The sequence below is a fragment of the Micromonospora sp. CNZ297 genome (assembly GCF_007827625.1).
Window position 1 is genome coordinate 1 of record NZ_VISU01000031.1, and the last position, 56,714, is coordinate 56,714.

At 66.5% G+C, this 56,714-nt stretch carries 44 protein-coding genes and 3 pseudogenes; 18 read left to right on the forward strand and 29 right to left on the reverse strand.

The features are described from left to right. Positions 1-83, forward strand: a pseudogene (locus FB454_RS35570) (IS5/IS1182 family transposase); the annotation flags it as partial. 90 nt (positions 84-173) lie between these two features. Here the strand turns inward: FB454_RS35570 and FB454_RS35575 are convergent. Beyond that, positions 174-392: pseudogene (locus FB454_RS35575) on the reverse strand (hypothetical protein); the annotation flags it as partial. Positions 393-523: 131 nt separating this feature from the next. Between FB454_RS35575 and FB454_RS31370 the strand changes: the two are divergent. Together FB454_RS31370 and FB454_RS31375 are read left to right on the forward strand one after the other, a co-directional pair. After that, positions 524-991 carry a winged helix-turn-helix domain-containing protein gene (locus FB454_RS31370; RefSeq protein ID WP_387034080.1) on the forward strand — a complete coding sequence of 156 codons (468 nt, stop codon included), beginning with the start codon at positions 524-526 and terminating at the stop codon, positions 989-991. Then, a complete protein-coding gene (locus tag FB454_RS31375; RefSeq protein WP_396786805.1) occupies positions 970-1,575 on the forward strand; it encodes a transposase in 606 nt (201 codons plus the stop codon). Before FB454_RS31370 ends, FB454_RS31375 begins: the two co-directional genes overlap by 22 nt. A 2,328-nt stretch (positions 1,576-3,903) precedes the next feature. Here FB454_RS31375 and FB454_RS31380 read toward each other — a convergent pair. The 3 genes from FB454_RS31380 to FB454_RS31390 all read right to left on the reverse strand — a co-directional run bounded on the left by FB454_RS31380 (position 3,904) and on the right by FB454_RS31390 (position 7,233). Continuing rightward, positions 3,904-4,518 carry a hypothetical protein gene (locus FB454_RS31380; RefSeq protein WP_145824041.1) on the reverse strand — a complete coding sequence of 205 codons (615 nt, stop codon included), beginning with the start codon at positions 4,516-4,518 and terminating at the stop codon, positions 3,904-3,906. Between the two features lie 41 nt (positions 4,519-4,559). After that, the gene (locus FB454_RS31385) at positions 4,560-5,774 is read right to left on the reverse strand and encodes an SNIPE associated domain-containing protein (RefSeq protein ID WP_486485482.1); all 1,215 of its coding nucleotides are present in this window, start codon (positions 5,772-5,774) and stop codon (positions 4,560-4,562) included. A 790-nt stretch (positions 5,775-6,564) separates the two neighbouring features. After that, positions 6,565-7,233, reverse strand: coding sequence for a hypothetical protein (locus tag FB454_RS31390; RefSeq protein WP_222433949.1), 669 nt, complete (start codon positions 7,231-7,233; stop codon positions 6,565-6,567). A 267-nt stretch (positions 7,234-7,500) separates the two neighbouring features. Here FB454_RS31390 and FB454_RS31395 point away from each other — a divergent pair, with 267 nt between their 5' ends. Further along, entirely contained in the window at positions 7,501-8,751 is a 1,251-nt protein-coding gene (locus FB454_RS31395; protein WP_145824042.1) for a hypothetical protein, read from the forward strand. 156 nt (positions 8,752-8,907) lie between these two features. Here FB454_RS31395 and FB454_RS31400 read toward each other — a convergent pair whose 3' ends face one another. Then, positions 8,908-9,309: a hypothetical protein gene (locus tag FB454_RS31400; RefSeq protein WP_145824043.1), complete on the reverse strand. Its 402-nt coding sequence runs from the start codon at positions 9,307-9,309 to the stop codon at positions 8,908-8,910. Between the two features lie 364 nt (positions 9,310-9,673). Between FB454_RS31400 and FB454_RS31410 the strand changes: the two genes are divergently transcribed. After that, the gene (locus FB454_RS31410) at positions 9,674-10,042 is read left to right on the forward strand and encodes a cyclic-phosphate processing receiver domain-containing protein (RefSeq protein ID WP_145824045.1); all 369 of its coding nucleotides are present in this window, start codon (positions 9,674-9,676) and stop codon (positions 10,040-10,042) included. Positions 10,043-10,121: 79 nt separating this feature from the next. Here the strand turns inward: FB454_RS31410 and FB454_RS31415 are convergent, their stop codons facing one another. From FB454_RS31415 to FB454_RS31445, 7 genes are all read right to left on the reverse strand, one after another. After that, a complete protein-coding gene (locus tag FB454_RS31415) occupies positions 10,122-10,325 on the reverse strand; it encodes a hypothetical protein (protein ID WP_145824046.1) in 204 nt (67 codons plus the stop codon). Then, complete coding sequence (locus FB454_RS31420; RefSeq protein WP_145824047.1) at positions 10,318-10,869, reverse strand: SUKH-4 family immunity protein; 552 nt, start codon at positions 10,867-10,869, stop codon at positions 10,318-10,320. Before FB454_RS31420 ends, FB454_RS31415 begins: the two co-directional genes overlap by 8 nt. 18 nt (positions 10,870-10,887) lie before the next feature. Beyond that, positions 10,888-17,247: a polymorphic toxin-type HINT domain-containing protein gene (locus tag FB454_RS31425; RefSeq protein WP_145824048.1), complete on the reverse strand. Its 6,360-nt coding sequence runs from the start codon at positions 17,245-17,247 to the stop codon at positions 10,888-10,890. A gap of 1,368 nt (positions 17,248-18,615) precedes the next feature. Beyond that, on the reverse strand, positions 18,616-19,248 hold the full coding sequence (locus FB454_RS31430; RefSeq protein ID WP_145824049.1) for a DUF7002 family protein: 633 nt from the start codon (positions 19,246-19,248) through the stop codon (positions 18,616-18,618). Between the two features lie 118 nt (positions 19,249-19,366). Beyond that, complete coding sequence (locus FB454_RS31435) at positions 19,367-22,015, reverse strand: phospholipase D-like domain-containing protein (protein WP_145824050.1); 2,649 nt, start codon at positions 22,013-22,015, stop codon at positions 19,367-19,369. After that, the gene (locus FB454_RS31440) at positions 22,012-23,427 is read right to left on the reverse strand and encodes a hypothetical protein (RefSeq protein ID WP_145824051.1); all 1,416 of its coding nucleotides are present in this window, start codon (positions 23,425-23,427) and stop codon (positions 22,012-22,014) included. The genes FB454_RS31435 and FB454_RS31440 overlap by 4 nt, the downstream gene beginning before the upstream one ends. A 924-nt stretch (positions 23,428-24,351) precedes the next feature. Further along, positions 24,352-24,819: a nuclear transport factor 2 family protein gene (locus FB454_RS31445; RefSeq protein ID WP_145824052.1), complete on the reverse strand. Its 468-nt coding sequence runs from the start codon at positions 24,817-24,819 to the stop codon at positions 24,352-24,354. A 334-nt stretch (positions 24,820-25,153) separates the two neighbouring features. Here FB454_RS31445 and FB454_RS31450 point away from each other — a divergent pair, with 334 nt between their 5' ends. Then, positions 25,154-25,528 (forward strand): hypothetical protein, encoded by a 375-nt coding sequence (locus FB454_RS31450; protein ID WP_486485483.1) that lies wholly within the window; start codon positions 25,154-25,156, stop codon positions 25,526-25,528. A 197-nt stretch (positions 25,529-25,725) separates the two neighbouring features. Next, positions 25,726-26,328, forward strand: coding sequence for a hypothetical protein (locus FB454_RS31455; RefSeq protein ID WP_145824054.1), 603 nt, complete (start codon positions 25,726-25,728; stop codon positions 26,326-26,328). Between the two features lie 285 nt (positions 26,329-26,613). Here the strand turns inward: FB454_RS31455 and FB454_RS31460 are convergent, their stop codons facing one another. After that, a complete protein-coding gene (locus tag FB454_RS31460; protein ID WP_145824055.1) occupies positions 26,614-27,741 on the reverse strand; it encodes a hypothetical protein in 1,128 nt (375 codons plus the stop codon). Between the two features lie 704 nt (positions 27,742-28,445). Next, the gene (locus tag FB454_RS31465; RefSeq protein ID WP_145824056.1) at positions 28,446-29,003 is read right to left on the reverse strand and encodes a hypothetical protein; all 558 of its coding nucleotides are present in this window, start codon (positions 29,001-29,003) and stop codon (positions 28,446-28,448) included. Positions 29,004-29,123: 120 nt separating this feature from the next. On the opposite strand from FB454_RS31465, the gene FB454_RS31470 reads away from it, so the two are divergent. Both FB454_RS31470 and FB454_RS31475 read left to right on the forward strand, forming a co-directional pair. Next, on the forward strand, positions 29,124-30,419 hold the full coding sequence (locus FB454_RS31470) for an IS701 family transposase (protein WP_145824057.1): 1,296 nt from the start codon (positions 29,124-29,126) through the stop codon (positions 30,417-30,419). Positions 30,420-30,655: 236 nt separating this feature from the next. Continuing rightward, positions 30,656-31,438: a transposase family protein gene (locus FB454_RS31475; protein ID WP_145824058.1), complete on the forward strand. Its 783-nt coding sequence runs from the start codon at positions 30,656-30,658 to the stop codon at positions 31,436-31,438. A 169-nt stretch (positions 31,439-31,607) separates the two neighbouring features. Here the strand turns inward: FB454_RS31475 and FB454_RS31480 are convergent, their stop codons facing one another. Further along, positions 31,608-35,690 carry a hypothetical protein gene (locus FB454_RS31480; protein WP_145824059.1) on the reverse strand — a complete coding sequence of 1,361 codons (4,083 nt, stop codon included), beginning with the start codon at positions 35,688-35,690 and terminating at the stop codon, positions 31,608-31,610. A gap of 1,613 nt (positions 35,691-37,303) precedes the next feature. Between FB454_RS31480 and FB454_RS31485 the strand changes: the two genes are divergently transcribed. Beyond that, on the forward strand, positions 37,304-37,936 hold the full coding sequence (locus tag FB454_RS31485) for an adenylate kinase family protein (protein WP_145824060.1): 633 nt from the start codon (positions 37,304-37,306) through the stop codon (positions 37,934-37,936). Positions 37,937-38,191: 255 nt separating this feature from the next. Further along, the gene (locus FB454_RS31490; RefSeq protein WP_145824061.1) at positions 38,192-38,770 is read left to right on the forward strand and encodes a hypothetical protein; all 579 of its coding nucleotides are present in this window, start codon (positions 38,192-38,194) and stop codon (positions 38,768-38,770) included. Between the two features lie 190 nt (positions 38,771-38,960). On the opposite strand, the gene FB454_RS31495 is transcribed toward FB454_RS31490, so the two are convergent. After that, positions 38,961-39,413: a hypothetical protein gene (locus FB454_RS31495; protein WP_145824062.1), complete on the reverse strand. Its 453-nt coding sequence runs from the start codon at positions 39,411-39,413 to the stop codon at positions 38,961-38,963. An 818-nt stretch (positions 39,414-40,231) separates the two neighbouring features. Here FB454_RS31495 and FB454_RS31500 point away from each other — a divergent pair. The 6 genes from FB454_RS31500 (at position 40,232) to FB454_RS31525 (ending at position 43,808) form a co-directional block, all read left to right on the forward strand. After that, entirely contained in the window at positions 40,232-40,969 is a 738-nt protein-coding gene (locus FB454_RS31500; protein WP_486485484.1) for a peptide-N4-asparagine amidase, read from the forward strand. Then, positions 40,959-41,294, forward strand: a complete 336-nt coding sequence (locus tag FB454_RS31505; RefSeq protein WP_114919813.1) for a nucleoside triphosphate pyrophosphohydrolase family protein — start codon at positions 40,959-40,961, stop codon at positions 41,292-41,294. Before FB454_RS31500 ends, FB454_RS31505 begins: the two co-directional genes overlap by 11 nt. A gap of 336 nt (positions 41,295-41,630) precedes the next feature. Beyond that, positions 41,631-42,605, forward strand: a complete 975-nt coding sequence (gene galE / locus FB454_RS31510; protein WP_041799221.1) for a UDP-glucose 4-epimerase GalE — start codon at positions 41,631-41,633, stop codon at positions 42,603-42,605. Then, a complete protein-coding gene (locus tag FB454_RS31515; protein ID WP_013285034.1) occupies positions 42,602-42,949 on the forward strand; it encodes a major facilitator superfamily protein in 348 nt (115 codons plus the stop codon). Before galE ends, FB454_RS31515 begins: the two co-directional genes overlap by 4 nt. Continuing rightward, entirely contained in the window at positions 42,925-43,170 is a 246-nt protein-coding gene (locus FB454_RS31520) for a hypothetical protein (RefSeq protein WP_013285033.1), read from the forward strand. The genes FB454_RS31515 and FB454_RS31520 overlap by 25 nt, the downstream gene beginning before the upstream one ends. A gap of 143 nt (positions 43,171-43,313) precedes the next feature. Further along, positions 43,314-43,808: a hypothetical protein gene (locus FB454_RS31525; protein ID WP_114919812.1), complete on the forward strand. Its 495-nt coding sequence runs from the start codon at positions 43,314-43,316 to the stop codon at positions 43,806-43,808. Positions 43,809-44,075: 267 nt separating this feature from the next. Here FB454_RS31525 and FB454_RS31530 read toward each other — a convergent pair whose 3' ends face one another. From FB454_RS31530 to istA, 13 genes are all read right to left on the reverse strand, one after another. Beyond that, positions 44,076-44,234 (reverse strand): hypothetical protein, encoded by a 159-nt coding sequence (locus FB454_RS31530; RefSeq protein WP_420915211.1) that lies wholly within the window; start codon positions 44,232-44,234, stop codon positions 44,076-44,078. Then, positions 44,225-44,347, reverse strand: coding sequence for a hypothetical protein (locus FB454_RS35580; RefSeq protein WP_275896030.1), 123 nt, complete (start codon positions 44,345-44,347; stop codon positions 44,225-44,227). Before FB454_RS35580 ends, FB454_RS31530 begins: the two co-directional genes overlap by 10 nt. Positions 44,348-44,377: 30 nt before the next feature. Continuing rightward, the gene (gene asnB / locus FB454_RS31535; protein ID WP_275896029.1) at positions 44,378-46,282 is read right to left on the reverse strand and encodes an asparagine synthase (glutamine-hydrolyzing); all 1,905 of its coding nucleotides are present in this window, start codon (positions 46,280-46,282) and stop codon (positions 44,378-44,380) included. A gap of 33 nt (positions 46,283-46,315) precedes the next feature. Continuing rightward, on the reverse strand, positions 46,316-47,389 hold the full coding sequence (locus tag FB454_RS31540) for a phosphotransferase enzyme family protein (protein ID WP_013285030.1): 1,074 nt from the start codon (positions 47,387-47,389) through the stop codon (positions 46,316-46,318). After that, positions 47,389-48,045 (reverse strand): HAD family hydrolase, encoded by a 657-nt coding sequence (locus FB454_RS31545; RefSeq protein ID WP_041798899.1) that lies wholly within the window; start codon positions 48,043-48,045, stop codon positions 47,389-47,391. The genes FB454_RS31540 and FB454_RS31545 overlap by 1 nt, the downstream gene beginning before the upstream one ends. Continuing rightward, positions 48,032-49,648 (reverse strand): condensation domain-containing protein, encoded by a 1,617-nt coding sequence (locus tag FB454_RS31550; RefSeq protein ID WP_013285028.1) that lies wholly within the window; start codon positions 49,646-49,648, stop codon positions 48,032-48,034. Before FB454_RS31550 ends, FB454_RS31545 begins: the two co-directional genes overlap by 14 nt. A gap of 345 nt (positions 49,649-49,993) precedes the next feature. Beyond that, positions 49,994-50,905 (reverse strand): radical SAM protein, encoded by a 912-nt coding sequence (locus FB454_RS31555; RefSeq protein ID WP_013285027.1) that lies wholly within the window; start codon positions 50,903-50,905, stop codon positions 49,994-49,996. Beyond that, complete coding sequence (locus FB454_RS31560) at positions 50,886-51,758, reverse strand: nucleotidyltransferase family protein (RefSeq protein ID WP_013285026.1); 873 nt, start codon at positions 51,756-51,758, stop codon at positions 50,886-50,888. The genes FB454_RS31555 and FB454_RS31560 overlap by 20 nt, the downstream gene beginning before the upstream one ends. Then, entirely contained in the window at positions 51,755-52,873 is a 1,119-nt protein-coding gene (locus FB454_RS31565) for a DUF2332 domain-containing protein (RefSeq protein ID WP_013285025.1), read from the reverse strand. Before FB454_RS31565 ends, FB454_RS31560 begins: the two co-directional genes overlap by 4 nt. Beyond that, positions 52,870-53,574 (reverse strand): RraA family protein, encoded by a 705-nt coding sequence (locus FB454_RS31570; RefSeq protein WP_145824064.1) that lies wholly within the window; start codon positions 53,572-53,574, stop codon positions 52,870-52,872. The genes FB454_RS31565 and FB454_RS31570 overlap by 4 nt, the downstream gene beginning before the upstream one ends. 464 nt (positions 53,575-54,038) lie before the next feature. Further along, positions 54,039-54,299, reverse strand: a complete 261-nt coding sequence (locus FB454_RS31575) for a hypothetical protein (RefSeq protein WP_114919811.1) — start codon at positions 54,297-54,299, stop codon at positions 54,039-54,041. After that, entirely contained in the window at positions 54,299-55,060 is a 762-nt protein-coding gene (istB, locus tag FB454_RS31580; RefSeq protein ID WP_145824065.1) for an IS21-like element helper ATPase IstB, read from the reverse strand. Before istB ends, FB454_RS31575 begins: the two co-directional genes overlap by 1 nt. Then, a complete protein-coding gene (gene istA, locus FB454_RS31585; RefSeq protein ID WP_240638536.1) occupies positions 55,057-56,484 on the reverse strand; it encodes an IS21 family transposase in 1,428 nt (475 codons plus the stop codon). The genes istB and istA overlap by 4 nt, the downstream gene beginning before the upstream one ends. Positions 56,485-56,620: 136 nt before the next feature. Here istA and FB454_RS31590 point away from each other — a divergent pair. Further along, positions 56,621-56,714, forward strand: a pseudogene (locus FB454_RS31590) (IS5/IS1182 family transposase); the annotation flags it as partial.

Genomic DNA, 56,714 nt, shown 5'->3' on the forward strand with positions numbered 1-56,714 from the left:
GCTGCTGCCCACGCCGAGCGACCGCGATCGTGCAGGCCATCCTCGTCCTGCACCGCGTCGAAGCCGACCGCCACGCAGGATGAAAATGGCTCATTCATGTCGACCGTGCCGGTGTCGGCCAGCTGCAGGTAGGCGCGAGCCGCGCCGGCGGCGTGCAGGCCGGCTCCCCGGTCCCGGCGGCACCAGAGCAGATCGTGGAACCGGGCAATGGCCGCAGGCTCGGTGACCGAATCGACGACCGCCCGCCACAGTTGGATCACCGGCTCAGGAAGATCCTTGACGGCGGGCAACAGGCCATTGCCGTCGGCGTTCAGGTCGCAGCCGGGCTCCTCGTCCCCGAGGCCGAGGTGCAGGGAGTAGGTCAGCGCCCGGCACAGTTCACGCCGCAGCATCGTGACGTCGCCGAGTTCGTCGGGTGCTGGGGCGTTACAGATCTTGAATGGTCAGGTTCGTCCGATGTGGTCTGTGTGATGACGTTGGGTTGGGGTAGATCGATGGGATGAGGTATCCCGATGGAGGTGGGTTGTCCGCGCGGGGGCGGGCGAAGCGTGAGGCGGTACGGCGGCAGGCGGCCGGATGGTTCGCCCAGGACGTGTCGGTGCCGGAGGTCGCGCGCCGGCTGCGGGTGTCGCAGACCGCGGTGTACGGATGGCGCAAGCGGTGGCAGGCCGGTGGTGAGCAGGCTCTGGCCTCGAAGGGGCCTGGTGGGTCTCGGTGCCGGCTGGATGAGGCCCGGCTGCGGCGGCTGGCCGACGCCTTGGAGCAGGGCCCGGCGGCGCACGGGTTCGGCGCCGATCAGCGGTGGACCCTGGCGCGGGTGTCGGACCTGATCGCCCGGATGTTCCGCACCCGCTACACCCTGCGCGGCACGGCGAACATCATGTACCGGCTCGGCTGGTCGGTGCAGGTCCCCGCGCATCGTGCGGTCGAGCGGGACGAGGCCGCGATCACCACCTGGCGGCGGGAGACGTGGCCGGCGGGAAAACGGTAGCGGCGCAGCATCAGGCGTGGCTGGTCTTCGAAGACGAGGCCGGCCAGACGCTGCGCCCACCAAAGGCACGCACCTGGGGACGACGCGGACACACCCCTGTGGTTCCGGTCACCGGCAAAGGATCCGGGCGCGTCTCGATCGCCGGGCTGACCTGTTACCGGCCCGGACAGCGGTCCCGGTTCATCTACCGCACGATCGTGCACCGCGGCCGTAAGAACGAACGCCGCAGCTTCAGCGAACGCGACTACATCGCCCTGCTGGATGCCGCCCACCAGCAGCTCGACGGGCCGATCGTGTGCGTCTGGGACAACCTGAACACCCACGTATCCGCCGCCATGCGGCAGATGATCGACGCCCGGGACTGGCTGACCGTCATCCGGCTACCCGCCTACGCCCCGGACCTGAACCCCACCGAAGCCGTCTGGTCGCACCTCAAACGCAGCATCGGCAACCTCGCCGTCACCGGCGTCGACCACCTCCAGGCGATCATCAAGAACCGACTCAAGAGCATCCAGTACCGCACCGACCTACTCGACGGCTTCCTCGCTCACACCGGACTGACACTCGAACCCGACACAACCTGACAATTCAAGATCTGTAGCGACCGCCGCTGCAGCCGCCCAGCTGTCGGCGCCGCCACTCACCGCTTGGTCTATGGCTTCGACCGCGAACGACGTCTGGGAGGGTTCGAAAGCGTACGGCTGCGGCTCGTCGACCGGTTCGGCGTCAGCCTGCTCGGGTGGCAACGCAGTCTGCTGCTGGTCTTCCACCAAGATGTCTCGTCTCCCCTGGTCCAGGAGCTGGTCAGCTACAAGATTCGCAGATGGTGATGGCTTTTGTCACCTTCGTTACTTAACGGATTGGGATGTCGATGAGTAGTGGCACCACAGGTTCAGGGCAGCAGCATGAGGAGTCCGCAACCGCGGGACGACCTATATCTGAGATGGGGCCTTGAGACAAGTCACTGTTGCTAGCCGCCGGATTGATAACGCCTACCTGCATGGAGCGCTCGCCGCCGACTGCCTTACCACACCCGCGAGCGCCTGGTTCGGCGTATAGCGCGACCGGCGGAGGACACCTCGGCGACCCACCTCACCGCCGGGGCCTCGGGCATCGCGGATCACCTGCTCATCGAGTGGCCCACCGGAATGCCGCCGGTCGGCTCGACGGCGCTTGCCGTCATTGCTGCGGACAAACCCGGTAGATGAAGGCCACAGAGGACGTCGCCGCGCTTGGCGAGCGGCGTCCGGAGGACGTCGTCCGCCCTGGCGAGGCGTATTGGCCTCTGAGCGGTGACGGCCGGCGCGCCAGAGAGCAGGTGCAGGTGGGAAGACAAGAAGCGCGAGATCAAGAACCGATCGCTGCGTGGGCTGATGATCGGTCTCGCTCTCGTCCCCTTCATGCGCTTGATCAACTTCACCTCAAGGGCGCGGCAATTCGGTGAGGTGGCCCGTCCACTGCTTGGCGGCCGCGCCATGGAGCGTGCGGCCCGGAGTGTCCAACCCAGCGCCAATGCAACGCGCCGGATCTACACGGGTACTGCGTGCCGAGGCAACGGAGTTGCCCGAGGCGATGACCGGTCTCATGCGCCACAAGATCCCGAGCGAGCATCCCGTGTAATCGCTGTAGACCGACCGACCAGGGTCTGCTTACATAGCAATCAGGGAGGTGCGCCGTGCGGTTGAGGTGGTCGTACCAGAGCCCGCTATTGCTGGGGTTCCTCAGTGCCTTCGATCCAACCGGGCGACTGCTTCGATCTTCGCTGCCGTCGCCCGGACAGATACGGCTCGTGGTTGTCGATCATGAAGGTTGGGCGAAGCGAGTTAGTCGCAGGTCGCTCGAGGTTGCCGCAGTGGGCTTTCAGCGTCTGGCCGGCCTCGGCGTAACAGGCGCGGCTGACTTTGCCCGGGGCCCACAGATTCCTCAGCCACGTGGAGCTATGCCGCCGCAGTTGGGGGCGCAGCGCCGTGAAGCCTAGGCCGGACTCAGAACCCACTCCCTTCGATATTGCAACCGCGATGCGGGTAGCAGAGGCTCACACTCGTCTCGAACTAGTAAGGCGGGGGCAAGTATTCGGCTTTGCGGCGCTTGTGGCCACACTCATAGCAATAGTTGCGCTTGCCGCCCTAGGACAACCATGGGTCGCCGGAGTCCTTGCTGGGGTGGGTCTCGCGGGCATAGCGGCCGTGTTTGTCACCGGTCAGTACGAACCTGCGCCAGCGTACGTCCCCGAGGTCAGCCCTCCCCCGCCTCCTCTACCAGTCCCCCGCCAGGCTCCGCCTGGCGAGCCCCCCGAGCCACGAGCCGCAATCGAGTAAGTGACCGCTTCGGTCTTCTCTGGGAGGTCACGCCGGACCGCTCGCCCACATCACCGCAGGTCACTCCATCGGCTCTCTTCAGGGCCGCTAAGCACTTCGGGCGCGGTGACCAATCTGCTCCCACTTGCAAGGCAGGGCCATCTAGCAGCTCCTTACGGCCGTGACCTGCGCATACTTCCCTACCAGGGGACATAGAGTGCTGTCGACTGCTGCGCAAAACCGCGGAGCACTCTGTGTGAAGCAGGACGCCGCACCGACCTTGACCTGGGAAAACCCGAATTTGCAGGTCGCGCTGGGTGCAGTTGGATGCCGTTCAGTGCCGTTCGACGCTGTTCAACGCCGTTCCGTGCATGCGTCTCCCCCCACCCTGCTCCCCTAATCTCGGCACGAAACCGCCGGCAGCTGGTCGGCGGGCATGGCCCCCGTCGAACCGGCTGGCCCCTGTGAGCGATCAGCCTGACGAGCCAACCAAACCGACTCCACCGAACCCGCGGAACATCACTCCGGCATGCCGGGGGAAGCTCAGTTGAACCCGCAACGTGAAAGGCGGCCACCCTCGTTCCGGGGTGGTCGGCCTTTCGTTGCGCGGTGGTCCTACTCCACGGCCCAACGCGCTCCCGGCTGGTTCTCCGGCTCATACGCCACGAAGGCCGGCCGCTTGTCCTTCAGCGCCCGGAAGGTGATCCAGCCGCGCACGCACTTCCCGTCCGGCAGGTCCTTCTCCCCTGTGGGGTACTCCGGCTGTGGGAACTGGTTGTAGGTGATGTTCGACGCGCCCATCTCGGTGTCGTCGGCGTAGACGAGCTTCCACCGGTCGTTGGTGACGGTGATGCCGTCGTACTCGTCGTCGAGGTTCTTCACCGCGCAAACCTTCACGTCGGCGGCGGCCCAGGTCAGCCCCGGCTGCCCATTTGGGCGGGGGGCGCTGGCGGCGACTGGCTGCCGGAAGCCGTAGGCGGTGGCCGTCGCGATATCCGCGATGGGAGCGGACTTCCCGAACGCCAGCGCCGCGTCAGCGGGGCCGTCCTCGGCGGCCGCCGTGTCCGGCGTCGGGCTGGTCGTCGGCGCGGCCGGGGTGGTCGCGGGCGGCGTGGGGCTCGGCGGTGTGCTGGCCGGAGGCGGGGTGGGGGCCGGGTCGTCGCCGCAGCCGGCGAGGGCGAGCATCGCGGCCGCCGCGATGGCGAGGCGGCGGGTGCGGGTGGTCGTCAAGGTAGCTCCCCAGCTCCGGTGTGGATCCTCGATCGTCGCCATCATCGGCTCTTGGCCTGGGTCAGGCTCTGCCGGTATTCGAGCGCCTCGGGAATCTCTTCGTACTGCAGCAGGCTGCCTGTCAGCTCGAGCAGGTGTTCCTTGGCCTCTTGTGGCGTGGCGTAGAAGAACTCGCGTCGCTGGTTGATGAGGTTGACTCGGCGATCGGCCAGGCGGGCGTGCATCTTGGCTTCGATGCCGACGGCGTCGTCGGAGAAGAACAGGGCGTGCACGTCGAAGTTGAAAGGCACGGAGGCGTCGCTGAGTTCCTTCACCCGGTCGAGCGGGTCGAGGCGCCGGGTCATGCCGATCTTCACCATCTTCTCGCCGAACGCTCCCAGGTTCGAGATGACGTACACGTAGCCGGCGCGCACGTTGGCTGCCCGGTAGTCCACGTCCTCGATCGCGGTGTCGATCTGCGCCAGCCGCTCCTGCATCTGCGCGACACCGTCGACGTCGCCCTTGGCCTGCAGCGCGGCCAGGGCGTTGGCGTAGTGCTGACGCTCCTTGTCCAGACGAGCGCGCTCGCGTTCGATCTCCTGCTGAACCCGTCGCTCCTCCCGCAGCCGCGCCTTCTCCTCCCGCTCTCGCTCCTTCTCCTCGGCAACTTTCGCCAGGTAGTCAGCCGTGAGCTCCAACTCGCGAACCCGCAGCCGGTGGTAGGCCTCCGAGATGCGGATGTGCATCGTCTTGCCCAGCTTGGCGATGACCGCCGCTACCTTGCCCAGACGCTCCACGGCCGAGTCGAGCTTGTAGGGCTTCAGGCCCCGGACCAGGTTGTCCGCCTCCGCGTTGTAGGCCCGCAGCATCAGCTTGGAGAAGTCCCGCACCATCACCCGCCCCTCAGCCTCGGAACCGTTCACCGTCCAGCCAGTCGCGGCCAGAACCGCCCCACCATCCCGCTTGGTCATGCTCTTGATCTGCCCCTGCAGCCCAGCCAAAGCAGCCTGATAGGCGACCGCATCCGACAGAGGATGCCGATACTCGTAGACGCCGGCCTCCTGCAGCAGCGCCGTCTCCTCAGTCACCACGACCTGCTGACGGAGTTCACGCAACCGGCGATCCAGATCAGCCTTCTGCTTCTGAGCTGCCGCAGCCTGCTCCGCGATCTCGCGCCTCAACCGTTCTCGATACTGCTCCAGCTCGACCGCCGGGAGCACACCAAGACGGTTCATCTCCGTACGGAGCCGCTCCAGCTCCGCCCGCAGCTGCGTCACCTCCGCAGCCAACTCCCGCGCTTTGCCACGCGCCCCGAACAGCGGAATATCAGAGTCGTCTGCACGTGGAGTCGCGACGGACGCAGGCACGGGTGCGGCCACTTCAGGCGCGGCGGGCGGCTGCTGTGGAGCGACCGGAACCGCAGGTAGCGCTTCGGCAACCCACAGCTGCCACCCCGGCGGCGGAGGCCCCCACGCCGGATCCGGCTTCCATCCAGGACCAGGCACCCAACCCGCCGGCGGCGTCGGCCAATTCGGCGGAGCATTAAAACGGTACGCCACGGATCAATCCCCCACGTGTCACCCATGAATCGCTGACGCTAGCCCCGCAACCGCATCTCAACATCGATCACTCAGGCAACAAGTCCCGCCAACAGGACCCGCCCAGGTGCCCATCCGCTCACCCACAGTCAGGTACCCGACTCAGAAACGACGCAACGAACAGGCCCCAACCGGCGGCCCCGGGCTTCCTGCTCTCCGCGCCAGCAGCCGGGCATATTGCGTGGCGGGAGTCGGAGCGCCAGCGGAGCGACGGACGCGTGCCCAGGCTGCGGCGCGTGCGGCCTGTTCAGGGCCGCCTTGATAGACGTACAGAAAGTCCTCCCACACCGGGCGGTAGCCGGGCGGTAGCCGGGCGGTAGCCGGGTGTCCGGTCTCGGGACCTGCGCGACACCTCGTGCAGGAACTGCTCCCCGTCGCTCATCACCGCGGTGATGCCAGGACCACCCTGCCCACCAGCCAACGAGCCGAACGCCTACTCATCGACATCTGAATCCTTTGCCAGTACGACTCAAAGTCGGTCCTGCGCCTTGTCAGGGCGACGGGTCGACGTCGCCAATGCGAGTGACGAGCTGCTGTTCTGCCGCGTCCAGCCCGGTCCAGAGGTCGAACCACGCCCGGCTGCGTGCCTGCTCACCACGGTCGAGTCCGACGACCGCGACGCTGTAGACCCCCCATAGGATCTCGTGGGGTCGCGCGGGTGCATCGACCCCGAGGCGAAAGCTGCGGCCAGAGCGGCACGCGTGACGATCAGGCTGTCCGGGTCATCCGCGTCGCGTCGACCGGCGGTGAGAAAACGCGGCTCGTCCGTGATCTTCATCCACCGGACAGCCGCGCCTGGCACCTGTTCGTCGACAACCTCGGCGACCGACTCCCGGATCGTGGCAGCAGGGTCGTGCCCGAGCCACTGCAGAAAATGATCAGTGCTGAAGAGCTTGGTGAAGTCGTCCTGCGGAGGCCCGTACCTGGCGTTCGGTTGGAACTCGCCCGTGAGTTGGCCGGCGTCGTCGACCTTCCACGCACCACGGATCGCCTCTGCCGGAATATAGCCGTCCGGGTCACCGATCAGCGCCCGGTCCAGCTCTGCGACCCACCCTCCCGGCCGACGCGCCGCCTCAGCCACCAGCGCAGCCGGCGGCGTTCGCACCGGCTCCTGACCAGGCGCCGCGAATCTAACCATGATCACCAGCCTTGCACGTCAGTGGCCAGGGTAGCCACACGCAACCTAGATCATCTGTCAAGAAGGTACTGGGACCGGCGGTCGGTCCCTATCACGCAGGCCGGTGCCCGGGTTGACGCTGGACGCGCGGTGCCAAGTCCTCGGCTCTGACGCGGTTGCCGCCTCGCTTTGCACCTGGTCCCGCAGCTCCCAGACCGCTCCCAGGGGTTGCCGGACCCAGTCGGGCATGGTCCACTGTCCCGCGCGTGACACGGGGGGTGCGGTGGGATGCCTGGTACGACGCTTCTGCGCTGGCAGGCGGGTCTCTGGGTGGCGGGTTGCCTTGAGCGTCTCGCACCGTACGTGCACGCGTGCGGCACGCCACGAGCGGCGGCGTTCTATCGGGACAGCGTCGACGCGTTCTGGACGGGGCAGGGCGAGCTCGCCGCGCCCGACGCGGACCGGATCGCGGCGGTAGGCGCGAAGCTCGGAGCCCTGTGCGAGGAGTGCAGCGCCGAGGCGCAGATCTTCGGGGTTATGGTCAGGGCGGCCGAGGCTGCTCGGCAGCCCATGGCCGAACCCATGGAACAGCTTGTCACGCGGACGGTGGACCTCTGGTCGGAGCTGGGGTCCGACGACGACTCGGGAGACCGGGAGGCGCAGGCGCAGCGGGACACCCTGGCGATGACGCAGCAGCCTCCCGCGCAGGCAGCGGCCCAGATCCGGATCGTTTCCGCCCGGCTCGGCGCCGAATGGGCAGCCCGACTTGCCAACCACGGCCTGCTGAACGCCGACCCTGAGCGACCGGAGATCGTGATACCCCCACACGATCTGACCTACCAGGTCGGTGACGTGGTGACGGTGTCATGCCCGTGGACCCCAACGGTGACCACACGCGCCGGCAAGTACCACGCGGCGGTGCGCTGGCCGTGGGCCGTGCTCGATCCCGACTCGGCGTACCAGCCGAACGGCAGCTTCGCCTTCCCCGTCGACGAATCGACCGAGCCCTGGTGGCCGTACCAGCTGCGCCCGCCGGCGGCCGAACTCGACGAGAGCGACCGGTGCGCGGTAGGCATACCGCCGCCCCGGTGCTACGTGGTGCGGTCCAACCGATACGACCCGCCAATGGACGACGGCTTCCTGCCGCGACTGACAGCGAGCATCGCGCTGCTACCGGCCGGCAGCGGATACGCCGACGCGGCAGACGTGTGGCTGGAGCGTGCCGAGCCATTCGAGATGAAGCTGCTGCACCGCCCATACGGTGCGCTTCGCTCCGGTGACACCGTCGAGGACGCGGACGATCGCCTCCTGCAGTTCGTACCGCCGTTCCTGTTCTACGCCGACAATGGTCGAGTGCGGCCGGCATGGCCACTAGCTTTGGTCACCCGGGACGGGGTCACGCCACCCCCGGACGCGGTCGACGCCCTCGCCACCGCGACGGCCCTCGGCGGTCATGCCGACGAAATCGAGCGGTGGCTTACCTACAGTGAGGCGCCGTACACAGCCACGGTCGCCGAAGAACTCTTCGACGAAACCTGAGCCGTCCACGACAGCGAGCAACCGACGCCGTGCTGGTCGACGCGCACCCGACGCCCGCCTCCGGTCATCGGTTCAACGGTTCAACGGTCGGACGCCCGGGCGTTGACCGAGATCAGGTGCACTCATCTGCCGTGGGTAGCTCGGTGCCGCCCGAGGTCATTTGGCACCGGATTCAATTGGTGGGCCCGGCGGGTCGGCCTTTGCAGTTCTCCCCTTTGGGGTGGGCCGTTCGGTAGCGGCCTCAGTCAGCCAGCGGTGATCGTAGTTCAGGTGGTCCCAGCGGGACCGCAGCCACTGACGCTTGGTCGCGGTAGCAGTTCGCCAAAGGTATCGCAGCCCGTCGGCGAGTTGATCTCGTCGCTGCGGCGCGAGAAGCCCTGGAAGCTGGTGACAGAGATCGGCGATCATATTGGCGCGCTCACGACGTCGGTCGAGTGCGTCCGCCGAATGAGCATCCAGCAGTGGCGCAGTGAGGAACCGGATCTCCAGGAAGCCCAGATGGAGTAGGTCCGCCGTCGCCGCCTCCATCGCAGCCTGGGGCGGCTGATCCAACTCCATGACAACCTCCTCTGACGAGGCGAACAGGATGCCTCACGCCGTCCGCTTCTGCCGCGATTCGCGCGGTCATGCCGGTTGCAGTTGACGACCCCGCCCCCCTGGGGAGCGGGGCGCTGTCCGGCCCGCCACGTCACCGGACCTCGAACGTCGCCAGCCTCGCCCGCGGGTCCGCCGCGCCGGTCCGCCACCAGGGCACCGAGCAGCACCTCGACACCTGGATCAACCGCGCCCCACGCCGGATGCCCCGAATCCGCGGCTTCGCCGCCAGCCTGGATCACCGCAACACCCCCCGACAGCTCTCGGCGCCTGCTTCGCCGGCGAAACCGGATGGCGACGCGTGGCGGTGCCCGCGCATCATGACCGGGTGGACGCCCGACCAGCGATCGCTCTGATCGATGACCTTCGGTCATTCGTCGATGGCCGCCGCGCGGAGGTGGCCCGTACGAGCGCTGCCGGAGTCGAGCTTCTTACCCGCTACCGGGATGGTCGGCTGGACGAGCTGTGGCTGGACCACGACCTGGGCGGCGACGACACGATCTGGCCGGTGATAGAGGTCCTGGAACAGGCCGCCTTCGACGACCGCCCCTTCAACATTGGTGTGGTCGTCGTCCATTCCGCCAACCCGGGCGGTGCCGCAAGAATCGCGCTTGTCCTGAGGCGCTGGGGTTACCGGGTCCGCGTCGCGTCGGGTTGCTCAGACGTCGGCTACGACAAAGGTCCTCCGGCGAGCTGATCGATCCGGCTACGCCGTCACGTACAGTCGTTCTTCGTCCGTGGCGGATCCGGAACACTTATCGAGCCCTGGATCTCAACTACCGACACATCCAACCTGCGTGCCGGGTTACGCGAGCATGCCGGGTTACGCGGGCAGCACCGCGGTCGACGCACAGTTCGCTGGTCTCGTGATCGATCCAGTAGCTCTGCCCGGTGCCGATGAAAGTGGGCTGCCGCAGGTAGAACCAGCGATCCACCACGTTGACGAGGATCAGCCGGCCGGCAGTCACGCGCTCAACCATCCCGCGCCAACCTTTCCCGGCCATCACCCAATGATGCGTGCTCGAATTCTTCTTCGGCATAGTTGCCCATTGCCACATCATCAAGGAATGTCTCCCATAGTCCATCATGTGCACCAACCGCCCGATCGATCGTCAAGAGTTCGTTACGCAAGTTAGCAGCCACCTCCTCCCCGCTTTCCTCCGCCGTCTCGTAGGTGTAGTAAGGGAAGCTCGCAATCACAGCCTTGACGCAGGCGGAAAATGCGATCAGGTTCGAGTTAACGGGATTGACCCTTGCATCTCCAGGTACTGGAACATGGACCACCTTAAGAGAGTTGACGTCCACACAGATTCGACCAGTGAGGCCACTTTCCCCGAAGGCGAGAAAGTTTTTCGCGCTATCCAGGAATGTCGCCTCAGGCAAGGCGATGTATTCGCCACCAACACCTCGGACAGGTATCCCATACATGCCCACCACCTGCCGGACTGACTCCGGCGTGCCCTCGGGACACGCCATCGACCTCAATGCGAAGCGCGGCCATGGCAGGAGTTCTGCAGCATGCATGAGTTCCTCATTTCGCGGCTAGCCAAATAGGGATCTTATATAGTCCTTGATTCCCCGATTCGAGGTCGCCCTAATCGCAGCGGTCTCCGCTGCGGTTGCGCCGTTCCACGGGAAGGCCCATGTTACATTAACACCCGGGAGTTTGCCTTGGCACTTCGCGGCACAGGGAGCACGTTCCGTGTAGAGGTCAACAATCCTCCTGCCACCGGCCTGGTTGATCAGATCTTCCTCGGCGTGCAGCCTCGCACCCGATCGTCCGGTGATGATGGAACCGTCATCCAGACGGGCTGCACCGTAATTTCCGCCCCGCCCCCGCGCGCCGTCGGCAAGTCGCTGATTGTGCACAGCGTTAGTGAGGTCGCCGCCGTCAAACGGGTCGACCTGGTTCCCAATCTCGTTCCCACAGTTGTGGACAAGAACCGGATTGTCGCCGGCTACCACATAGTACGTATGAAGGGTAGCTACGGTGAGGTCGTGCATTGTGGCTCGGCCGGTGAAGTTCTGCACCCTCGCCACGGAGGCGGCTTCACCGGAGGGAGTGAGGAGGAGTTCAGTAGGTTGCAGGTCCTGCGCTTCAACCCACTTGCTGCGGGTCTTGCTCCAGAATGGATGGTTCTGGGTGGTCTGAATGGTGGAAAACTTGCCATCCTCGGCACGTACACTGAGCTCGGTTAGTGCCGTATCGGAGTTGACATGAGTTTTCTCAACCGACTCGGAACTGCTCTCTCCCCTCTGCGGCTCATGGGCACGGACACGATCGCCTTTCTCGATTTCGGCGATCGGCTTCGAGGTGCCGTCGGCCATCAGGACGAGGGTTGCGGGGCCGAAGCTGTGGCCGCAGTCGTCGCTTTTGGGCGGACGCTTTCCGGCAGGTTTGACCGGTTTCTGAGCGGAGGGAGGACGACTGTTTCCCTGTGGCTTTCCGCCGTTGTTCCCTCCTCGTCCACCGCCAGAGGGTTTGGTGTTGCGCGGCGTTGTCGTCGGCGGCCTGGGCGGCTTTGTTTTGGACGTCAGGCGTTTGACCACATTCCCAATGCTCTTGAGGTGGCTAGCGAACGTCTTTCCGATAGCACTCCCGCGGACGGTCGTTTTTACTGCCGCCTTTCCACCTTTTCCGATCTTTCGGCTAGCGCCCTTTATAAGACGCACGATGCCGCTGCCGAAGCTTTTGGCGAAGCTGCTGCCGTAGGTGGCGCCTCCAGCGGCAGCACCTCCCCCTCCGCCCACGCAGTGCGAGCAAGGCACCAGCCCGTCGGGGTCAGCTTGAGTGATGGGACTGTTGTTGGCGTAGCTGTACGCGTTGAGGTGTTGGGGGTCGCTGGGGTCGATGAGGGGGTCGGTGGAGAGGAATCGTCCGGTGGAAGGGTCGTATTCGCGGGCGCCGAGGTGGGTGTAGCCGGTGGGGTCGGTGGTTCCTCCGACGAAGCCCTTGTTGTCGGGCCAAGTGTTGGGGGGTGCTCCGCGGTCTTCGCCGAAGGGCGTGAGGCGCCGGCGCGTCGGCGTGAGGGTGGTGCTGTCGATGGCGAGTTGGTTGGTGCCGTGGTGGTTGGTGGCGGTCCAGGTGAGGCCGGTATTCGTGCGGACGGCGTTGGGGTAGTAGCGGGTGCCGGTGACCTGTGCGGTGGTGTGGTCGAGACGGTATTCGCTGTCGGCTAGGTAGAGGGTTTTGTCGGTGCCGGGGTTGTCGGCGATGAGGCGGTCGCCGGCGGTGTTGTAGATGTAGGCGTGGGTGGTGGTGCCGTTGACGAGGCTGGCGAGGTGGCCCTCGGCATCGAAGGTGAACGCCTGGTCGGGTTTGCCGGTACTGACGCGGGTCTTAAGGTAGCCGCCGTTGTCGTAGGCGTAACTAGTGGAAGGTCCCCCGCCGTTGGTCGTGATGGTGCTTACGGCGTGAGGGCGGCTACTTAGAGGGGCGGGGTAGGCGTAGGTGCGGGTGGTGTCGCCGCTGGCGGCGTGGCGGGTGTCGGTGGTGCGGTTGCTGGTCTTGTCGTAGGTGTAGCTGTGCCAGTAGGAGTCAGCGCCGCCGATGATGGCTTGGCTTGGGGTGCTCTGGCAGGTGGTGGCGGTGGTGGTCCACGCTTCGGTGAGGCGTTGGAGGTAGTCGTAGCCGAAGCATTGATTGGCCACGACGGTGCCGGCGTTGGTTTCGGCGATGCTGGTGATGTTGCCGGCCGGATCGTGGGTGTATTGCTCGGTGAGTTTCTCGTCCCAGTTGCCGGGCGTGGTCTGGTTTTCGGTTTCGGCTAGCAGGGTGGTGAGTCGGCCGGTGGCGTCGTCGATGGTGGTGGTGAAGCGTGCGCGTTTGGCGCCGGAGCCGAGGACTTGTTGTTTGACGGCGCCGTGCCAGTAGTACTGGGTGCTGGCGAGGTAGGTGGCGAGTCCGGTGACGCTGGTGAGGTAGCCCTGGTCGGTGTAGGTGTTGGTGACGGTCTCGGCTGGCAGGCCGCCCTTGGCGGGCAGGTCGATGGTGGCCAGTGAGCCGTCGGCGTAATAGGTGTAGTCGGTGGTGTAGGTGCCGGCGAGGGCTCCTTGGCTGGGGGGAATGACGGTGCTTTGACCGCTGGGCTGGTACAGGTCGGTGTAGCCGGTGGCCTGTTGGGTGTAGTCGCCTGAGGTGTCGTGGCGGGTGGTCGAGGTGAGGTAGCCCTTGGCGAGGGTGTCGTAGGTCCAACTGGCGCGCAGGTTGCCGGTGGCGTTGTCGTCGCGGAGCTCAGTGGGGCGGCCGAGGGGGTCGTAGGCGCGGTAAAGGGCTTCGCCGCGGCCGTCGGTGGTGGTGGTGAGCCGGTCGGCGTCGTCGTACTTGTAGGACGAGTCGCCGGCGTCGGGGTCGCTGCTGGCGACGAGGCGGTCGAGCCGGTCGTAGGTGTGTGTCCAGGTGTTGCCGGCGGCGTCGGTGATGGAGGTGAGTCGGTCGAGGCGGTCGTAGCCGTAGCTGGTTTCGTCGAAGGCGCCGGTGGGGGTGGTGCCCTGGTATTGGCGTTTGGCAGTGGTGTTGCCTTGGGCGTCCTTGATCAGGGTGGCCGGGGTGCCGCCGGCTGGTGGGGTGATGTCGACGCGGTTGCCGTCGTAGGCGGCGAGCGTCTCCCATTTCTTGACGTTCTGCGTCCAGAGGGCGTCGATGGTGGGGCGTTCGAGGCCGTCGTAGGTGTAGCGGCGTTGGGTGCTGACGTCGGCGTCGGCGAAGGTGTACAGCGTGCCGGTGGGTCCGGAGGCGTTGTTGTAGAACGCCGATTCGGCCGCTTCGAGACCTCGGGTGTCGTAGCGGGTGTCGCTGATGACGCGTTTGCCGTCAGGGGCGGTGGTCTGGGTCTGCCGCAGGCGCAGGTGACCGTCGTAGATCTCGTAGGAGCTGATCTGGTTGCCGTTGGGGCCGAGCGTCTTGGTCTGCACGGTGGTGGGTGCGGTCTTGGTGACGCTGTAGGCGTATTCGGTGTTCGGCGTCTGCGATGTGGTGCGGCCGGGCTGCCAGATCTTGATGAGGCGTCCGAGAGGGTCGTACTGGGCTGTGGTGGTCTTGGTGTTCGCGTCGACCGATGAGGTGGGCTGACCACGCAGGTCGAGGGTGTCGGTGGTGGTGTGCCCGGCCGGGTTGGTTTCGGTTACGGCGGTCACCGGGCTGCCGGTGGCGGGTACGTAGTCGAAGCTGGTGGTGTAGTTGAGGCCGTCTTTGCTGGTCTTCACCCGGCCATGCAGGTCGTAGGTGATGGTTTCGGTGGTGGTCCAGTTCGGGGTGGTGCCGGTGTAGGAGGCCAACTCGTCGACGCGGGTTTCCAGGCCCTTGGTGGGGGCGGCGCCGAGCGTGGTGGATCCGTCGTAGTAGGTGCGTGTGCCGGCGAGGATGTTCGCGGGCGCGGGATCGGCGGTGCAGTCGGTCGTGAGCTCCTCAGCGGGCAGCTCGGTCAGCCAGAAGCCGGGCGTGACGTTACGGGCGTAGGTGTAGGTGGTGCAGGTTTCGTCGCCCGTTGCCGAGGTGTCACCGTTGTCGGTGGTGCTCAAAGGGGTGCCGTAGGTGGTGTCGAACTGGTGGAACACCTCGGATCGGCGCCAGGTGCCGGTGGCGGCGATCCACTCGTAGGTGTGGAAGACCCGCGGCTGGGCGTAGAACGCCTCGAAGGTGGTCGGCTGCGCATACGCCGGCGGCTCGACGCGTTTGGCGGTCAGGCCACGCCATGGCCCGTAGATCTGCCGCAGCAGGGGTTGCCCGCCGGGGGTGGCGTAGTCGATGCGCTCGCGCAGCATGCCGGCGTAGGCGTTGAAGTCCGTGACCGGGTAGTTGTCCGAGGCCACGACGGTGGCCGCACGCGTGTTCTCCCCGGCGTCGGTGCGGTCGCCGTACATGCCGCGGAAGTACACGTACATGGACTGGGAACGGGTCTCGGGGCTGGCGCCCTTGGTCACGGTGACGATGGGCCACCCGCGGAACTCCGACCAGCTACGTTTTTCCAGCGGTGAAGCCCAGGCGTTGTCGTTGTGGTGCCAGAGCACGTTGGTCGCCGACCCCACGATCACCGAGCCGACGGTCGCGGTGGTGGCGTACGCATATGAGGTGGTGACGTTCGGGGATCCACCGACGTTGTCCCGCTCGGTCACGTCCTTGACGCGGTACTTGTTCCACCACGACCAGCCGCCGACATTGTCCGGCGGGCTGTAGTACTGCGGAAAGCAACGCTTGGTGTTCTGGGCCGGGTCAGCGGGCAGACTCGTGACGGTGCAGTCGGAACCCTCGTAGGTCACCAAGACCTCACCGCCGGTCTCATCGCCGACAGCGGTCACCCGGTACTTGTTCGTAACAGGCACACCAGCCGCGACGTTGTAGTCCGTGCGGTTGGCATAGCGGGTGCCCCCGAACGTGACATCCGGCAGCGTGGAGGTGGCCGTGCCGTCTCCGCCGGTGCGACGGATCCGCGCCAGCCACAAGGCCGGCGAGGTCAGTGCGGGGTCTTCTCCCGTAGCGGGGAACTGGTGCAGCAACTCCCACTTGTCGACATCGACATAGCTGGAGCCGCGTCGAACCTGCGCGGTGATGAACTGCAGCCGCCGCGCGGTCCAGAACGTCGGACCGGACACGGTGCACGGAGCGGTCGAGCACCTGAGGTCCCAGGGCGTCTCCGGCCAGTTCGCGGTCGTGGGGCTCGTCTCGGTGCCGCAGGTCCCCAGGCAGCGAGGCGCGGTGGAGAACACGATCTGCATGGGTGCCGTCGTGGGCTGGGGGAAGCCCCGCGAGCCGTACTCGATCCGTGACAGCGTGGCGGCCCGGTCATAGGTAGACAGGGCGCTGGCGTTACCCGCCCGCGTGGTCCGGTTGTACTCCTTGGAGTAGAAGTACGACATGACGTTGCCGCTGGTGTCCTCGACAAGGTCGAGGTTCCACCGGTAGCCCATCCCGCACCATGAGCCGGCGAATCCGCCCGTCTTGTAGCAGGGGTCGCTGGTGTGGTTGGAGAAAACCGGCACACCCTGAACGGAGAACGTCTCCCGCCCATCGACCCAGTTCGCGCCGAACGTGTAGCGGGTGCCGTCCGGGGTGGTCAGCCGCCACCGCTCATTGCTCCAGTTGCGGGTGTCGCTGGTCCCACCCGTCAGGTATTCGATCTTGGAGCCGTCGTCGTCGGCCAGCCGCCACAGGCCGGTCGCATCGTCCCATACGAGGTCGGTGGACTTGCCGTCCAACATCAGAGTGGCGTTGTAGTCGCGCCAACACAGGTCACCGGTGGCGTTGGTGTAGGCCGGGGAGTTCGCCAGGTCGTCCTTGCACGTTCGGTAGGACCGCTCGATGTAGCCGGGGTGGTAGTCCCAGCCCTCGCCGATCCACGACGTCTGTGTGTTCTCCCCGTTGGTCTGCCCGTCGACTCGACCCGAGGAGTAGCTGAGACCGATCTCGGGGTCCAATCCACCCGCCGACTCTGGTACCGCCATGTCGTATGACCAGGAGAAGTCTCCCGCCTGGCTGCCGGCGGACCAGCTCGCCGAGGCGTTCAACGGCGTCTTCAGGAATGTGCCGGTCTGCCCTGCCGGCCCCGCTACCAAGGCCACCATGGCACCGTCGAGCGGCTGCGTCTGCGGCGAATCCGACCCCAACGCGCTCCGCGCCGGCACCTCGACTGCCGCCGACACGACCTGCGCCGCCCTGTCGTGGCGCGTCGGCAACGGTGCCACCATCCGGCACGACAGCTCCCCCGCCGCATCCGTCAGGCAGCCCTGCAACGACACCAGACGCAAACCCCGTGAAGCCCACGCCGCGCCGTAGAGCCCCGTCAGCCCCGAATAGTCGATCTCTACCCGAGTCCGGCCCGCGGCGTCGGTCGTGTCGCGGGCCGCGACACGCACTACCGCCGCCGCCCCCGCCTTACGCGCCTGACCTTGACCGAAGACCTGCACGTGCACACCACGCGGAGCGGGCCCAGATCCATCCGCCGTCACAGAGACAGGCAGGCCCCCGACGTCAGACCGCCGGCGCCCCGCGGTCGACGCCGCAGACGCAACATCCAGGTCAGCTGATCCACCGGATGCAGCACGTCCCGGCGAAGACTTCCACTGCTGCTTACTGGACTGCGACACCACCGGCTTGCGCGGAGTCACTCGCGAGACCGGAACCGAGCGATCCTTCGCCGCCGCACCGCTGCGAGAAGGCGCAGCGTACGCCGGCACGAACGGCAACAGCGTCACCGCCAACAACACCGACACAGCCAGCGCGCCCCGACACAGCAACCACCGGGTCGCCGCAATAACCCGCGACGAACGAACCTCTTGGTCCACGACCGCCCCCGTCCCCACACGATCAAGAGTGAGCGAAACGTAGCCACCCACCAACCATCAGTCAATAGACGATCACAGATGGTCGGCACGAACGATCATCTATCTCCACCAACCGGCCTCCACGGCCACGCAGCGTGCCGGCAAGGGACGAAATGCGGGCCGCACCTGACCCTTCGGGCGCGCCGAAGAGGTCACCAAGCAAGAAGCCCTGGCCAGGAGGTTGCCGGTGGGATTCGAGTCTCAGCCTCCGGGATCTATACAGCCAGCAACACGGCCAGCCCCAGAGCCGTACGCCGATGCGGCAGACTCTCTTGAGTGGCGTCAGCGGGCTCCACGACGACAGCCGGCACCGGCCAGGCGGGGAGCGGCGAAAGCTGACCTCTTCGGTCTTCTCTGGGAGGTCACACCGAACCACTCACCCGCATCACCGCTGGTCAGAGGCCTCGGCGTGGCACGGCACCGGTGAGCACTTCGGCTGCGGCGACCACTTCGCCGGACTGCGCCCAATCTGCTCCCACCTGCAAGGCCAGGCCATCCAGCGGTTCCTTACCGCCGCGACCTGCGCACACTCTCCCGCCAGGCAACATAGAGCCATGTCGAACATTAGCCAGAAACGCCGAGCACTCCGCGGGAAGCAGGACGCTGCACCGACTCTGACCTGCGGGAACGCGAACTTGCAGGTCGTGGTGGGTGTAGTTGGATGCCGTTCAGGGCCGGTGGACGCCGTTCAACGCCGTTCAGTGCGCCCGTCTGCTCCCATCCGGCTCCCCTAATCTCGGCTAGGACAACCACCGGCGGCTGACCGACGGACAGGGCCTACTGCCGCCCACGCCGGCACTGGTGCGCTGGCCGGATGTGCCGGTTCAGGCCAGCTGCTGCGAATGGGGCACTGCCTACCGCGTCACCGCATTTAGCAGCTCCCAAGCCGCTCCCGGAGGGCGTCCGTCAGCGAACTCACCGACCTGAAGACAGACCCTGACGGGTGGGGTATCAGTTGATGGCGCCTTCGATTTTGTCGGTGAGGTCGAGGATGTCAGGGACGGCGTCCAACACGGTGACCTCGACCAGGGCGCCATGGCGGCCATAGCGGCGGCGGTACTCGGCATACGGGTAGTCGGCGATCGGCAGCCAGGACCGATGCCCCCGCACGGGGTGGTTCTTCTGCGTCACGGCCCCGGAGTTGAGCCGGCAGAGTTCGATTCGGGGGCCGTGACGCTCGACGAGGGCACGGGTGTCGACGTGCAGAACCACCTGGTCCTCGGCGCGGTACTCCTTCGCTTGACGCAACCGGTCCAGCCGCTCCGCGCTGGCCCAGAAAAAGACCCGGGAGTTGATGGCCGCGAGGTACTCGGCCAGCGAGGAGTCCGGATCGATCTTCTCCGTAACGAACTTCATCGGCTTCTGATCGCGGATCACAGCAGGCGGCAGGCCCGGCGCGCGCAGAACCGTGGACTGCCTGCGCGGGGAGCTCAGGAGTCGGTCACGCTCGACCGGGTCGAGGTCGAACAGATCGATCAGTCGCTGCGTGGACAGGAGGCCGTGTCGTTGCACCGATGGCCACGCGGTCGCCGACATCGTGTGGAAGACCCGCGGATGCTGCGCGATCAGTTCCTCGACGTCCATGACGGTCATCATGCCGAACGCCGCGCCTACAGGCCATCAGCGAGCCGCGCGACGACCTCCCGTCACCTCGCGGCCGGCCTACTGTCAACGCCCTCACTAATCGTCAGCCCGCCGGGCCTCACATACAGGCAATGAGGCTTCTCATCTCAGCTACGAGGCTGGGCAGATCAAGACTCAGCCGATCTTGAACCTCCTCAACCTCGGCTAGCTGCGACCGCAGCGGGAAGACCCGGGCGTTAGGCGGCGGGCCAGGACAGTCGATCGTCATCGAGAGCGGCGTACGAGTGCCAGACAACGAGTAGAGCCGCCAGACGGCCATTCGCGAATCGACTAGGACCATGGTCTTGTCGGCCACGGCGATGAGGACGGCACACCGTGAGTTTCGGGCGATCACTGCTGCAGCATCGTCGACCCGCAGCAGCTCGGTGACAGCCCGCGCCGCCGCTCGGTAGGGGTTCGTAAACCCGCCTTCTACCCGCCAAATACCGTCCTGCAGCTCGACTGCAAGGCCGGCATCGGCAAGCGTCACTCGTACCTCCGCATATGGGTCCTGACGGGCCTCCCCCGCGAGTCTGACCGTCTCATGAAGCTCCTCCGCGGTCGCTACGCGCGCGAAGGGCTGAGTGGCAGGCAGGAGAAGTTCGTCAGCAAGCGAGACATCTGCTTCCGCTACCCACTCGGCTGCGTCTGCCCAGGCATCGGTGGAAGGAAGGTCTTCCTCGCGTCCTCCGTATAGGTGAGTGCCCTGCCGCAGGGTGGTCATGGTGACGGCGAGTAGGGCGTAGAGATGGTCGAAGGCTTCAGCAGGAAGGTCGTCGAGCATGTCGTCGTCAGGGACCAGCGACCAGATCAGCCACCTGAGGTCGTGGCGCCACGCGTCGTCTTCATGCCAGACACCGGCTGCTAGCAGCGTCAGATAGAGCTGGGTGACGACCATGCGCAGGTGAACGGGCGGCAGGGTAGACCAATCGTTCTCGATGGCCGGTTCTGTTACCGCGGTCACCCAGCGCTCGGCGAACCGTCGGTACTTGGCGCGCTGGTCCGGAGGGATGTGTGGGACCTGCGTCGCACGTTTCTCCTCTTGCTCGCGCGCCACGCCGTCGAGTACGTCGTCATCTTCGTCCTCCGTGACCTCCGCTTCGTCGACGTCATCGATCGACCAGTGAGTCGCCGAGCCCTGGTCACCAGCATGCTTCTTCGGAAAGATGAGCCCGGAGAGACTTGGGCCGAGTGCGTGTTCGCACCGCTCAAGGTAATCGGCCCACCGGTCACCCGACTCGACGGGGGAACTAGCGGAAGTGGTGGATGTTGAGGGCAGGGTGCGGCCGCGCAGGCCCACCTGCTCGACGAGTCGTCCTAGCTCGTTGGTGAAGCGCTGTGCCAGCATCGGGTCGCTGAAAAGCTCTCCCACCTCGCCTGACCAGGACAGTCGCGGTTCGTCGCTGGTGTCTTGGCGGGGCCGGCAGCGGGAGCTATCGGTGATGAAGACGGCCGCAGATGCCAGCCGTGCGCCGGCAACCTCCATCACCGCGCGCACCGCGCCTCCGGTCAGCTCCGGCACCAGGAGGCGTGCGAACTGTTGGTTGGCGGGAACGGCCCCTGCGACGGTCCATGACCCTGGCGCGCCGGTCGGCGAGGTCTCGATGACGACCCTGTTTCCGGCCGCCACGGCAAGTTCCACTATGAGTGTGCCGTCCACCAGGGCACAGCCGAGAAGGACGGGTCCTGAGGCGCTTGCGGAGCTGCCAGCGGGCAGCGTCGACCTCAGGTTCTGGATGGCGTTCGGCGGCTGAGAATCCCCTTCTGATGGGAAGAGCCCGCCGCCGTGCGGTGCGATGACAGCCAGCTCGCAGTTGCCGCCCTGTCCGGTGCTCATCAGCAGCGCCGAAGCGGTGATGTTCGCGCTGCCGGTCATGCCGGCGGTCTTTCCGTCAGGGGTACGCCACTCAATCAGCTTTCCGTGCCAGGCCCGCCCGGCACTGAGCAGAGTGAAGGTCTGATCAACGGCAGGCGCTGCCGCACGGGCCAGGGCGGCACCGTCGAACATGGCGATGGAGGGCTGAACAGCGACACGTATGGCTTGAGGCTTCATCCGAGTGACGATGGCTGTCGCTGCGCGGGCTGGCGGATCGTAGAACGGGGCGGCGAGGCGCAACTCGTCCACCGCGTGCGCGGGTAGGTGGTTCAACAGCGGTTCGTGGAGGTTGCCGACAGCCCGCACGTGCGACCACTGTTCATCGACCTTCTTTGGGCGCATCCGCTCGGCGAGGTGCCGGATTGTCTTGGCGATCCAGCTAGCCAGACCGACCGTGTCTGGCAGGTCTTGCAGCCAGTCCGCGATGTCGTGGATGAGTTGCGGCCCATGATCGATGCTTCCGTAAGCGGTGACCCACAGCTCGTGGTTGTATCCCCACCCGGACAGCGTCGGGTTGCCCGATCCGACGGCGAGCCACACGTCCCGGTCGCCGAGTAGGACCACCAGCTTCGGGTGAAATGCTCTGGAGCAGACGGCGTGGCCGTGTTGGTAGGCCACGCCGGCGCGACGTACGTCCACCGGGTCGTGTACGGCCTGCCCAGGGTCGCTGAGGACCGTGATCCGCGCGCCGAGAGCCCGAGCGGTGGGAATAGCGAACTTCTCGAGGAACCCCAGGTCGACCGTGTAGCCGGTGATGAGGACCTCGCGAAGCCGGGCGGCGTCAACTCGATCCCGCCACTGCTGCAGGAGAGTTAGTGGCGACCGGAGGGCATGGGTGACGGCCTCGCTCATGAGGGCAGATCCAGCAGTCGCTGGCCCTCAGGCGTGACTGGCTCTTCGGGGTGCGGTGTCAGCAGCCCGACCTGTACCGCGATCTCAGCCAGCTGGGTAAGACGCAGACCAACGTTGCCGCTGCCCTCGCCCGAATCAGCGAAGTACGCGCCATTGCGCTCGTGGAGTCTGCTGAACAGTGAGATCGTGCCGTCCTGATTGAACTTCACCTTCCGCAGCGCCACCCGCCGCGACTGAGCGAGCATGTCGTCAACGAGGCGTCGCCCCAGCTCGGCGACCGAGCGCTGCCCGTACTCGTGCCGGAGCTGCGCTATCCAGGTGGGATCGAGGTAAGTGGGCCGTTTCCCCTTGAAAGTGCGCAAAGTGATGCCGGTCAGCGAGTCGAGACGCCGAGCGCCGAGCAGTAGCAGCGCGACATCGGTAAGCACACCGCTGTCGTCGCGCAGCAGCGCGTCCTCGGCCGGGAGGGGATCACGACGTTCATCAACGACGGCAGGCAGACCGGCTTCGAACTCCGCGACGGTGCTGCTGGGTAGCTGCGCGCTGATCCACTCGTGCAAGTGGCTACGAGAGGCGATCTCCGTGCCTCGGACCTCGTTGACCAACGCCGCCCAGAGATGTCGCCACGCCCCGACAGATTGGTGACGAAGAACCACCCCTCGCCACGCGGCCGTTCGTTCTTCGCCGGCCAGCAACGGGTCCTCGCGTGCGGCCGAACCGTAAGCGACGGCAGCGGCGAACGCCTCCTGCCAAGTGGCCGCGTCCGGATTGAGCTGCCACGACCGGGCGAGTATGCGGAGTGTGGCGCGCCGCGTCCGATCCTCCCCACTCCAGGACTGCGGGTCGTGGCGGCCATCCTCAGTGGCGCTAAAAAGCGAGCCCAGTGGTTCCAGGTCAGGAGTGTCCGCGTCCGGCTGAAGGCGCAGACGCCCCAGCGCCACCGACGGGAGTGACAGACCACCTCGATGCTCGGCGACCTCAATGAGGGACTTGTACATCTTTGCGACTTCTGGTGGACACGGATGGCGGCCGACCCGCAGCGCACCGCTGTCCACCGCCACGGTCCCGAGCGTCACGCTTGGTCCGTTGTACTGCGACCAGAAGCCCCAGGTACGCGGGGAGTAAGAACCGGAACCGCTGGAGTCGGCAACTGAGAACTCCTCGCCTTGACGAGGGGCGAGCCTGGCTATCGCGTCCACGCCATGAGCGAGCCCGGGCGCGCCTTCCGGATCGTCGTACTCCTGCGAGATCCGCGCCAAACCCACCTCTGCCCGACGGACGAGGCGCTGGCACGCCTCCCTGTCCAAGCCCTTCCGGTCGGCGTACGCGGCGAGAGCCCAATACAGGCTGTAGTAGCGGGCATAACGCGTCACGGTCGACACGCCTGGAACGAGCATGTCGACGCAGGCCATGACCGGCGCCTCAACGGCCAACGGGTATCGGCCTGCCCGGGCCAGCAGACCGGGCTCGCACCACCTAGGCCCCTCGACCCCAGATCTCAAAGACGCTGCTGAGCCGGCCGTCACACCGGTCATTCCGCTGGTCGTGGTGGCCATCTCAGCTGACTCAGTGACGCCGACGATTACTGTCCGGTTGCCCGATCGGCCTTGCAGACACGCTTTCGGTGGTCTCCGTCGGATATTCGCGTTGCAGATCTCGGACCGGTTCCTGGCGCCAGCGAACCGACTCGCTCCGAACCTCCCGCACAGTGGGTACCTGGCCATCCAGCCTCTTGCGGCGCTCCGCTTGAACACGGTCACGCAATATCCGGACAGCATCACGGTTGTTGTCGGCGTCCGCAACCGCCCTCATTGTGGTCGCTACAGAGCTGTGCAGCTGCAGCAGCCTCTCAATGTCCTCAGGCATGGGGACAGAGATCGCCCTCGCGGAAGGCAATGGCTCGAATGACACGATTGATCGCCCGTGCTCATCCATGCTGACCCATACCTGTACGGGACTACCGCGCCGACGCGGTGCGGGAGCCACATAGGGCACGTCCTCCATGGACTGAGCCTAGGTCAGCAACGCCTCGTCCGATAGGTGGAGAAGCTCGCACCCTTCAAGCCGTAGGCGGCGTGGATCAGCAGGCGCTCGCAACCGAGGCCCGTTGTTCGATACGACGCCCGCGGGTCCAGCAGACCACACTTGACCCTCCGGGAGGTCAGGCCGAACCGCTCGCCTGTATGGTTGCGCCCACGGGAGTGGTGTACGACTTGCCCGTGATGGTTGCCAGGACTCGTGCGCGCCCGCGCCGCGCAGCCGGTCTTCCTTACCGGCGTACAGGTCCGGTGTCCATCTGCTCCCCCGCCATCGCCGCGCCGAACGTGATACAAGGCTCAGCAGTCGTCCTGCTTCCACTTGCCGTCTTCCCGCACCCACGGCTCCTTGTTCTGGTTCAGGGCAGGCACGTCATAGGTGTAGGTCACTCGGGCCAGATCGCCTGAGATCTGCGCCTCGAAGGTCTTAATCGGCATCGCCTTGCCGTACATCTGCTTGGCGGCCGTCAGCATGCCGGTGAACTCGCTGAGGGTCACGCGTTCCTTGCATCTGGCCGAGAACAGCTCGTAGCCGACCGTAGGCTTCGCGTCGAGGAAGGCGTCCGAGTACGCCACCACCGCCTGGCGAAGCTTCGCCTCCTCGCTGGCGGCCTGAGCGGTCGGGCTGGCCGCCGCATCCGACGCCGTGCTGGCGGCAGGAGCTGGCGATGTCGAGGTCCGTGCGGCTTCCGGCCTATCGGTGTTGCTGCTACAAGCAGTGAGGGGAAGCAGGCAAAGGGGCATTACGATCATGGCTTTCCGGATCATGGCGCGCACAGTACTGCCGCGATAGCCCTCGATACTCGACGGGAGCAGGACGGTCGGCTCGGCTAACAGCCCTGCAGGTGGTCGGCGGGCGTCGACCCCTCCTGCGTGAGGGCGGAGGACACAACGACCGCAACGCCCCCAATGCCGCGGAGATCGCGCCGCCCGCGGTATGCACAGCCCTTCACCTCCCCGCGAGGACCGGCTCCTCGCGGATGTACGGATGGCTGTACAGCTCGTACCGCCGTCACCTACAGTCCGATTCCGCCAACACCATGGCGCACGGGAGGGGGCTGATCGCGTGTCGGCGTACGGTCGTCACGATGACGAGTGGGACGTGCTGGTGGCCGCGGGCAAGCAGTTCCTGCGCGAGCGGGCGTTGATGGAGCGGGACACGTCCTACACCGAGATGAGCGTGACGCTGGCGCGGCGTACGGGCTACCGGGCGTTCGACTTCTCGGAGCAGGCCGAGCGTGCTGCGATGGGCTATCTGCTGGGCCGGATTGTCCAGGAGACGTATCCGGTGGTAGGGGCGATGCTGTCCGCTCTGGTGATCTACCTTGATGCGAACCACGCCGGCCCAGGCTTCTATCAGCTCGCGCAGGACATGGGTTTACTCCAGAAGGGTGCCTCGAAGCAGGCCCGAGAGGCGTTCTGGATCCAGCAGGTGCGAGGGACCTTTGAACATGTCCGTGCGGGTGGCCGACTTTGAGTTCGAGCCGGACCACGCCGGCTCTCGCGTGGAGCGGTTGGCTTCCGCTCGGCGATCGGGCCGTTCGCCTGCAGGTGCCACGAGGCCCGGGGCTGTACCAGGTGAGGCGCATCGGTGACAGCGCCCTCGCCTACGTGGGGCAGACCGCTGAGCTGCGACGCCGGCTCGGTCAGCTATGCGTTCTCTATCGCGATGAGATGCCGTACAACGACCCGCATACGGCCGCTCCCTGCCTGTGGGTTATGCGCACCGCCGACGGCGCCAAGTTCGAGTTCTCCATCGCCGAGTTCGCCGGGGACGTCAGGGAACGCAAGATGGCGGAGTGTGTGGTGCTTTCGCAGCACCGAGCGCGATTCGGTCGCTCGCCGACGGCCAACTTCGGACGCATGCCCGAAGGGTGGGTCAAGTCCACAGGTAACAACGCGGCGCTCGTGAGGGCAGGCCGCCGGGCACGCGGTTACCAGGACTCCCGCGCCTCGCGGCCCGCCGACCAGGACGCGGTCCTTGACCTTGGTCGGGATCCGACGGCGCCTGACTGGGCCCAGCTCCCCTGGAGCTCCTGGAGTTCCCGACCGGTGACGGAGCCGATGGTGGGCGTCTACCGGATCCGCCGCCCCGGCCAGACGCCTCTCGTGTACATCGGCCAAGGGCTGATCCGGGCCCGACTGGCCGCTCATGCCGCCAAGAGCCAACTTGAAGGCCACCGGCAGCGCACCGCGTTCAGCCAACCCCTCAGAAGCTCCTGGGCACGCCTGCCGGGCTGCTCCCGACCCAACTGCTCGAGATCGAGTGCGACCTGATCGCCAGTCACGCCCTCACAACAGGATTCGCGCCCGAGGCTCAATTCCTGGGTTGACGGAGGGTCGCCTCCAGCTCAACCGGTCGATGCGCCGCGACCACTTCAGGGCCGCCGAAGAGGTCCCCGAGCAGGAAACCCTAACCAAGCGTGGCCCGCAGTCGAGGGCATCCGCCGACTGACCTGCGCGAGCCACAGACGCTGACACTTTCGAGCCCGCCGAAGAGCTCATCATGCCAAAGGCGCTGTCGGGGCGTCGGGTGCATCGGCGGTCAGCGCGAGAGCGTCACTACACCAGTTCACGGGCAACCTGCGTACCCAGCCACAGTGCCGCGGCGGCGTGAGGAACGGTATTGAGCGGAGTCAACCGCCGCCTACCGGTGAGTTCGAACCGATCGTCGAGTTCAACGCGAATCGAGTCCAGTCTCTTGCCGTCGATGTCGTCTCGGTCGTCCTCGAACTCCCAGTTCAGGTTGAATCCATGCTGGCGGCACCTGAACTCCGATCCGCTCACCAGCTCATCAAACCAGCCTGACTGGCGGACCAGCACGAGCACGTACACCTCGGGGCGGAGGGTGAGCAGCGGCACCGAGATGCCGGTATACCTAATCTCGACCGTCGGTCGCTGCCCCATGGGCCCGGGTTGAGTGGCGTCGAGCAGGTGCTGGATCGGCCAGATGCCCCCGAGCGCATCGCGGAGGTCCCTGCTGTCGTAGGCCAAATCGTTATACCCGAACAACTCCTCGGCGAACTCGCGAAGGAAGGCCCGTTTCACCGAGTACTCCGCGCGCTCACTGCCGTACCGGGAACTGGTCGGCGCGAGGATTCCGGAGGGAAAGACGTGCTGGAAGCCCGGATGGGTCTTGACGTCCCCGGATCTCCGGCTCAATAGCGCGCTGTACCCCTGCTTCTCCTTCACGATCATTACTGCCGCCACCGACAAGGCGGCCGCCCGGTGGGCGCCGTTGAAGAGCTCGTTTCCGCCAGCCCGTTCTCGCAGCCAGGCACGGCGCGGAAAGTCGCTCAACGACCACACGGCATTCGGCCGGCGGCTCACGACGTTGATGAACTCCCGCTCGAGCATTTCGGAGGTCGCCACCGACTGGAAGTAGGTGCCGTAGCGAGCATGAATGCTGAACCTCCCGGGGCCATGACGCTCGATCTTGTCGAGCGCAAACGTCTCCGCGTTGAACCGCCGAACTTCGTCGCGCCGCCAGTAGGTGCGTCGGAACTCCGCCCTGCCACGGTTGTCGAAGCCACGGCCTTCCGCGTCGTACCGACGTCTGTCGGGCCGTACGTGATCGATGATGTTTCCAATCGCCGAGTCGAGATCGCCCCGCAGCTCGGGTGCCGCGACCTCGGCCCAGATCGGAAAGGTGAAGCCGCCCAGCGACACCAGCGGGGCTTCGGGGTACATCCTCCGCAGCGTTCCTTCCCAGCCCGCTGCGCCGAAAACTTTCCTCACGCGACTGTCTGTGATCGAGTACCGCCTGCTTTCCAACTCGGCCACGCTCCGTAGCGGCCACGGGCCAGCCCGGTGAGGAGCTGTACTTACCTGGACCGCTTTATGCGGCACAGCACAAGTACATCCATCGGACCGACCGCCAACCGGCCCCTCGGCTATCACCCCTGGACCGACGGCCGGCCCGTCGCGGCGGGAACCAACCTCGATCCTCGCCACCACCACAAGCAGCAACAGGAAAACTCCGACCGCAACAAGCAGCCATCGCCGACTGGGCAGGTCGACGCCATTGGTGACCAGATTGCCGGCCAGAGCGAGCAACGCGTATGCAACTACGGCAACCCTCGCCCGGGCCACGGCCACTCCGCGCTTGCGCCTGTCTCCCCGGTCCATACCAACCCCTGCCGTCGGGCCGCCGAGACGATAGCAGTTGTCACAGCCATCCGCCCCCGCGTCTGAAAGCACGGCCGACTATCTGTACAGCAGCGCCTGCCCAGCGACATTAGGGACTCGAGGCCTAGCTGAACTCCACCGGCCGGACAGCGTCGGGTCGATCAGGAAACCGGATTGCCTGGCTCTTCGGGCACGCCGAAGAGGTCACCGCCCAGGAAGCGCTGGTCAGCGCGTTGCTGGTGGGATTCGAGTCTCAGCCCTCGGATTCACATCGACGCGAGCACAGCGGGAGCCAGAGCCATGCGTCGATACGGCAGGGCCCTCTCGACCGGCGTCAGCCGGTCCCCGACGGCAGCCGGCACCAGCAGGACGGCGATGTACCAGGCCCGGCGGGTCGGGTCCTCCCAGTGGGAGTCGGCGAAGACAGAGTCGGACGTCGAGGCCATGCACGCGAGCGTGGAGGCGGCTTCGCTACGCGGGGCGCCAGCTGGCGCGGTAGCCAGGGCCCTCGGTGTGTACCGCGGTCGCGTCGAAGGGGCGTCCCAACGCCACTCGACCTTCATCCGACGGGCGCACCTTGGCATCATGCGGTGTGGCTGAAGCAACCTGGTCAGCTCGTCGTAGCCGATGTTCACACCACCGTGGCAGGGGTGGCTGCCCGGCGTGGCGGTGCCAGCCTCGTAGCGCGCGTTCCACTCAACGAAGATGGCCCACTGTTCACACTCCCAGGCCAGCGCGGTTTGGCCAGCCGGCCAGACAAAGTGCTCGTCGTCGCGATCGCCGGGGCGGGCGTAGTCGTTAAGCGCCCAGAAGTAGTGCGGCACTCCGCCGATGTCAGCTAGTACTCCAACGTCACTTGGCTTCGGCGTTGGGCGTGGCGCAGGCATGAAGACGGCCACCGCGTTGATCATCGATGGTTTGTGAGGACAACCGAAGATCGCGCGATGGCCGCGGGCCACAGCTTAAACCCCGCCGGATGGCGGGTCATCCTCGACGAGGCGCAGACGCGTGTCGCTGGCCGGTTCGTGCGGGCGGAGCCGCGTCGGACCGCGGGGCAGTTCGTGGAAGGGCTGCTGTCGGGCGTGGAACGCAAGACCTGCTGGTCGCTTGCGGAACGGGCGGGTCACGCCGATCCGCAGGCGATGCAGCGGCTGCTGCGCACAGCGGTGTGGGACGCCGACGCCGTCCGCGATGACGTGCGTTCCTGGCTGGTGGAGCAGCTCGGCCACCCCGACGCTGTCCTGGTCACCGACGAGACTGGCTTCCTGAAGAAGGGTCTGTGCTCGGTCGGGGTCCAGCGGCAGTACACCGGCACCGCTGGCCGGATCGAGAACAGCCAGGTCGGGGTGTTCCTGGCCTACGTCACCCCGCATGGACGGGCGCTGATCGACCGCAGGCTCTACCTACCCGAGACGACGTGGTGCGATCGCCCCGACCGCCTCGCCGCCGCCGGCGTCCCCGGCCAGGTCGGGTTCGCCACGAAGCCTGCCCTCGCCCGGCAGATGATCGCCGCCGCGCTGGACGCCGGCGTTCTGGCGGGGTGGGTGACCGGTGACGAGGTCTACGGCGCCGACCCCGGCCTACGCGCCGACCTCGAGCAGCGTCAGATCGGCTACGTCCTGGCCGTCGGCTGCGACCGACGCGTGCACGTCAACGATGGCCGCACCCTCATCCGCGTCGACGAGGTCGCCGACCGGATCCCCACCCGCGAGTGGCAGCCGCACAGCTGCGGCCCAGGAGCGAAAGGACCACGCGAATACCTGCGGGCCTGGATCACCACCGCCACCCACCCTGGTGAGCACCGGTGGCTGCTCATCCGCCGCAACCGCACCACCGGTGAGCTGGCCTTCTACCTGTGCTGGTCACCCCGCCCCGTCCCGCTGCACACCCTCGTCACCGTCGCCGGCTCCCGCTGGAGTATCGAAGAGCTGTTCCAGACCGGCAAAGGCCAGGTCGGCCTGGACCACTACCAAGTCCGCGGCTGGACCGGCTGGCACCGCTTCATCACCCTGGCCATGCTCGCCCTCGCCGTCCTGACCATCCTCGCCGCCACCACACAGCAACCCCACGCCGACCCGGAGATCATCGCGTTGACCACCGCCGAGATCCGCCGACTCCTCAACGCCCTCGTCCTCACCGTGGCGCACCCACCAGCGCACACCCTGCACTGGTCAATCTGGCGACGAACATCCCAAGCCCGAGCCCGCCGATCCCACTACCAGCGCAGACAGGCCAACTGACGTTGGAGTACTAGGCCGCCTCGCGGGCCGTCGTACCAATCCAGCTCGACGTAGACGGGTTCGAAGCCTCCGTCCTTCGGGGCATCGTCATGCGAGTCGAACACTGAGCTCTTTTCATCGTGATCAAGGGCGGTTGAACCAGGCAGGCGGGGGCGGCGTGTCGATTGTCCGGATAGGACGAAGCTCCCGGTAGGACAGCAGTCGACCAAGACGCACTGCCCAGCACGGAAGCTTCGTTGCTGACCTATCCTGCCAGCATCCCGCTGTCCACGCGCAGCCTGACCCGCCTGACCGAGCTGATCCGCGACCGCCGACGTGCGCTCGGCGGCCGCTGGCGGAGGCTGCCCGCGCAGCAGCAGGCACTGATGGCCCTGGCCCATCTGCGCAACGGCGACACCCTCACCCGCCTCGCGGCCGGCTTCGCCGTGTCGGTGGCCACCGTGTGGCGGTACCTACGCGAGGCCGTCGACCTGCTCGCCGCCTGCGCCGACGATCTCACCGCCGCCATGCGTCGGGCTGCCCGGTTGGCGTACGCGATCCTCGACGGCACGCTGATTCCCATCGACCGGGTCGCTGACCAGCGGCCGTACTACTCCGGTAAGCACAAGCGCCACGGGGTGAACGTGCAGGTCCTGGCTGACCCGGCCGGGCGGTTGGTCTGGGCATCGGCCGCGCTGCCCGGCGCGGTCCACGACCTCACCGCCGCCCGCACCCACGGCCTGATCGACGCGCTGACCAGCGCAAACGTGCTGACCTTCGCGGACAAGGGCTATCAGGGAGCCTGCGGAAGCGTACGCACGCCGTTCAAGCGCCACCGATACCGACCGAAGCTGTCCCGCCGCCAGCGGGCCGTCAACCGTGGTCATGCCCGGCTCCGCGCCCGCGGCGAACGAGCCATCGCCACGCTGAAGACCTGGAAGATCCTGGCCAAGCTGCGTTGCTGTCCCCGCCGCGCTACGGCGATCGTGCAGGCCATCCTCGTCCTGCACCGCGTCGAGACCAGCCGCTACTCAGGATGAAAACGGCTCACTGGAGAATTCAGGCCTACAAGCGACTCCTTACCGCCCTGACCTGCGGATGCTCCACTACCAGGCGACATAGAGTGCCATCGACTGCTGCTCAAAGCGGCTGAGCACTCCGTGTGAACGTCGATCTCGCAACGTGGGCGTCTCAACAGAGAGAAGCTAGCTACCCGGTCAAATTCAAGAATTCTTCGGCTACCGTTGTTAGTGCCGCCGGCTGGAGTTGCACCAGGGCGTCCAACGGGTTTGTCCAACTACCCAGACGAAATGCCCACGCGGCGAGTACTCTTCCATGGCCCGGCTCAACTTTCGTTGCCAGCGCAGCCAACATCAGGGCCTGTCGCTGGGGATCACTGATGGCGCGCGCCAACCTCTCGGCCAACCTCACATCGCCGGCTGCTGCCGCAGTCCTCGCCAGGCCGATCAAGACCTGTACTCGCTGATTCGGGTTCCTAATCGATCGGACCAACTCCTCGGCTTCCTCAACGTGTCCGGCTAGCGCTGCAGTCCTCGCAAGGCTGCTTAAGAGCGGCCCAAGCTGGTCAGGGCGGCCGATTGAGCGGGCCCACTTCTCCGCACCCTTGACCTGGCCAGCTGCCGCCGCAGTCCTCGCAAGGCTCATCAATACCTCCGAACGCCTACGCGGGTCCATGACCGACCAGGCCTGCTCATCGGCGCAGTCAGTCAGCGCGTCCGCCCGCTCGGTGTCGCCAGCTGCGGCGACCGCAATCGCCAACTTGGCAAAGGCACGCGCCTGCCAGGCCGGGCGGCCGTCCAAGCGGATAAGCTCCTCGGCCAGGACGGCCAGCGCGCCAGCCTGTTCGTTGTCGCCGCTGCCTCCCATCGCTGCCACTGCAGCGGTCAATGCCCGCGCCTGGCGCTCCGGATGTTTAATCGATCGAGCTAGCGTGGCCGCCCGATTGGTGTCACCGGCTCGGGCAACCGCCGTTGCTAGCACGCCCAGCAGCCGCGCCCGGCTGTCGGTGCGCTCAATTGAGCGAATCAGCTCCTGCGTCGCGTCAGCGAGTGCGCTAGCCAACTCGGCGTCACCGGCACCGGAAACCACCACCACAAGCCTGGCCAGCCCTCGCGCCTGCCAGTCCGTACGGCCGATCGACCGGACCAGCGCCTCAGCGCGTCCCGTGTTGCCGCTCGCGGCTAACGTCTCCGCCACCGCGGTCAGCACGTCCGCCTGCTGCTTTGGACGGGTTAGCGAGCGCGCCAACGCGACTGCCCGCTCAATGTCGCCAGCCGCCACCGACTGCGCTAGCGCGGCCAATACCGAAGTTTGCCGTTCGCGATTGCCAATCGAGCGAGCAAGCTGCACTGCCCGCTCGATGTCGCCAGCCGCGGCCGCTGCTTCGGCCAGCGCGGCCGACGCTTTTGTCTGCTTCTTTGGAGAGGTAATTGACCGCACCAATGCCTCGGCCCGGTCAATGTCGCCTGCTGCCCCGACCACTGGCGCCAGAACCGTTAACGCGTCTGCCTGCCGCTTGGGACAGCCAATGGAGCGAGCCAGTGCCTCTGCCCGCTCAAACTCGCCAGCCTCCGCCACCACAGGTGCCAGGGCGGCCAACGCCTGCTCCCGGCGGTCTGTGCCGCGGATCGAGCGAACTAACGCCTCTGCCCGCTCAACCTCGCCAGCCTCCGCCACCACAGGTGCCAGGGCGGCCAACGCCTGCTCCCGGCGGTCTGTGCCGCGGATCGAGCGAACTAACGCCTCTGCCCGCTCAACCTCGCCAGCCTCCGCCACCACAGGTGCCAGGGCGGCCAACGCCCTCGGCCGATCTGGGCCGTTGATCGAGCGAACCAACGCCTCTGCTCGCCTGAGCTCGCCCGCCGCGGCCAGGGCCGGCGCCAGTGCGACGAGCGCACGCCGCCGACGATCCGGGCCATTGATCGAGCGAACCAGTTCCTCGGCCTGATCAGCCAAGGCAGCCGCCCGTTCGACATCGCCAGCTCCGGCGACCGCCTCCGCCAGACCAGTCAAAGCTGACGCTCGCTGGTCAGGGCTTACCATCGACCGCACGACCTCCTCGGCACGGTCAGCCAACGCGCGGGCCCGGTCAGCGTCACCGGTTGTGGCCACCGCCGCAACCAAGCTCGACAACACCTGTGCTTGCCGTTTCAGGTCAGCGATCGAACGAACCAACTCCTCGGCGCGGGCGGCGAGCGCGACAGCCTGTTCGACATCGCCAGCTTCAGCAACCGCCCGTGCCAGACCAGCCAAAACCCCCGCCTGCTGGCTCGGGCGGCCCATCAACCCCACCAGCTCCTCGACCCGATCAGCCAACTCGCGCGCTCGGTCGATGCCGCCAGTTGCGGCCAATGCCGCTAGCAGCGCGATCAATGCGCGCGCCTGCGAATCGGGCCGACGAATTGAGACTGCCAGGGCGTCGGCCCGTTCCGTGTCGCCAGCCTCAGCCAGCGCGCCCACCAGGACGGCCAGCGCCCGCGCCCGGCTGTCCTCCCGATGGATCGAGCTACTCAACTCCTCCGCCCAGTCAGCCAGCGCGGCTGCTCGACCGCTGTCACCTGCTTTGGCAACCGCTACCACTAACCCGGCCAACGCCCATACTTGCCAGTCCGGTTGGTCTATAGAAAAAATCAGCTCTTCAGCTTGATCAGTCAGCACGGTGACCCGCTCGATATCACCTGCTTCGGCAACAGCCCCCGCTAGGGCGATCAACACCTGCACCTGCCGATGGGGGTCCGCGATCGAGCGAGCTAGTTCCTCAGCCCGGTCAGCTAACGAGGTGGCCCACTCGGTCTCGCAAGCTGCGGCCATCGCCAAGCCAGCCAACGCGCGAGCCTGTCGATCGGGACGACCGATTGAGCGGGCTAGGGCCTCGGCGCGAACAGGTTGCGCTAGCGTGGCCCAGACGATAGGTAGGCTGGTGGGAATGGCGGCGTTGCGCTGTGCCAGGTTGTCTCGATGGATGGCTAGGCGCGCCATAGCCACGAGGTCAGGATCGGGCTCGGCAAGGATTACGTCCTGAGTGATCGTGATTTCAGCGAGGGCGGCGCTATCGCCGCCTGTGATATCGAGCATCCGATCGTGTCGGTGCACGTCAGTCGCACAGGCAACCATCCTGGAGACGTCACCAATGGCGTGCAGCAATCGGTAATAGCCACGCAGGAGGTATTCGGGGGTGCTGGCTGGCCAGCGTTGTGCGCGGTAGGTATCGGCCCAGATATGTAGACGCCGACGGTAGCCCTCCAGTCGCTCCTCACCAAGGCGCTCGACGGAGGCCTTCTGCAAATCTTCGTGGCCAAGTACGTATACTTCGGGTCCACCAGTGGGCTGCCAGCGGCTTGGGCGTGGAGTAAAGGACCGCCCGGCCACGGTGGCGATGTGCTCCTCAATCTGCCAGTCCGGCCAGCCGGTTAGCTCGGCAAGATCGTTCGCGCTAAGGCCACCACCAGCGGCGGTAAGAAGTCCGAGCAGGTCCTGCTCGGCCGGGGTTCCCCCCAGTAACCGCGCAAGCTCCCGCAGCATGTCTGCCTTTACCACTGCCGCCTGCGGTGACTTTCTCAGCCGCCGAACGATCAGGGGGTCGCGCAGGGGATGATTATCTGGCACATCGGTGGGGATCGGCGGGTTCGGGCGCCCAGCAACGACGACGCGCATCCCAGCTCGGGGTGTGGCAGGCAGCAGCGCCGCGATGCTATGTGCGTCTGAGCCGAGAGTCACGCCGCGGTCCTCATCTAAACCATCAACGAGCAGGATCAGCCGATCCTTCCGCCTGTGACATGCTTCAGCGGCGCGGTCGAGTAAATCGAGGAAACAGTGGTCGCGGGTAGCGTCCGTGTAGTGGGCTGGCATTGGCTCGCCAAGAAGTTCGGCAAGTTGCTCAATCACGACGTCAGTAAACGCAACTCGGTCGCTTTGCCCAGCCCATCGTGCTGTAATGAAGAAGGAAATGATTCGCACCTTGGCCGGCGGGTGTAGCACGAACCATGACATCAATGCAGACTTGCCAGCCCACGCCTCTGCACGCCACCACACGTACGAGGCGGCATCAGGCGCGGTGCAGAACCTCGCTAGTTCATCCAGTTCCTGTTCGCGGTCTATTAGGGCGGCCGGTGCGATGCGCTGCACCTGCTGCCTGTAGGCGGAGCGTGCGACAGGCCTGGAGTCGATCGTGACATGCCCGTTGATCACGCCAGTGTTGGCAAATCCACCGCCGTTAGCCGTAGCGTCGCCGGTATGCCGGGCCACCGTATCGGCGGATCTTCTCCAGTTCACCCTTCACCCTCCAGCGCGGCCAGGCACCACCTCAGGGGCGGAGGTCAGCACCACTGTTGGCACTGCCGCCCTCAGCAGCCCGAGCATCGCCGGTACGATCGGCTAGCGCTGGTCCTGCCAGTTTTGCCGAGCCAGCCACTCCGCTGTTCGATCGGCTACCCTGTCCGGTCGCGGTGGCCTTCCCGGTTCTGCTTGCACGGACACCTGTCCTGGACGCGGCCAATCCGGCCCACACAGCCACCCCGACCGCTGCTACCGAAGCCAGGGCCGACGCCGAGGTGGCGATCCGGTTTGCGTTATCCCACTGGGTAAGCGCGAACGTTGCTCCGAGACCGGCTACCACTACACACGTCAAGACGATCACTACCCGCCGAGCATTCATCACGACATCATCCCCGTCCAAGGCAAGACGTTGACAGCCTTCGAGCATCATCCGACAGTTCAATCAACAGGTGAAGTCATCCGCTCGACCCAACTGTGGCCTCGCGTATCAGGAGCGGGGCACCCCAGACGTCCGCCGCCTGCGCTCTCCTGTGGACCCAGTTTGGCTTCGAAAGCCTCCACCTACCCCTGCCCGTCAAGCACAAAGGGTCCCACCCACACCGGGTTCGCCGCCGGTTCCGAGGTGGGCCGGCGACTGTTGTGCGCGGTGGCGCTCGGCTTAACCTCCGTGGCTGGTCGGACATACTGGCAGTCGCCGACGACTTCGCGGTGTACCCGGTCGACCTCGAACTGGTCGACCTGGAGCGGAACCTGGCCGGCTGTCTGTCGCAGGACCGGCTCGCCCGGCTCCGTGAGCGCGGCCTGCTGTGACCGAACCCGGCCAGGCCCCACCTCCGCATCCGCACACCCGCAGTTGAGGACATCGCTAACTGAGCAGCGATAAGCCGAGAGATAGACGGCTTCGGGTGCGCCGAAGAGGTCATCGCCCAGGAGTCGCTGGTCAGCGAGTTGCTGGTGGGAGTCGAGTCTCAGCCCTCGGAATCACATCAACGCGAGCACGGCGCGAGCCAGAGGCATGTGTCGATATATCAGGCCCTCTCGACCGGCGTCAACGGATCCCCGGCTGCAGCCGGCACCAGCAGGACGGGGAGCAGCGCACCCTGACCACTTCGGTGTTCTCTGGGAGGTCACGCCAGGCGCTTGCCCGCATCACCGCAGGTGAAGTCATCCGCTCCGTCCGGCATGGGTGAGCATTTCGGGTGCGGTGACCACTTCGCCAACCTGCACCCAATCTGCACCATCTGTAAGGTGCGAGCCGCAACAAGCCCTTTACCAACCTGACCTGCGGATACTCCCCCACCAGGCGATATTGAGTGCCGTTGACTGCTGTTCGCTGCCGTTGAGTGCAGTTGTGTGAAGCAGGACGCTGTACCGACTCTGACCTGCGCAAACAGATACCTACAGGTCGTGGTGGGTGCAGTTGAGCGCCGTTCAGTGCCGTTGGGCGCTGTCCAGCGCCGTTCAGTGCACCTGCCTGCTCCCATCCTGCTCCCCTAATCTCGGCCTCCGGGCATCCGTCGGGCAAGCTCACCGAACCGATCGCAGCCGTACCCAGCGACGACCGTCACGACGCCCGTCGCCGTCCACTGCCGCACCTATAGGCTGCGCGGGTGCGTTTGGCTGTTCTCGGACCACCCGGCTCCGGCCGTGAGACCGTCGCCGGCGCCATTGCCGCGGGTCTCGGCGTTCCCTCCATCAGCCTGGCGAACGCCGCCCAGGCCGAGATTCGGGCGAACACCCCGACGGCGCTGCGGGCCCGGCAGCATATGAATGCTGGTGAACTCGTACCGGATCATGTCCTCCTGTCCATTGTCCGCAGCCGCCTCACCCAACCTGACGTTGCCGGCGGCTTTGTCCTCGACGGTTTCCCCAACCATGTCGTGACCGCGGTGGCGCTCGACGCCCTGTTGTCCGACCTCGGTACACCCCTCGACCGGGCAATCGACCTCGTCCTACCCGACGCCGAGGTCCTACGCCGCCTGGCCGGCCGTCGCACATGCCGCGGCTGCGGCAGAACCTGGCACACCGAGCTCGCCGCCCCCACACGCCCCGGCGTCTGCGACGGCTGCGGAGGCGAGTTGTTCCAACGCCCCGACGACAGCCCCGACCGCATCAACGCGGGCCTGCAGTCCTACCGACCATCCGCAGTAGTCACGCTCAACCACTACCGCGCATTGGGCAAGCTGACCTCCATCGACGCCGCCCTCACCCCGGCCGAGATCACCACGGAAGCACTCGCATGACCCGGCGAGCGCCCCGCCAGGCGGACACAGCAAAAGCCACCCACGCGCCAGCTCCGTGAACGACTCGGCCGCGTTGACACTCGCCACGCCTTGCCTTCACCCGCGTCGGCGACCGGAGGGGCCGGGGGGGCGACCGAGGAGTCCCTGGCTGGGGACGATCAAAAAGGTAATGGGCTGCCGGCGGCTTTAGGGCCGCATCCGAGCGCCGGCGAGAGGCGTAGCGCTGATGCCGCAGCGGCGTTGAATAATCCGCAGGTGCGGGTTGCCGAACTACTCGCCCGGGCTGCGGCCATGGTCCCGGCTGATGTCGCCAACGAGGCCGGCGTGACGAGAGTGGACGTCCGCGAGTACCTCCACCACGACGAGTGGGAGGTCGCGCTCGACCTCCTCGCGGACCTCGACACGGGTTGGCGACCACCGACCGTTTGGTGGGATCTGCTGATCGACAGCGCCGAGATGATGGGGCTCTCTGATGCTGCGGGATGGTGCCGCTGGGGTCGGTGGGAGAGCATCCACGGGATCGTCCGCGCCGAGTTGCGGCTCCTGTCGCCCGCCGAAGGTGGCCGCCAAACGCCGATCCCGGGCAAGGGCATCCTCCGACCGCTGTGGGATATCGGCAGGCGCACGACCGCGGGCGACCCCGATTTGCTCGTGGCACGCATCTGGGTGGAGTCGGCGCTGGCGTTGCCACCGGCCGCCACCGGGTCGGTCCGCCTTGGCCCGCTGTCCCCAGCCCTCTGGAGGCACCTGCAGCCGGGCATGACGATCACCATGCACGAGGGCCGGCCCACCGTAGGAACCGCCACCATCATCGAGACGTCAAATGTGCGCTGACTCGGCACGACCGAGAGCACGCTCGACCTGATTGTGGCGGCACCGCGTAGCGCGTCGTCTGAGGCATGAGCGGACATGCGTCGCCGTCGTCGGCGCATCCGGCATCAGGGTTGCCGCCGAAGTATCCACCGGCCGCATGGACGACAGCCGTCCCGGTGAGGATACGGCGATGCTACGGAATGCTCTCCCTTCACACATGCTGCACGCCGGCGGCCGGCACCGTCGCGATCACGTAATCCTCGATCAGGTCCGACTGCAGGCCGACCATCGCGTCCCTACCGACGTAGCGGACGACGAACGTAGTCTCGCGGAGCCACGTCTCGTCATAGTCGGCAAGACTCTCTGGCATTTCACCCACGAGTCGCACCTCGTCACCCGGCTTGACCACGGCATCTGCCGGAGCCTCATCGCGTTGGATGGCCGTGATCGCACCGATGAGAGTCTTCAGCGGTTCGGTGTCCGCGCCGTAGTGCACCAGATGGCCCGCCTGGCCGAAGATGACATCGGCCTGGGCTCCGCTCAAGTCGGCGAGCGCCTCGACCGCACCGGCCGCCAGAGCCGGACTCCCCGACGTGTCCAGTTGCGCAGCCAACGCTCGGAGCAGGCGATCGATGACAAGCTCCGCGGTCTCCTCGCCCGTCATCCTGCGATGATATGACCCAGCCGACGGCACCGTCGACGGCCAGCACGTGCAGGGCCAACTCTGGTGTCATACCAGACGGCCAGTCCGTCAGCATCCGCCTCGGCATGAGCGCAAACCGCCCGCCACGGACCCGAGCCGCAGGCGCTGATACTTCGGGCCCGCCGAAGAAGTCATCGCCCAGGATGCGCTGGTCAACGCGTTGCTGGTGAGATTCGAGTCTCAGCCTTCGGAATCACATCGACGCGAGCACGGCGCAAGCCAGAGCCACGCGTCGATATGCCGGGGCCCTCTCGACCGGCGTCAACGGATCCCCGGCGGCAGCCGGCACCAGCAGGACGGGAAGCAGCGCACCCTGACCACTTCGATGTTCTCTGGGAGGTCAAGCCGGACTGCTCGCCCACATCACCGCAGGTCAGAACCCTAGGCTCTGCCCGGTGTCGGTGAGCACTTCGGGCGCGGAGAACACTTCGCCAACCTGCACCCACTCTGCTCCCACTTGCAAGGCCAGGTGATTCAGCAGCTCCTTACCGCCGTGACCTGCGCACACTCCCCTGCCAGGGGACATAGAGTGCTGTCGACTGCTGCACAAAACCGCGGAGCACTCCTTGTGAAACAGGACGCCGCAGCGACTCTGACCTGCGAAAACGAGGACCCGCAGGGCGTGAGGGGTGTAGTTCAGTGCCGTTCAGTGCCGTTGGCCGTTGTTCAACGCCGTTCAGTGCAACCGGCTGCTCCCAATCTGCTCCCCCAATCTCGGCCGCGAGACCGGCGGTAGCTGATCGACTGCCAATTACTCTCTGTCGGCAGGCCGACGCCGGCTGCGAGGAGTTTGGTACGGCACCACGTCACCTGACGCCGGCTACTCCTGCGGCACCTCGGCCGACGGGCCGTACCGAAAGGCGCAGGTGCTGCTCGACGACCATATCGCCGGCATCTCCGTGCCGTACCCGTACATCTACACCGGCGGCTGGTCCAACCCGTTCCTCTGGTACGCGATCCCCGCGCCGCGCGCCTTCAACATCCAAGCAATCCGGTACGACCGGACCCGTTCGTGGGGCTGCCCACCGACGGTGCGCGCCCCACCGGATGCGGGTGCGGACGATCGGGGCGCCGGCCGGCCAGTCGGGCTGGGGCACGCCGACGAACTTCCTGGTGTGGCGAGACTACCGCAGCACGCAGACCACCGGACTGCTCAGCCACCAGCTTGGCGCGCTGCGCAACGACGTGACAGCTACGTCGAGGGCGACACCCACCAGGTTGACGTTGACGCAGCGCACCGGTTCCGCACAGTCGGCTGGCTCGACACCTCCCACGGCCGGGTGGTGACCACCGTCGAGCAGGCCCTGGCCAATCAGAACGAGCACTACTGGGGATCGGACGAGCGCCCGGACGCCCAGCAAGTGACCTGGACCGACACCTCAACGGTGACGGTGTCCAGGCCAGGGGCACCGGGCCGCACGGCGCCTGTTACGACCGGCAGTAACGGGCGCACCGTGTTGTCGGTCGGCGAGCGCGGCAGAGTTGCAGCCGTTGTATGTTGCAGTGATGGACCTTGACGCCTTGCGGGTGAGAGCAGCTGCTATCGCTGAGCTCTATGACCGTCACAACATTGCCGCTGGTCGCGAGCCTTGGAGATCCAGCGATCTGGCCTTGGGGTTCGTCGGTGACGTAGGAGATCTAGCGAAGCTGGTGCTGGCGGTGGACGGGCGTCGGGAGACAACCGATGCTCACCAGCGCCTTGGCCATGAACTGGCGGACTGCCTTTGGTCGGTTCTGGTTCTCGCTGATCGATACCGGGTCGACCTGGCTACGGAGTTTGCACGCCTGACCGCGGCGATCGAGCAGCAAATCGGAGCAGGAGACGTTTGCGAAACAAGATAGTGTCTTCATCCTTAACATCGGTGCGCCGTCCGCTCGCACCGAACCAACGGTAGCCATGTTGGGATCGCCCTCGGGGAGGGATTTCGACAGGTCCGAGGCCACGACGCTCCACTGTCTTCGGCGGGACGCCCGTCAGCAGCCTACGGCCTGCCAGCCTCTGACCCTCCAGCCCACCAATGCGGTGGCTGGCCCGGAGCCAGCCCTTGCCGCCAATGGCTCATTCCCGGATCATGACGTGGTCCGAGACTAGTTATTATCTGCCTCTAGATCAGCTAGCCGAGCCGCCCTGCGTGGCCGGAGGCAGTGTCATTGCAAGCAGAAAAGCTGGAGTATAGGTTGAAGATCCTCGTCACTGGCGGCGCCGGTTACATCGGCAGTGTGGTGGCCCATAGCTTGTTGGCCTCAGGGCACGAGGTCGTGATCGTCGATGACCTGTCGACGGGCTACGCGGACAACCTTCCTACCGGGGTGAAATTCCACGAGATATCGATCCACGATGTCGACCAGGCCTTCACCCAGCGTGACGGCTTCGACGGGATCGTTCACCTTGCCGGCAAGATCGAGGTCGGCGAATCCGTGGTGCGGCCCGAACTGTACTGGCAGACCAACATCGTCGGAACGTTGAACCTGCTTGACTTCGCACGCCGGGCCCGCATCTCCCGTTTCGTATTCTCCTCCACCTGCTCGATGTACGACTCCTCGGGCATGGCACCGTTGACCGAGACGACGGCCGTCCGCCCGGCGAGCCCGTACGCCCACAGCAAGCACATGGTCGACACGGTTCTCGAGAGCGAGGCACGGGCTCACGGCCTGGCTGCGGTCAGCCTCCGGTATGCCAACGCCGCTGGCGCAGTTGACCGGCTTGGCGAGCGCCACGAGCCGGAGAGCCACCTGATCCCGATCGTCCTCCAAGTGGCCGCCGGCCGCCGTCCGCACCTCATGTTGTACGGGACCGACTACCCGACGCCGGACGGCACCTGCGTTCGAGACTACATTCACGTCAGCGACCTGGCCGCGGCACACCTGCTCGCCCTCCAGCACGCCGTGCCGTACCAGCATGAGATCTACAATCTCGGTAACGGCAACGGCTTCAGCAACCTGGAGGTCATCGAAACCGCCCGCGCGGTCACCGGACATCCGATCCCTGTGCATGTGGCAGACCGGCGGGCGGGGGACGCGGTCGTCAGCGTCGCGTCGAGCGAGAAGGCCCGGACCCGCCTCGGCTGGGTTCCCGCTCGTCCCGAGCTGGCAGACATCATCGGGGACGCGTGGGCCTTCGCGAAGAGTCACGAGATCGAAGAGAGATCATGATCACCGCCGCGCGCCCTCGCCTGCGTCGGCTGTTGCCGACGTCCGCCCCTGCTCGAGTGCTGGTGGTCACGACCGTGGTCAACACGATCGGCAACGGGCTCTGGGTCACCATCAGCATGCTGTATCTGACGCGGGTCGTAGACCTCGGCGCCACGCCGGTCGGTCTCGGGCTCACAGTCGCGGCGGCCGTCAGCTTCGCGGCGAGCACCCCCATGGGCTATATGGCGGACCGTTACGGCCGGCGCCGCTTGGAGCTCGCCTCCTACCTCGGCCTGGGGGCTGCTTGCGGCAGGCATGCTGGTTTTCGCTGGGCACTGTCATGGCGGGCACCGCGATCACTGTAGACACCGCGTTCGCGTACCGGTCGCTGATCGTCGCGAACGCGCTCAGCTACCTGGTGTCCGCGGCCTTCGTCACCCGTTTGGCCGAGGTGGAGCCTCTTGCACTCCGCCGATGGCGGGAAGCGCCTAATCGCGCTGCGGGACCGTCGTTCCTCACCTTCGTCGCCCTCGACGGACTCATGTCGATGCACTTCGACATCCTGAACGTGGTGCTGCCACTGTAAGCGGTGAACCGCACAGGCGCTCCGCCCTGGCTCGTCTAGGTGGCCTTCCTCACCAACACCGTCACGGTCGTGGCACTGCAGGTACGGGTGTCGAAGGTACTAACAGCCTGACCGGCGCCGCCGGGGCGAGCCGCCAAGCCGGCTTGTTCAACGGTGCCGCCTGCCTCGTCTTCGCGGTGAGCGGCCTGCCGCAGGGGTGGCTCGCGGCCGCTGCGCTGATGGTGGCGACGCTGCTGCACGTGCTCGGCGAGCTGAAGCACTCCGCCGGCGGCTGGGGTATCTCGTTCGACCTGGCGCCGGACCACGCGCACGGTCAGTATCAGGCTGCCCACTCCACCGGCGCCCAGTTTGGCCGCATGATCGCGCCGGCGGTGCTGACCTGGCTGACGCTGGACCTGGGCTGGAAGGGGCTGGGTCGTCCTAGCCTTGTGCCGCACTCGGCACCTGGGTGCAACGCACTGTCGTTCGGGCGCAGCGGCCCGAGGCGCTCGACGGCAGCCACGAGGTCGTCAGGCGAGTCGACCGTAACGGCCTCGACCGAGCTGATCCCCGCCTGCGGCAGCACCCGCCGTTGGGTGATCTGTCCCAGGGACGCTCGACGGACGATACTTCCGGCAGACCACTTTCGACGGCGATGAGGTCGGCCAGTTCCACCCTTCCATCGTGGAACGTCGTCACCCCGCCGAGGTTTTCCCTGCGAGCGAGCCGACGGGATCAGACTCGTCGAGCAGGACCACCTCCGCGAGGCGGGCCGCGGCCGCGACGGGGGCTGGCGTGGGCCACCTGTGCGCGCACCGCGATGACGAGTTCGCACAGACCGCGGGGCGGCGAGCACCAATTCGCCGATACCGACGACTGCGCCGACTCCGTGTACGACCGCGACGCGCGGGAGCGGCAGCGCCGGTTCAGTCATCGGCGGTCCCGCCGGCATCGACCGACGTCGTTTGCCCGAACCACCGGGCGGCGCACTCGGCCGCCACGGCGGCGTAGGCGCCCTCTAGGAAAAGCACGTCGATCGGGAACTCGATGCCGAATGCGGCCTCGATGCGCTCCGTCAGCCTGATGGCGGATAGAGAGTCACCGCCAAGGTCGGAAAATTCTGGTCGGGAGCAGCCTCGCTCACGCCCAGCTCCGCACACCAGGCCACCTCCAAGGCGGTGCTCAGCTCGCTGTCCATCCGCATTCCTTTGGATGAAGGGTCAAGTGGTCAGGCGGCGCCGGCGAGGCTGCGCAGCCACAACTCGACGTTGAGCCATTGCCAGATGCCGAGGTAATGGTTGCCCTCACCTCGACGGTGCTCCTCCAGGTACCGCAGGATCGGCTCGCGTTCGACGATGCCCTGCTCGACGATCAACGCCGACGCGAGCACATCGCGGATGTCGTCGTGAACGTCCGTCCGGAACCACGTCGCAGTGGGCACATTGATCCCCTGCTTGTCGGCACGGTCGAGAACCGCGTCCGGAACGAGTCCGCGCATACTCTCCCGTAGCACCCACTTACGCACTCCGTGGCGCAGCTTGTACTCGTCGGGCAGCGCGAAGGCCAGCTCGACGATGCGGTGGTCCAGGAAGGGTGGACGTGTTTCCACGCTGAAGGCCATGCTGCTCCTGTCCTCCGGGCACAGCACGATCGGAATCGTCTCGTACGCCAGCTCTTGGTAGAGCTTCGCCGCCAGGTAGCCGCGATCGCGGAAGACATTGACGCGGGCGATGCCGGAGCGACCGGTCGCGGAGAAGTCACGGCCGAGAACGTCCGCGTACCGCGCGGGGCGCACCCTGGTCGCGATCGCCGCACCGGTGCCATCGGAGAAGTACTGCACCACGGGGTCAGCGTCGGTCACGATGGGGCCGGCTAGGGCGGCGAGGGCACCCGATGACACCAGCTCCCCCGCCCGACCCGACCGTTCGGCTGCGTGGTAAGCGTCGTGGTGGGCGTACCCGGCGAACAACTCGTCCCCGCCGTGCCCGGTGAGCACGACGCGGAAGCCCTCCGACGCCACCGCGGACATGAGACGCCAGTGCGCATACCAGGTCTGGGTGAACAGCGGGACGTCGTGGGCGGCCACGATCCGCTGCAGCGTGGGCAGGAAGTCATCCGGCCCGATCGCCACGTCGACGTGACGGCCGGGAAGCGCCCGACGTGTCTCGGCGATGTAGGGCCCCTCGTCAGAGCCGGTGCGGAACCGGGCGGAGAAGGTGGCCAAACCGGCATGCGAAGCTCGGCCCGCCGCGGCGGTTACCGACGCTGAATCGACCCCTCCGCTGAGCAACACGGCAACGTCGGTCGAGGCCCGCATTCGGATCCTCACCGCGTCGAGCAGCAGCTCCCGTAACCGTTCCGTTGCCTCCCGCTCGTCGGCCGGCGTCCAGACGTTGCTCGGATCTAGGTGCCAGTAACTCGACGCGGTCAGCTGACCGTTTGCGTTCAGCCGGTACACGTGCCCGGGCCGGACCTGCCGAATGCCCTCGTAGAAGCTCTCCTCCTCCTCGTGCACCCAGCGGTAGTTGTGTGCGAGGTAGCGGTACAGCATCTGCTGGTTGGGACGCAGCTCCACCTCGGGATGTCCAGCGAGGACCTTGATTTCCGAGCCGAACACGAACGAACGCGCGGTACGGACGTAGAACAGGGGCTTGATGCCGAGACGGTCACGGGCGAGGGTGAGCACTCGTGTGCTGCGGTCGTAGACCGCCAGGCTCCACATGCCGTTGAGGCGAGAGAAGCACCTCTCGCCCCACTCGCGGTAGGCATGCAGCACGACCTCGGTGTCAGTGTCCGTGTGGAAATCATAGCCTCGCCCGCGCAGCTCATCACGAAGCTCCACGTAGTTGTGGATCTCACCGTTGAAAACCATCCAGAGGTGGCCGTCGTCGGTGGCGACCGGCTGTAGACCATCGGACGGCTCACCGACGATGGACAACAGCCGGTGCGCCAACCCCGCGTGCGCCGGCCGGCCGTCCTCGGCCGAAGCGCCACGACGAACCTCGTCGCCGTCGAATGTGACCAAGCCGCATCCGTCCGGGCCGCGGTGGCTTATCAGGTCGGCCATCTTGCGCAGGACCGGCTGCATCTGGACAGCACCGTTGAAGCTGGTCACACCTGCGATTCCACACACGTCAACCAATCCCGTTCTCTCGTGCTCGGCCTGCTACCGGGTGTGCCGCTCGATGGTGTGGAGCAGCTCGTACGCCCGAGGAAGGAAGGTCGGCGCCCAGGCCCGCAGACGCGGGCTGTCGGTCCGTCCGCTGAAGTACCTGACCAGGGCCAATGACCGGGCTGCCACCATCAGTTCCAGCGACGCCTCCGCCGATGCGGGCAGGGGGCGCACTGTCCTGTAACCGGCCAGCAGGGCGTCCCGCGCCGCCTTCCCGGAGCCGTTTAGATACGGCCAGAGAAGCGCGACCGCTAGGTCGTACACGTGCAGGCCCCACCCACAGTCATCGAAGTCGATCAGGCCGACGCCGTCGTCGGTCGTCAGGACGTTGCTGGGGTTGAGGTCGCCGTGGATCAGACCCCAGTTACCGTCCTCGCTATTCAGCTGCGCCATCGCGTCACGTGTGCGCGCAGCCATCTCGTCCAGACACCGTCGGTCGACGGGGGCGACGTTTTCGAGCGCAGCGATCCACCCAGCGCCCGCACTGGCACCCCACTTGCTCCAGGTCCGGTCGCCCGTGCGCCACATCCCCGTCCCGACCAGCGCCTCCCAGTCCCACTTTGGGCGGGACAGACCAAGTCCGGCCGCCTCCGGTCCCAGGTTGTGCAGAGCAGCGACTACCACGCCCAGCTGGTGCAAGCTTGTCCAGGACTGCCGGGCACCCGTCGAACCGGGATGCCCGTCGACCCACTCGAACACGGCGATCGGCCGTACGTCCGCCCCGTCGGATGGAGGCAGCGCAGCAAGCGGATCGCCATCGAGGCGAGGCACAGGTACTGGCGTCGCGGCCGGCAGCCGGCTGGCGAGGACGTCCAGCAGTGCCAGCTCCGACCGCACGGAGTCCAGGTCGTGGTAGTCGGGCCGGCCCACTCGGACCACGCGGTTCAGCGTTCCCCGGCCGGCCACCCTGCCCACCCAGCGAAAGGTGAGGTTTTCCGAGTTCTTTAGCAGGCTCAGCGTACCGTCATACATGCCGAAGGCCGGCAGTACACGGGCGTCGAGAGCGGCCGCGATCCGCTCCGCTTCCTGTGAGCGCAGATTGTCCGGCGATGCCGCGGTCGATCGCATCACTGCTTCAGCAGCCGGTCGAGCAGAGCCGCAACATCGTCGAATACCGCCACCGCGCCAGCCTCCATTAGCTCGGCAGTGTCCGCCCCGCCGGACCGCACGCCGACCCCGACTGCTCCGGCCGCAGTCGCCGCCTGCATGTCCCACACGCTGTCGCCGACCACGGCGGTCCGCCGCACGTCCACCGACAAGCTCTCCGCGGCAGCCAGGAAGAGGTCCGGCCACGGCTTGGCCCGGCCGACCTCGGAGAGAGTGACCACCACGTCGGACGGGGCAATGGCGAGCCGCTCCAGCAACGGCCCCGCCGTCGACCGCTCCCCGCTGGTCGCCACCGCCCACGGCATCCGCCGTGCGCGCAGCGTGGCGAGCAGCTCAACGGCGCGGTCAAACGGTCCGACACTAGCGCTCATCTGCGCGAACACCGCCGCCTTAATGGCGCGAAGCTGGCTCAGTTCGTCGGGGTCAACGGGCCGGGTCGACACCCGCCTGAGGAAATCGGCAGCGCCGAGCCCGACGCACTGCCGTACCCGCCAGGTCGGCACGCTGATCCCGACACTGTCCAGCGCGACCTTCCATCCCACCGCGTGCTGAAAGACGCTGTCGACGAGCGTCCCATCCAGATCGAACAGATACCCGTCGACGTCAAAAATCATCATTTGTGTCCGCTTCTGTAGCAATGAGGGGGAAGCACCCACTCTGCTGCCCCGGCTCGTGCTCCTCGGCCGGATCTTGGTCGAGTACGAACGAGATCATTCGTTCGTACTCCTCGACGAGCAGCTGCACCACGGGCGTCGCCAGTTCTCCGGGGTGGTAGCGGAACTGAGTGGACAGCACTTCGCCGGACAGGTCGCACACGACCTTGAGCATGTACGGTTGCCGCTCTCCGCCGGACAGCCCTATACCGAGGTCTACGTCGGCGAGCCGCAGCACACTGGCGCATGTACCGGCATCGTCGACCAGCCGCAGGTTGAGGGACACGGCCGGTTCCGGCATGTCCCGCAACTCCGACCTGACGGCCGGGTCGGGATAGTGGTCCCGCGCCCACCGTCCGATCAGTCGAGAGCCGGGGATGTCGGCCAGCGACCGCGCGGTGGCGGAGAGGACGCGCGGTGGCGAGACCGCGTCCCCCAAGTCGAAGAACGTGGAGACGTACTCCGCGAGCCAGCCGACGGTCCGAGACAGGTCTGGTCCCGAACGGATCTGGTCACGACCGTTGATGACAACGTCGATCAGGGTCGCGGTCGCCCCGAGCACCGTGACGAGTCCCATGTTGATCGCACTCGTGATCACGGTTTCGTACCCCCGCTGCCGCAAACGACGACGTCGAGCCTCGTCAGCCACCGCGCAGGTTGAACGGATGGTGGCGATCTCCGCGAGGGGACGTGGGTGCACATCGCTTGACCGCAGCGCGTCGGGTAACCGATCCCACGGACGCCCACGCCAGTAGGTCAGGTACCGCGCCGCCTCATCTGACGTGGTGTGGTTGATCGCGAAGCTCACCCACGCCCTCATCGAGGTCGCCGGCCTCGGCTGGGCGGCCAGGCCCTGCCGTGCCCGCTGCAGCGCCTCCTCTAGGTCGGCGTGGATAACATCCCAGCTCAGCCCGTCGAACATGAGGTGGTGCAGGACGGCCAACAGCCCCCACGGCCGTCCACCGTGGGCGAGGATCCGGAAGACCGCGACGCTGGCTGTCGCCAGGTCGACCTCGGCGCGCGCCTCGTCCGCCGTCGCGCGGACGGCGTAGTGCCGGTCCGGCGGCACTTCCACCACACGAACCGGCAACTGGTGATCGGCGACCGCCACGATCTGCTGCCGAGGTGGCGTCGCAGTCACGTCGATCCGGGAACGCAACGATCCGTGCCGCGCAACGACGGCGCCGAGGGCCGCCAGAACCTGCCCCTCGGTAACGGCCTCATGGATGGTCAGTAGCTGCGCGACCGTCAAATCGTTCAGCCGGGTCGTCCTGGCCAGGGATAGCTGCTGAATGGGCGTGAGCGCGAACGGAACGACCTCGTCGCGGTCGCTGCCCGCATCGCTATTCCTCGTGGCGAGTTCGACAAACTGGCGCAGGTTGGCGCACTCGAAGATCTCCGGCAGTCCGATCGACAGGCCCCGCTGCTGGGCACGCCTGGCCAACCTAATGGCTAAGAGCGAGTCGCCGCCAAGGTCGAAGAAGTTGTCGTCTGGATCCACGTGTGGACGGTCCAACACCTCGCACCACAGCTGGCTGACCTGCCCCTCGAGACTATCCATGCCCATCAGCTAACACCTCCGGTGGAATGACCTGCGCCGCCCACCGCACAGCGACCCGCACGATGTCCCGCACCACTGCGGGCACGTCGAGGATCAGCGTCTGCAACTGTGACCGCCGTAGCGGGACAGCTACTAGGCCACCTAGTCGTAGCCGCAGACAAGGCACAGGCAGAACGTCTTGTAAGTACCGAACGGCCGCAGCAAGTATGTCGGCCGCGCAGACGCTGAGGCACCTCGCCGGCTTGCCGTGACCACGAGCGGAAGTGCACCGTGCCGGCTCCAGCGTAGGGCAAACAGAGCCGAGCATTGCCCGCCGCATGGCGCGTCGGAGCAGGATCGAGGCAGACGAACCTACTGCACTCCATCTGGTCCTTCCAGCTGCGAAATCTGGCCGTGCAGTCCGTTGCGGGACAGGTCGACCGGAACATTGGAGGCGTTCTCGAGAACGTCCCGCCAGTAGCCGATGGTTCGGTAGCCCACCGAGTCGGACACCCCGAAGAGTTCGCCGCGCGGCCCGACGAACAGGTATCGGCCCACCCGGTCCGTCTGCTCCTGCCCGACCATGTGACCCGGACCGATAATGGTGCGAGCCTCGGCCAGCGCTCGACGAAATGTGGCATTGTCCACCTGATGCTCGTCGCTGCTGTCGAGCCCGATGCCTGCCGCGACGAACTGGTACAGCTTCCAGCGGTCCCATACCGGCCGCCGGTCCGACAGGAGGTAGGCGATGTTGGGGATGTCATCGGCGTTCACCGCGCTGACGACCGTGCGTACCGTGATTTGCACCGCTGGCGCGGCCCTTCGGACGGTGTCGAGAGCGCTCAGCGCCGCATCGAATGCAAGGTCCGCCAACTTCCCTTGCCGCATCTTAGCGTTGACCGCCACGTTGGAGCCGTCGATCGGAATGCCGATCTCGTCAACGTAGCGCAGGAGATCCTGGTGGCGACCCAGCCGGATGCCGTTGGTGGACAGCGTCACCCGGAAGCCTTCCTCGGAGGCGTGCCGCAGGAGTCCTCCTATGTCTCGGCGCAGCAGCGGCTCGCCCCCCGTGAACACCACGGCCGACGTGCCGCCAGCCCTAAACCGGGAGAGCAAATCTTTCCATTCGGCGGTGTCGAGCCCGTCGCGGATGTCGTGATCGGGCCCCCAGCAGAAGGTGCACCGAAGGTTGCAACGGGCGGTGGGGTTGATGTCGATAGAGCTGGGATAGGCGAAGGGAGGACCCGGCTCGCGAGTCCCGCTCTCACGAGAGTCGTTGGCCACTGAGCTCCCCTGAGACGAACTTGACAATCTCCGGCCCGTACTCTTCGTCCTGCACGGCCGCGAGGGCGGAAATGCGGAGAAAGTTCGACCAGTCCCCGATGTCGACAGAACACTCGCCGGGCCACATCGGCGCGGCCCATACGGCCTTCGTCGGGGTGACCAGCCGCGCCGCCGAGGAGACGCGCACCTCGCCGTCAGGGCCGACTGGGGTTCGGCGCATGACGTCCAGCATGTCGGGCGACAGTGCCCAGTAGCCACGGGGAACGAGCACGCTCAGCCGACCGCTCTCGCTCACCGGTGCGGGCGCGCTCAGATCGATCGGGAAGGGATCACGGTCCTGCGGGTCGGCCGCGGTGGATGCGATGAGTGGAATGTTCAGGGCCGGTGCCCCGACGGCCATCTGCCGGGGCACCCACTCAGTTAGTGCAATCGCCATCACCGACCGCTGCTCGAAGGCGGCGACCAGGCGCTGGAGCGCCGTCAGCGGAGAGGCGCTGGTGGCCGGCTTCCCCATGTAGCAGTCGGGGCTAGCGAACATAAAGCCGGAATCACCGATCCACTCGGCCGCGTGCAGGATCGCACCCGCCGACCCACGCAGATCAGGGCCCTGCACCACGTAGGAGATATCAACGCCCAAGGCCTTGCCGTCGCCGAAGTAGTCCATGATCGCGTCTCGGCGGAAGTCGACCACCACCATGACCTCCTCGATGCCCGCCATTCGCAGGTTGGAGATCACATGCTCGAGAATGGGGGTGCGCCCGATCGGCAGCATCGGCTTGGGCACGGTGGCGGTCAGTGGCCACAGGCGCGACCCGGTGCCGGCGGCCGGGATGACGGCCTTGCAAATCCTCACTCCGGCCGTCCCTGCGCGGCGCAGCCAACGGCGCCCGAGGCGTCCGTCCACTCCATCCACCGCCCGTGAGGGTCGATGAACGCGAGTTCCGCTTCGGCCACCCGGACGCCGTCGCGATACTCGGCGAACAACAGCTGCGTCGAGCGCTTGCCGAAGTCTCCGAGCGTCACCTCGAACACGGGCCGGGACAGGCTGGCCCGTTCCAGGATCGCGCGTGCCGTGTCCCTACCGTCGGCGAAGGCCTGGTTGACTACGAAGGAGAAGAGGACGCACACGGGTGACGAGTCGTCCGGCAACCCGCTCAACACCTCGGGCAGCACAATGCCTGCGTCACCAGCACGCAGGTCCAGAACCGCCGCCTTCGCGACGGCCGCCGCCGCATCGAACAACGGCAGCCGGTCGACGTGGTCGGCGAAGATCAACGCGCGTACCCACGCGGCCTCGTCGGGGTCGGCGACATCGACCGGGAACAGGTCGAGGCCGATCCGGCTTAGCGGTGTGGGAATCGAGTCGCCGATCGGGGGTTCCAGCTCACCGCGCAGCTGACAGTTGATGACGACAGGGCTCGCCGGGTCACCGAGCTCAGCCCCGTTGGAGTAGAGATATCGGAACCGCTCGACGCACATGACCAGCCCGGCGCTGGCCCCGACGTCGATCAGGTGAAAGCGCCCGGCACGCCCCATCACCTCCTGTAGGGCCGGCAGGATTAGCCCAGCGCGCCGTACCTCGTTGGACTGGACGGTCCGCTTGGAGATGATTTCTCGGATTTGATCGCCGTAACTGCGTGAGAAGTCCTGAAGCTGAGCGAACGCCTCGTCGTAGTCACGGGAGTAGCTGTCCGGGCTGACGCTGGGGTAGAACTTGGCCAGTGGGTGATCGGTGCCTGAGAGCAGGAGGTAGTGCACAGCGCCGAAGTACATGTTCGGCGCGGGCTGCCCGCCCCTGACATTCAGCGCGAGCTTGAGGATGCCCTCTTCCTTGGACGCAGCAGCCGCCAGGTGCTCATAGAGTTCCGACGAGCCGCGGCACAGCTTCTCGGAGAAGTGCATGAACTGCGCCGACAGGGTCTCCAAGGTCTGCTCGGCGTGGCGGTCGTATTTCTGGTGAAGGCTCATGCTCGGCTCCCGGAACGCTCGAAGACGTAGCCCCGCTCGACCAGCGTGTCGGCGAGGTCGAAGGGCTTTTCCAAGTTGCCGCGCCGCTTCTCGGTGTCAGCGTTCATTTCGCTGACGATCGTGGCGGCCATCGCCTCCGCGAGCATGCGCGGCACGGCGACAACGCCGTCGTCGTCGCCGAGGATGACGTCGCCCGGCGCTACAGTCGCCCCGCCGCACACTACCTGGACGTTCACCGCGCCCATCTCCGCCAAGGGATACGAAAAGTTGCGCGGCGTAACAGCGCGGACAAACGTTGGAAAGCCGACGCGCCGGATGTCGGCCGCGTCGCGAGTAGCGCCGTCGATGATGATGCCCGCCAGACCACGGGCAGCCATCTGCCTGGCCGTGTACTCGCCGAAGCAGGCGCGGTCCTCGACACCGCCGGCAGCCACCACGAGGACGTCGCCCGGCTTGGCAAGATCGATCGCCATACGCCGGACGGAGACATCTGCTCCGAGTACCGTGACAGCGGTACCGCACACCTTCATGCCCGGCAACAACGCCGAGATCCGCGGCGACATTGCGCCGTACTTGCCGAGCTTGTCCAGCACGAACCCGGTGTAGCACTGCGCCAGTGCGGACACCGCCAACGGCGATGTGCGCTCGATGTCGCACACGATACGACCGGCTTGTGGATGATTTTGGGCAGCCGCAACCACCGCAACCTCCCCCGTGAGTCAGTACAACCGCGACGGATGGTTGGGCCGGCGCGACAACGGACGAAAAGGTAGCAGCGACCTTACGTGACAGCAACATCCGCTTTGCGGAAACGTCCACACCCGAGCAAGAGCCCACGAAAGCAGCGAATTCGGATGAAGCGGCTGAGCTCAGCGTTCAGACTTGCCGACAAAGGCATAAGGATCGCCAAAGTGGCAGGCGGGCAGTGATCAAGAGGGAGCCGCCACGTCTCACCAGCGACGACTTCGGCGAGCCGCCCCTCAGTGAGCCATTTTCATCGTGACGGTGCAGGTCACGGGCGGTGCGGGAAGGCCGGTGTCTATGTAGGACGAGGCTCCCGGTAAGACAGCAGTCGACCAAGATCAGATGCCCCAACCGGGAGCCTCGCTGTGCTGTCGGGGTACTCGTTGGAGTGCAGAGGTGAGTACGGCTGATCTTGCAGAGGTCATGCGTCGTGTTGGGCGCCTTGTTCGTCACGGTGGGTTGTGTTCTGCAGGCGTAGGCGGGTGAGGCCGAGCATGTCGATGAGCCATCCAGGTCCGCCGGTGATGCCGCGGGCGCGGAGATGGATGTCGACCTCGTGGTGGGTCGCCGGCCCGGTGTTGGCGAGGAAGTCCTCGCAGATCTGGAGCAGGAGCTGCAGCAGGTCGCGGTGGTTGGTGTTGCTGGTGGTCGCGAGGTCGTCCGGGTTGGCCGGGGTGGGCATCAGGCGACGTTCTCGATGGCGGTGAGGCGGTTCTTGAGTCGGTAGCTGGGGCCGTTGATGGGGACGACGTCGCAGTGGTGCAGGAGCCGGTCGAGGATGGCGGTGGCCAGGACCTCGTCGCCGAAGACTTGGCCCCATTCGCCGAAGCCCTTGTTCGAGGTCAGCAGGGTGGAGCCCTTCTCGTAGCGTTTGGAGATCACCTGGAAGACGAGGTTGGCCTCAGGGCGTTCGAGGGGTTGGTAGCCCACTTCGTCGATGACCAGGACGGTGGGGCGTAGGTAGGTCTGCAGCTTGGGGGCCAGCCGGCCGATCGCGTCGGCGGCTTTGAGGTGGCGGACCATGTCGTCGAGGGTGGTGAAGTAGACGGTGAACCCGGCTCGGCAGGCGGCGACCGCGAGGGACACCGCGATGTGGGTCTTGCCGACGCCGGGCGGGCCGAGGAACGCGACGTTGGCTTTGGCCTGCACGAACGCAAGGGTCGCGAGGTCACGGACCTTGCGGGGGTCCAGGTCGGGTTGGAAGCTGAAGTCGTAGTCGTCGAGGGTCTTGTGGTGCGGCAGCTTCGACAGGCGTAGCCCGGCGCGGAAGCGGCGTTCGTCGCGGACGGCGAGTTCCTCTTGCAGGACGAGGTCGAGGAACTCCAGGTAGCCCATGGCCTCGGTGTCGGCCCGGCCGGTGAGTTCCTGCAGCGTCTTGCCCAGGTGAGGCAGGCCGAGTTTGGTGGCGCTGGCGTGGATGCGGTTGGTGACCAGCTCACTCACGTCGAGACGTCCTTCAGGTGTGGGCGGTGGGTGAACGGGCTGGCCGCAGCGATCTGCTCATAGACCGACAGCGGGCGGGCCTCGACGGCGATCTGGGCGGCGGCGGCCCGGTTGAGCAGGGCTTGCAGCGGTCCCTGACTGCTGTCGTGACGGGCGGGCCGGCGTGTGGTCGGCTGCCCGCTGTCGGGGTCGCCGGTGGTGACGGCACGGGTGTTTCCGTCGGGCAGACCATCCCAGTGGCTCTCGTCGACGACGCGGGCGCCGCGGCCGACGGCCCGCTGGTGCGTGGCCAGCAGCGTGGTGCCGTCCAGGCCGGGAACGGTCGCGTGGATGGTGATCGTGGCGGCGGTCGCCCGGATCTCCACGAGTTGACGGTGGCGGACCCGTCGGGCCGGCACCGAGTAGAGGTTGCCGGCATAGGCGACCAGGCAGTCCTTGCCGACGTGCCGCAGATGCCGGTCGGCGACCACATACGCCCGGGCGGGGATCGGTCGCAGCGCGGCGTGGTCGCGGACCGCCCGCACGCCGATGATCTCGCCGTGGGTGCGATGCCGCACGGCCCGCCGCTGCGGCACCCACGCCACGAACGTGGCATCGAGCTCGGCCAACGACGCAAACGCCCGCCCGGCCAGGACATGATCACGAACGATGGTGACCTGCCGTTCGACCCGCCCTTTGCCGGTCGGCCGATAGGCGGCCAGCACATCGATGTCGAAGTCGTAGTGCCCGGCGAACGCGACCGCTTCCGGGTGCAGCGGCACCGCCTGGCCCGGGGCGACGTGCCGACGGACCACAGTCTTGGTCCGGTCGTAGACGACCACCCCCGGGACCCCGCCGAAGTGCGCGAACGCCCGCCGGTGACACTCCCAGAACGCGGCCAGGTCCTGGCTGGTGGTGAAACAGCAGAACGGATCCCGCGAGTACGACAACACCATGTGAAACGAGTACACCTTCGGGATCCCGACGTGAGCCAGGATGCCGCCCTCGTCGCCCCAGTCCACCTGCGCCTGCGCACCCGGAACAACCTCGAACCGGCGGTGCAGCCCGGCCAGCTGATCCGGGCTGATCCCCAACTCCGCAGCGATCCGCGGCCGGGCCTGCTGCAGATACAACTTCACCCGCTGGTAGTTGCCGGTGAACCCGTACTGCTCGACAAGACGTTCATGAATCACCGTGCCCTTGAGCAGCAACTCCGCCCGCAACCACGTATCGACCACGTGCGCGAACACGTCGATCAACTGCCCACGAGCCGGCCGCGCCCGAACCGCCGGCGCCACCTCGCCGCCACCAGCAGCCAGGTACTTCTTGACCGTCCGCCAGTTCAGGCCCGTCTCACGAGCGATCTCCGAGACACTCGCACCAGCCTCGTGCAACGCCCGGAACCGGCGCACATCCAGCCACCGCTGCTCATCCAACGCCCCCACCGCCAGCCGCCCCACGCCGGTCCGATCACGACCCGAGCAGCCTCACCCTCAGTCACCCGCCGACGACGGACAAACAGTGCGCACCTCTGCAAGATCAGCTGTACCTAGCTCTGCACTCCAGGCCGTACCCCGACATGTGCTGTCTTACCCTGCCGCGATTCCGTTGTCCACCCGCAGCCTGAACCACCTCGCCGCCCTCATCCGAACCCGCCGCCAGCAGCAACGGTCTC

Coding starts and splice junctions, on each gene's coding strand:
- FB454_RS31390 (WP_222433949.1), bottom strand. CDS start 7,233: ATGGTTAGATTCGCGGCGCCTGGTCAGGAGCCGGTGCGAACGCCGCCG.
- FB454_RS31395 (WP_145824042.1), top strand. CDS start 7,501: ATGCCTGGTACGACGCTTCTGCGCTGGCAGGCGGGTCTCTGGGTGGCG.
- FB454_RS31400 (WP_145824043.1), bottom strand. CDS start 9,309: ATGGAGTTGGATCAGCCGCCCCAGGCTGCGATGGAGGCGGCGACGGCG.
- FB454_RS31415 (WP_145824046.1), bottom strand. CDS start 10,325: ATGGTTGAGCGCGTGACTGCCGGCCGGCTGATCCTCGTCAACGTGGTG.
- FB454_RS31420 (WP_145824047.1), bottom strand. CDS start 10,869: ATGCATGCTGCAGAACTCCTGCCATGGCCGCGCTTCGCATTGAGGTCG.
- FB454_RS31430 (WP_145824049.1), bottom strand. CDS start 19,248: ATGGACGTCGAGGAACTGATCGCGCAGCATCCGCGGGTCTTCCACACG.
- FB454_RS31435 (WP_145824050.1), bottom strand. CDS start 22,015: ATGAGCGAGGCCGTCACCCATGCCCTCCGGTCGCCACTAACTCTCCTG.
- FB454_RS31440 (WP_145824051.1), bottom strand. CDS start 23,427: ATGGCCTGCGTCGACATGCTCGTTCCAGGCGTGTCGACCGTGACGCGT.
- FB454_RS31445 (WP_145824052.1), bottom strand. CDS start 24,819: ATGATCCGGAAAGCCATGATCGTAATGCCCCTTTGCCTGCTTCCCCTC.
- FB454_RS31455 (WP_145824054.1), top strand. CDS start 25,726: ATGCCGTACAACGACCCGCATACGGCCGCTCCCTGCCTGTGGGTTATG.
- FB454_RS31460 (WP_145824055.1), bottom strand. CDS start 27,741: ATGTACCCCGAAGCCCCGCTGGTGTCGCTGGGCGGCTTCACCTTTCCG.
- FB454_RS31470 (WP_145824057.1), top strand. CDS start 29,124: ATGGCCGCGGGCCACAGCTTAAACCCCGCCGGATGGCGGGTCATCCTC.
- FB454_RS31495 (WP_145824062.1), bottom strand. CDS start 39,413: ATGACGGGCGAGGAGACCGCGGAGCTTGTCATCGATCGCCTGCTCCGA.
- FB454_RS31505 (WP_114919813.1), top strand. CDS start 40,959: ATGGACCTTGACGCCTTGCGGGTGAGAGCAGCTGCTATCGCTGAGCTC.
- FB454_RS31515 (WP_013285034.1), top strand. CDS start 42,602: ATGATCACCGCCGCGCGCCCTCGCCTGCGTCGGCTGTTGCCGACGTCC.
- FB454_RS31520 (WP_013285033.1), top strand. CDS start 42,925: ATGGCGGGCACCGCGATCACTGTAGACACCGCGTTCGCGTACCGGTCG.
- FB454_RS35580 (WP_275896030.1), bottom strand. CDS start 44,347: ATGGACAGCGAGCTGAGCACCGCCTTGGAGGTGGCCTGGTGTGCGGAG.
- FB454_RS31540 (WP_013285030.1), bottom strand. CDS start 47,389: ATGCGATCGACCGCGGCATCGCCGGACAATCTGCGCTCACAGGAAGCG.
- FB454_RS31545 (WP_041798899.1), bottom strand. CDS start 48,045: ATGATGATTTTTGACGTCGACGGGTATCTGTTCGATCTGGATGGGACG.
- FB454_RS31550 (WP_013285028.1), bottom strand. CDS start 49,648: ATGGGCATGGATAGTCTCGAGGGGCAGGTCAGCCAGCTGTGGTGCGAG.
- FB454_RS31565 (WP_013285025.1), bottom strand. CDS start 52,873: ATGAGCCTTCACCAGAAATACGACCGCCACGCCGAGCAGACCTTGGAG.
- FB454_RS31575 (WP_114919811.1), bottom strand. CDS start 54,299: ATGCCCACCCCGGCCAACCCGGACGACCTCGCGACCACCAGCAACACC.